The sequence below is a fragment of the Neoroseomonas oryzicola genome (assembly GCF_012163135.1).
Classification (GTDB): domain Bacteria; phylum Pseudomonadota; class Alphaproteobacteria; order Acetobacterales; family Acetobacteraceae; genus Neoroseomonas; species Neoroseomonas oryzicola.
On the sequence record NZ_JAAVUP010000002.1, the window covers coordinates 1 to 53066 of the forward strand.

General features: G+C 71.2%; 68 protein-coding genes (1 of these 68 running past the window's edge). 54 read left to right on the forward strand and 14 right to left on the reverse strand.

Features of this window, described 5'->3' with window-relative positions; translation table 11 throughout:
• The 28 genes from GWK15_RS06380 to rplQ form a co-directional block, all read left to right on the forward strand.
• Positions 1-91 (forward strand): EF-Tu C-terminal domain-related protein (locus tag GWK15_RS06380; RefSeq protein WP_209442117.1); only part of this gene is annotated, 91 nt, incomplete at its 5' end.
• A 24-nt stretch (positions 92-115) separates the two neighbouring features.
• Positions 116-424, forward strand: coding sequence for a 30S ribosomal protein S10 (rpsJ, locus tag GWK15_RS06385; RefSeq protein WP_137127378.1), 309 nt, complete (start codon positions 116-118; stop codon positions 422-424).
• A 28-nt stretch (positions 425-452) separates the two neighbouring features.
• Positions 453-1139: a 50S ribosomal protein L3 gene (gene rplC / locus GWK15_RS06390; protein WP_168040298.1), complete on the forward strand. Its 687-nt coding sequence runs from the start codon at positions 453-455 to the stop codon at positions 1137-1139.
• Between the two features lie 11 nt (positions 1140-1150).
• Complete coding sequence (rplD, locus tag GWK15_RS06395) at positions 1151-1771, forward strand: 50S ribosomal protein L4 (protein WP_168040299.1); 621 nt, start codon at positions 1151-1153, stop codon at positions 1769-1771.
• 29 nt (positions 1772-1800) lie between these two features.
• Positions 1801-2097 (forward strand): 50S ribosomal protein L23, encoded by a 297-nt coding sequence (locus GWK15_RS06400; protein ID WP_456306846.1) that lies wholly within the window; start codon positions 1801-1803, stop codon positions 2095-2097.
• A gap of 3 nt (positions 2098-2100) precedes the next feature.
• The gene (gene rplB, locus GWK15_RS06405) at positions 2101-2937 is read left to right on the forward strand and encodes a 50S ribosomal protein L2 (RefSeq protein WP_168040302.1); all 837 of its coding nucleotides are present in this window, start codon (positions 2101-2103) and stop codon (positions 2935-2937) included.
• A gap of 5 nt (positions 2938-2942) precedes the next feature.
• Positions 2943-3221 (forward strand): 30S ribosomal protein S19, encoded by a 279-nt coding sequence (rpsS, locus tag GWK15_RS06410; protein WP_168040304.1) that lies wholly within the window; start codon positions 2943-2945, stop codon positions 3219-3221.
• Between the two features lie 4 nt (positions 3222-3225).
• Entirely contained in the window at positions 3226-3627 is a 402-nt protein-coding gene (gene rplV, locus GWK15_RS06415) for a 50S ribosomal protein L22 (RefSeq protein WP_168040306.1), read from the forward strand.
• A 1-nt stretch (position 3628) separates the two neighbouring features.
• Positions 3629-4306: a 30S ribosomal protein S3 gene (rpsC, locus tag GWK15_RS06420; protein ID WP_168040308.1), complete on the forward strand. Its 678-nt coding sequence runs from the start codon at positions 3629-3631 to the stop codon at positions 4304-4306.
• Positions 4307-4318: 12 nt separating this feature from the next.
• Positions 4319-4738: a 50S ribosomal protein L16 gene (gene rplP, locus GWK15_RS06425; RefSeq protein WP_168040310.1), complete on the forward strand. Its 420-nt coding sequence runs from the start codon at positions 4319-4321 to the stop codon at positions 4736-4738.
• A gap of 1 nt (position 4739) precedes the next feature.
• Entirely contained in the window at positions 4740-4955 is a 216-nt protein-coding gene (gene rpmC / locus GWK15_RS06430) for a 50S ribosomal protein L29 (RefSeq protein WP_168040312.1), read from the forward strand.
• 16 nt (positions 4956-4971) lie between these two features.
• Complete coding sequence (gene rpsQ, locus GWK15_RS06435; protein ID WP_168040314.1) at positions 4972-5250, forward strand: 30S ribosomal protein S17; 279 nt, start codon at positions 4972-4974, stop codon at positions 5248-5250.
• A 3-nt stretch (positions 5251-5253) separates the two neighbouring features.
• Positions 5254-5622 (forward strand): 50S ribosomal protein L14, encoded by a 369-nt coding sequence (rplN, locus tag GWK15_RS06440; protein ID WP_137127388.1) that lies wholly within the window; start codon positions 5254-5256, stop codon positions 5620-5622.
• 2 nt (positions 5623-5624) lie between these two features.
• Positions 5625-5945, forward strand: a complete 321-nt coding sequence (gene rplX / locus GWK15_RS06445; RefSeq protein WP_168040316.1) for a 50S ribosomal protein L24 — start codon at positions 5625-5627, stop codon at positions 5943-5945.
• The gene (rplE, locus tag GWK15_RS06450) at positions 5942-6502 is read left to right on the forward strand and encodes a 50S ribosomal protein L5 (RefSeq protein WP_168040318.1); all 561 of its coding nucleotides are present in this window, start codon (positions 5942-5944) and stop codon (positions 6500-6502) included. The genes rplX and rplE overlap by 4 nt, the downstream gene beginning before the upstream one ends.
• Before the next feature lie 52 nt (positions 6503-6554).
• Positions 6555-6860 (forward strand): 30S ribosomal protein S14, encoded by a 306-nt coding sequence (gene rpsN / locus GWK15_RS06455; protein ID WP_168040320.1) that lies wholly within the window; start codon positions 6555-6557, stop codon positions 6858-6860.
• Between the two features lie 13 nt (positions 6861-6873).
• On the forward strand, positions 6874-7272 hold the full coding sequence (gene rpsH / locus GWK15_RS06460) for a 30S ribosomal protein S8 (RefSeq protein ID WP_168040322.1): 399 nt from the start codon (positions 6874-6876) through the stop codon (positions 7270-7272).
• Between the two features lie 16 nt (positions 7273-7288).
• Positions 7289-7822, forward strand: coding sequence for a 50S ribosomal protein L6 (rplF, locus tag GWK15_RS06465; protein ID WP_168040324.1), 534 nt, complete (start codon positions 7289-7291; stop codon positions 7820-7822).
• A complete protein-coding gene (gene rplR, locus GWK15_RS06470; protein WP_168040326.1) occupies positions 7822-8184 on the forward strand; it encodes a 50S ribosomal protein L18 in 363 nt (120 codons plus the stop codon). The genes rplF and rplR overlap by 1 nt, the downstream gene beginning before the upstream one ends.
• 12 nt (positions 8185-8196) lie before the next feature.
• On the forward strand, positions 8197-8829 hold the full coding sequence (rpsE, locus tag GWK15_RS06475) for a 30S ribosomal protein S5 (RefSeq protein ID WP_168040328.1): 633 nt from the start codon (positions 8197-8199) through the stop codon (positions 8827-8829).
• Positions 8822-9010, forward strand: a complete 189-nt coding sequence (rpmD, locus tag GWK15_RS06480) for a 50S ribosomal protein L30 (protein WP_168040330.1) — start codon at positions 8822-8824, stop codon at positions 9008-9010. The genes rpsE and rpmD overlap by 8 nt, the downstream gene beginning before the upstream one ends.
• Before the next feature lie 4 nt (positions 9011-9014).
• A complete protein-coding gene (rplO, locus tag GWK15_RS06485; protein ID WP_168040332.1) occupies positions 9015-9503 on the forward strand; it encodes a 50S ribosomal protein L15 in 489 nt (162 codons plus the stop codon).
• A gap of 96 nt (positions 9504-9599) precedes the next feature.
• Positions 9600-10958, forward strand: a complete 1359-nt coding sequence (gene secY / locus GWK15_RS06490) for a preprotein translocase subunit SecY (protein ID WP_168040334.1) — start codon at positions 9600-9602, stop codon at positions 10956-10958.
• A gap of 25 nt (positions 10959-10983) precedes the next feature.
• Complete coding sequence (locus GWK15_RS06495; RefSeq protein WP_168040336.1) at positions 10984-11637, forward strand: adenylate kinase; 654 nt, start codon at positions 10984-10986, stop codon at positions 11635-11637.
• Between the two features lie 146 nt (positions 11638-11783).
• Positions 11784-12161: a 30S ribosomal protein S13 gene (rpsM, locus tag GWK15_RS06500; RefSeq protein ID WP_168040338.1), complete on the forward strand. Its 378-nt coding sequence runs from the start codon at positions 11784-11786 to the stop codon at positions 12159-12161.
• A 1-nt stretch (position 12162) separates the two neighbouring features.
• Positions 12163-12570 (forward strand): 30S ribosomal protein S11, encoded by a 408-nt coding sequence (rpsK, locus tag GWK15_RS06505; protein ID WP_168040340.1) that lies wholly within the window; start codon positions 12163-12165, stop codon positions 12568-12570.
• Positions 12571-12619: 49 nt separating this feature from the next.
• Positions 12620-13633 (forward strand): DNA-directed RNA polymerase subunit alpha, encoded by a 1014-nt coding sequence (locus GWK15_RS06510; RefSeq protein WP_168040342.1) that lies wholly within the window; start codon positions 12620-12622, stop codon positions 13631-13633.
• A gap of 27 nt (positions 13634-13660) precedes the next feature.
• Positions 13661-14086 (forward strand): 50S ribosomal protein L17, encoded by a 426-nt coding sequence (gene rplQ, locus GWK15_RS06515; protein ID WP_168040344.1) that lies wholly within the window; start codon positions 13661-13663, stop codon positions 14084-14086.
• Positions 14087-14290: 204 nt separating this feature from the next.
• Here rplQ and GWK15_RS06520 read toward each other — a convergent pair whose 3' ends face one another.
• The 3 genes from GWK15_RS06520 to GWK15_RS06530 form a co-directional block, all read right to left on the reverse strand.
• Positions 14291-14656 carry a hypothetical protein gene (locus GWK15_RS06520; protein ID WP_168040346.1) on the reverse strand — a complete coding sequence of 122 codons (366 nt, stop codon included), beginning with the start codon at positions 14654-14656 and terminating at the stop codon, positions 14291-14293.
• A 167-nt stretch (positions 14657-14823) separates the two neighbouring features.
• On the reverse strand, positions 14824-15444 hold the full coding sequence (locus GWK15_RS06525) for a hypothetical protein (RefSeq protein WP_168040348.1): 621 nt from the start codon (positions 15442-15444) through the stop codon (positions 14824-14826).
• Between the two features lie 6 nt (positions 15445-15450).
• A complete protein-coding gene (locus GWK15_RS06530) occupies positions 15451-16416 on the reverse strand; it encodes a Bug family tripartite tricarboxylate transporter substrate binding protein (protein WP_168040350.1) in 966 nt (321 codons plus the stop codon).
• A gap of 140 nt (positions 16417-16556) precedes the next feature.
• Here GWK15_RS06530 and GWK15_RS06535 point away from each other — a divergent pair, with 140 nt between their 5' ends.
• A complete protein-coding gene (locus GWK15_RS06535; RefSeq protein ID WP_168040352.1) occupies positions 16557-17279 on the forward strand; it encodes a carbonic anhydrase in 723 nt (240 codons plus the stop codon).
• Positions 17280-17296: 17 nt separating this feature from the next.
• On the forward strand, positions 17297-18283 hold the full coding sequence (locus GWK15_RS06540) for a cyclase family protein (RefSeq protein ID WP_168040354.1): 987 nt from the start codon (positions 17297-17299) through the stop codon (positions 18281-18283).
• On the opposite strand, the gene GWK15_RS06545 is transcribed toward GWK15_RS06540, so the two are convergent.
• Positions 18280-18684 carry a ketosteroid isomerase-related protein gene (locus GWK15_RS06545; protein ID WP_245211495.1) on the reverse strand — a complete coding sequence of 135 codons (405 nt, stop codon included), beginning with the start codon at positions 18682-18684 and terminating at the stop codon, positions 18280-18282. The two genes, GWK15_RS06540 and GWK15_RS06545, sit on opposite strands and share 4 nt — an antisense overlap.
• Positions 18685-18765: 81 nt before the next feature.
• Between GWK15_RS06545 and GWK15_RS06550 the strand changes: the two genes are divergently transcribed.
• Genes GWK15_RS06550 through ppdK form a run of 3 tightly spaced genes read left to right on the forward strand, consistent with a single transcriptional unit; the run spans position 18766 to position 24644 of the window.
• Complete coding sequence (locus tag GWK15_RS06550; RefSeq protein ID WP_168040358.1) at positions 18766-19635, forward strand: glycine--tRNA ligase subunit alpha; 870 nt, start codon at positions 18766-18768, stop codon at positions 19633-19635.
• Positions 19628-21958, forward strand: coding sequence for a glycine--tRNA ligase subunit beta (glyS, locus tag GWK15_RS06555; protein WP_168040360.1), 2331 nt, complete (start codon positions 19628-19630; stop codon positions 21956-21958). Before GWK15_RS06550 ends, glyS begins: the two co-directional genes overlap by 8 nt.
• A 13-nt stretch (positions 21959-21971) precedes the next feature.
• The gene (gene ppdK / locus GWK15_RS06560; protein ID WP_168040362.1) at positions 21972-24644 is read left to right on the forward strand and encodes a pyruvate, phosphate dikinase; all 2673 of its coding nucleotides are present in this window, start codon (positions 21972-21974) and stop codon (positions 24642-24644) included.
• Positions 24645-24884: 240 nt separating this feature from the next.
• On the opposite strand, the gene GWK15_RS06565 is transcribed toward ppdK, so the two are convergent.
• Both GWK15_RS06565 and GWK15_RS06570 read right to left on the reverse strand, forming a co-directional pair.
• A complete protein-coding gene (locus GWK15_RS06565; RefSeq protein ID WP_168040364.1) occupies positions 24885-25691 on the reverse strand; it encodes a hypothetical protein in 807 nt (268 codons plus the stop codon).
• Positions 25692-25717: 26 nt separating this feature from the next.
• Positions 25718-26479: a polysaccharide deacetylase family protein gene (locus tag GWK15_RS06570; protein ID WP_168040366.1), complete on the reverse strand. Its 762-nt coding sequence runs from the start codon at positions 26477-26479 to the stop codon at positions 25718-25720.
• Between the two features lie 49 nt (positions 26480-26528).
• Here GWK15_RS06570 and GWK15_RS06575 point away from each other — a divergent pair, with 49 nt between their 5' ends.
• Entirely contained in the window at positions 26529-26972 is a 444-nt protein-coding gene (locus GWK15_RS06575) for a GNAT family N-acetyltransferase (protein WP_168040368.1), read from the forward strand.
• On the opposite strand, the gene GWK15_RS26535 is transcribed toward GWK15_RS06575, so the two are convergent.
• Both GWK15_RS26535 and ygfZ read right to left on the reverse strand, forming a co-directional pair.
• Entirely contained in the window at positions 26969-27424 is a 456-nt protein-coding gene (locus tag GWK15_RS26535; protein ID WP_168040370.1) for a methyltransferase, read from the reverse strand. The genes GWK15_RS06575 and GWK15_RS26535 overlap by 4 nt on opposite strands.
• The gene (ygfZ, locus tag GWK15_RS06585) at positions 27421-28245 is read right to left on the reverse strand and encodes a CAF17-like 4Fe-4S cluster assembly/insertion protein YgfZ (RefSeq protein ID WP_168040372.1); all 825 of its coding nucleotides are present in this window, start codon (positions 28243-28245) and stop codon (positions 27421-27423) included. The genes GWK15_RS26535 and ygfZ overlap by 4 nt, the downstream gene beginning before the upstream one ends.
• Before the next feature lie 73 nt (positions 28246-28318).
• Here ygfZ and GWK15_RS06590 point away from each other — a divergent pair, with 73 nt between their 5' ends.
• The 3 genes from GWK15_RS06590 to GWK15_RS06600 are packed head-to-tail and all read left to right on the forward strand — an operon-like array spanning position 28319 to position 31208.
• Positions 28319-29257: a glycosyltransferase family 9 protein gene (locus GWK15_RS06590; RefSeq protein ID WP_168040374.1), complete on the forward strand. Its 939-nt coding sequence runs from the start codon at positions 28319-28321 to the stop codon at positions 29255-29257.
• Entirely contained in the window at positions 29254-30096 is an 843-nt protein-coding gene (locus GWK15_RS06595) for a glycosyltransferase (protein WP_168040376.1), read from the forward strand. The genes GWK15_RS06590 and GWK15_RS06595 overlap by 4 nt, the downstream gene beginning before the upstream one ends.
• On the forward strand, positions 30093-31208 hold the full coding sequence (locus tag GWK15_RS06600; RefSeq protein ID WP_168040378.1) for a glycosyltransferase: 1116 nt from the start codon (positions 30093-30095) through the stop codon (positions 31206-31208). The genes GWK15_RS06595 and GWK15_RS06600 overlap by 4 nt, the downstream gene beginning before the upstream one ends.
• Here the strand turns inward: GWK15_RS06600 and GWK15_RS26540 are convergent.
• On the reverse strand, positions 31178-32407 hold the full coding sequence (locus GWK15_RS26540) for an O-antigen ligase family protein (RefSeq protein ID WP_168040380.1): 1230 nt from the start codon (positions 32405-32407) through the stop codon (positions 31178-31180). The two genes, GWK15_RS06600 and GWK15_RS26540, sit on opposite strands and share 31 nt — an antisense overlap.
• A gap of 154 nt (positions 32408-32561) precedes the next feature.
• Between GWK15_RS26540 and radA the strand changes: the two genes are divergently transcribed.
• The 4 genes from radA to GWK15_RS06625 all read left to right on the forward strand — a co-directional run bounded on the left by radA (position 32562) and on the right by GWK15_RS06625 (position 36811).
• Positions 32562-33968 (forward strand): DNA repair protein RadA, encoded by a 1407-nt coding sequence (gene radA, locus GWK15_RS06610; RefSeq protein ID WP_168040382.1) that lies wholly within the window; start codon positions 32562-32564, stop codon positions 33966-33968.
• 33 nt (positions 33969-34001) lie between these two features.
• Positions 34002-34559, forward strand: coding sequence for a CvpA family protein (locus GWK15_RS06615; protein ID WP_168040384.1), 558 nt, complete (start codon positions 34002-34004; stop codon positions 34557-34559).
• An 8-nt stretch (positions 34560-34567) separates the two neighbouring features.
• Positions 34568-36025 (forward strand): amidophosphoribosyltransferase, encoded by a 1458-nt coding sequence (gene purF / locus GWK15_RS06620; RefSeq protein ID WP_168040386.1) that lies wholly within the window; start codon positions 34568-34570, stop codon positions 36023-36025.
• Between the two features lie 75 nt (positions 36026-36100).
• On the forward strand, positions 36101-36811 hold the full coding sequence (locus GWK15_RS06625) for an SDR family NAD(P)-dependent oxidoreductase (RefSeq protein WP_168040388.1): 711 nt from the start codon (positions 36101-36103) through the stop codon (positions 36809-36811).
• On the opposite strand, the gene GWK15_RS06630 is transcribed toward GWK15_RS06625, so the two are convergent.
• Positions 36803-37354, reverse strand: a complete 552-nt coding sequence (locus GWK15_RS06630; RefSeq protein ID WP_168040390.1) for a hypothetical protein — start codon at positions 37352-37354, stop codon at positions 36803-36805. The genes GWK15_RS06625 and GWK15_RS06630 overlap by 9 nt on opposite strands.
• A gap of 100 nt (positions 37355-37454) precedes the next feature.
• Between GWK15_RS06630 and GWK15_RS06635 the strand changes: the two genes are divergently transcribed.
• The 7 genes from GWK15_RS06635 (at position 37455) to GWK15_RS06665 (ending at position 44368) form a co-directional block, all read left to right on the forward strand.
• Complete coding sequence (locus GWK15_RS06635) at positions 37455-38111, forward strand: tetratricopeptide repeat protein (protein WP_245211531.1); 657 nt, start codon at positions 37455-37457, stop codon at positions 38109-38111.
• Complete coding sequence (locus GWK15_RS06640) at positions 38111-39448, forward strand: outer membrane protein assembly factor BamB family protein (protein ID WP_168040394.1); 1338 nt, start codon at positions 38111-38113, stop codon at positions 39446-39448. The genes GWK15_RS06635 and GWK15_RS06640 overlap by 1 nt, the downstream gene beginning before the upstream one ends.
• A gap of 15 nt (positions 39449-39463) precedes the next feature.
• A complete protein-coding gene (gene der, locus GWK15_RS06645) occupies positions 39464-40825 on the forward strand; it encodes a ribosome biogenesis GTPase Der (RefSeq protein WP_168040396.1) in 1362 nt (453 codons plus the stop codon).
• Between the two features lie 77 nt (positions 40826-40902).
• On the forward strand, positions 40903-42075 hold the full coding sequence (locus GWK15_RS06650; RefSeq protein ID WP_168040398.1) for an FkbM family methyltransferase: 1173 nt from the start codon (positions 40903-40905) through the stop codon (positions 42073-42075).
• A gap of 101 nt (positions 42076-42176) precedes the next feature.
• Complete coding sequence (locus GWK15_RS06655) at positions 42177-42836, forward strand: sulfotransferase family 2 domain-containing protein (protein ID WP_168040400.1); 660 nt, start codon at positions 42177-42179, stop codon at positions 42834-42836.
• Entirely contained in the window at positions 42836-43501 is a 666-nt protein-coding gene (locus tag GWK15_RS06660) for a sulfotransferase family 2 domain-containing protein (protein ID WP_168040402.1), read from the forward strand. Before GWK15_RS06655 ends, GWK15_RS06660 begins: the two co-directional genes overlap by 1 nt.
• Positions 43502-43549: 48 nt before the next feature.
• Positions 43550-44368 carry a YdcF family protein gene (locus GWK15_RS06665; protein ID WP_168040404.1) on the forward strand — a complete coding sequence of 273 codons (819 nt, stop codon included), beginning with the start codon at positions 43550-43552 and terminating at the stop codon, positions 44366-44368.
• On the opposite strand, the gene mltG is transcribed toward GWK15_RS06665, so the two are convergent.
• The 4 genes from mltG to GWK15_RS06685 form a co-directional block, all read right to left on the reverse strand.
• On the reverse strand, positions 44298-45389 hold the full coding sequence (gene mltG / locus GWK15_RS06670) for an endolytic transglycosylase MltG (RefSeq protein ID WP_168040406.1): 1092 nt from the start codon (positions 45387-45389) through the stop codon (positions 44298-44300). The two genes, GWK15_RS06665 and mltG, sit on opposite strands and share 71 nt — an antisense overlap.
• A gap of 13 nt (positions 45390-45402) precedes the next feature.
• A complete protein-coding gene (gene fabF / locus GWK15_RS06675) occupies positions 45403-46686 on the reverse strand; it encodes a beta-ketoacyl-ACP synthase II (protein WP_168040408.1) in 1284 nt (427 codons plus the stop codon).
• A 31-nt stretch (positions 46687-46717) separates the two neighbouring features.
• On the reverse strand, positions 46718-46957 hold the full coding sequence (locus tag GWK15_RS06680) for an acyl carrier protein (protein WP_168040410.1): 240 nt from the start codon (positions 46955-46957) through the stop codon (positions 46718-46720).
• A 257-nt stretch (positions 46958-47214) separates the two neighbouring features.
• Entirely contained in the window at positions 47215-48192 is a 978-nt protein-coding gene (locus GWK15_RS06685) for a Bug family tripartite tricarboxylate transporter substrate binding protein (protein WP_168040412.1), read from the reverse strand.
• Between the two features lie 161 nt (positions 48193-48353).
• Between GWK15_RS06685 and GWK15_RS06690 the strand changes: the two genes are divergently transcribed.
• From GWK15_RS06690 to lptF, 6 genes are all read left to right on the forward strand, one after another.
• Positions 48354-48914 carry a chromate transporter gene (locus tag GWK15_RS06690; protein WP_168040414.1) on the forward strand — a complete coding sequence of 187 codons (561 nt, stop codon included), beginning with the start codon at positions 48354-48356 and terminating at the stop codon, positions 48912-48914.
• On the forward strand, positions 48911-49435 hold the full coding sequence (locus tag GWK15_RS06695; RefSeq protein WP_168040416.1) for a chromate transporter: 525 nt from the start codon (positions 48911-48913) through the stop codon (positions 49433-49435). Before GWK15_RS06690 ends, GWK15_RS06695 begins: the two co-directional genes overlap by 4 nt.
• Positions 49436-49533: 98 nt before the next feature.
• Entirely contained in the window at positions 49534-49854 is a 321-nt protein-coding gene (locus tag GWK15_RS06700) for a hypothetical protein (protein ID WP_168040418.1), read from the forward strand.
• A gap of 72 nt (positions 49855-49926) precedes the next feature.
• Entirely contained in the window at positions 49927-51354 is a 1428-nt protein-coding gene (locus GWK15_RS06705) for an FAD-binding oxidoreductase (protein ID WP_168040420.1), read from the forward strand.
• 23 nt (positions 51355-51377) lie between these two features.
• Positions 51378-52238 (forward strand): glycosyltransferase, encoded by an 861-nt coding sequence (locus GWK15_RS06710; RefSeq protein ID WP_168040422.1) that lies wholly within the window; start codon positions 51378-51380, stop codon positions 52236-52238.
• A 98-nt stretch (positions 52239-52336) separates the two neighbouring features.
• On the forward strand, positions 52337-53066 hold the 5' portion of the coding sequence (gene lptF / locus GWK15_RS06715; RefSeq protein WP_168040424.1) for an LPS export ABC transporter permease LptF. Its footprint extends 422 nt past the window's final position; only the first 730 of its 1152 coding nucleotides appear in the window; it begins with the start codon at positions 52337-52339; its stop codon lies off the right edge, out of view.

Here is a 53066-nt window from a genome sequence, read left to right on the forward strand (position 1 = left end):
GCCGATCGCCATGGACGAAGGCCTGCGCTTCGCGATCCGCGAAGGCGGCCGCACCGTCGGCGCCGGCGTCGTCGCCAAGATCACGAAGTAATCGGCAGGAACGCGGGTCCTCATCATGGACAACCAGAACATCCGCATCCGCCTCAAGGCGTTCGATCACCGCGTGCTGGACGGCAGCACGCGGGAGATCGTGAACACCGCGAAGCGGACGGGCGCGCGCGTGCGGGGCCCGATCCCTCTGCCGACGCATATCGAGCGGTTCACGGTGAACCGTTCGCCGCACGTCGACAAGAAGTCGCGCGAGCAGTTCGAGATCCGGACGCATCGCCGGCTGCTCGACATCGTCGACCCCACCCCGCAGACCGTGGACGCGCTGATGAAGCTCGACCTCGCCGCGGGCGTGGACGTCGAGATCAAGATCTAAGATCTCAAGGCCAGAGGGAAATAGAGCCATGGCCGCGAAGACGGGCCGCACGGGCCTGATCGCGAAAAAGCTGGGGATGTCCCGGCTGTTCAACGAGGACGGTTCGACCGTTCCCGTGACGCTGCTCCATGTGGACAATGTCCGCGTGGTGGCGAAGCGCACCACCGACAAGGACGGCTACGAGGCCGTGCAGCTCGGCATCGGCGACGCGAAGCCCAAGAACGTCTCCAAGGCGAACAAGGGTCACTTCGCGAAGTCCGGCGTCGAGGCGCCGAAGAAGGTCGTCGAGTTCCGCGTCGGTTCCGATGCGGCGCTCGAGCCGGGCGCGAAGCTGTCCGCCGCCCATTTCGTGGCGGGCCAGAAGGTCGACGTGACGGGTGTCACGGTCGGCAAGGGCTTCGCGGGCGGCATGAAGCGCTGGAACTTCGCGGGCCTCGAGGCCTCGCACGGCGTGTCGATCAGCCACCGTTCGCTGGGTTCGACGGGTAACCGCCAGGATCCGGGCAAGACCTTCAAGAACAAGAAGATGGCCGGTCATCTCGGCGTCGAGCGCGTGACCACCCAGAACCTGGAAGTGGCCGGCGTGGACGCGGAGAAGGGCCTGGTGCTGATCAAGGGCGCCGTCCCCGGTGCGAAGGGCGGCTACGTGCTGATCCGCGACGCTGTGAAGCGCGCGCGTCACGCCGATGCGCCCTTCCCGGCGGCCGTGGCCTGAGGACTGAGACAATGCAGGTCAACGTCATCACCCTCGACAACGCCGCCGCCGGTCAGATCGACCTGCCGGAAGAGGTGTTCGGCGCCGCTCCGCGTGCCGACATCATGGCGCGCGTGGTGCACTGGCAGCTCGCCAATCGCCGTGCCGGCACCCACAAGGCGAAGGGCATGGGCGAGGTCTCCGGGACCACGAAGAAGCCCTATCGCCAGAAGGGCACCGGCAACGCCCGCCAGGGCTCGCTGCGCTCCCCGCAGTTCCGCAAGGGCGGCGTGGTGCATGGCCCGGTCGTGCGCGACCACGGCTACAGCCTGAACAAGAAGGTCCGTCGTCTCGGCCTGATCTCGGCGCTCAGCCAGAAGGCCGCCGAGGGCAAGCTCGTGGTGCTCGAGACCGCGGCGCTGCCGGCCGACGCCAAGACCGGCGCCGTGGCGAAGCAGCTGAAGGCGCTCGGGTGGACCAGCGCGCTGGTGGTGGACGCCGCGGCGGACGAGAACTTCGCCCGCGTCGTGCGCAACCTGCCGAAGGTGCAGGTGCTGCCGACGGTCGGCGCGAATGTCTATGACATCCTCAAGCACGACGTGCTCGCGGTGACGCGCGCCGGCGTCGAGGCGCTGAAGGAGCGGCTGGCATGAGCGACGCCCCGAAGCAGAAGCGTCCGGTGATCGGCCGGGAGCGGATGTATCAGACCATCCTCTCCCCGCTCGTGACCGAGAAGGCGACGCTGAACAACGAGCGCGGCCAGGTGACCTTCAAGGTCGCCACCGACGCGACCAAGCCGCAGATCAAGGCGGCGGTCGAAGGCCTGTTCGGCGTGAAGGTCCTCACGGTCAACACGATCGTGGTGAAGGGCAAGACGAAGCGGTTCCGCGGCCGTCCCGGTCAGCGGTCCGACTGGAAGAAGGCGATGGTGCGCCTGGCCGAAGGCCAGAGCATCGACCTCACGACGGGGCTCGCGTAAGCCATGGCTCTGAAGAATTTCAACCCGGTCACGCCTTCGCTGCGCGGCACGATCCTCATCGATCGGTCCGAGCTGTGGAAGGGCGCGCCGGTCAAGGGCCTGACCGAGGGCAAGCATTCCTCGGGCGGGCGCAACCAGCATGGCCGCATCACCGTCCGCTTCCGTGGCGGCGGACACAAGCGCGCCTACCGCCTGGTGGACTTCAAGCGCCGTGCGAAGTTCGGCATGCCGGGCGTCGTCGAGCGCCTGGAGTATGACCCGAACCGCACGGCCTTCATCGCGCTGGTGAAGTACCAGGATGGGGAGCTGTCCTACATCCTGGCGCCGCAGCGCCTGAAGGCGGGCGACACGGTCGTCGCCGGCGAGAAGGCCGACATCAAGCCGGGCAACGCGATGCCGATGGCCGCGATCCCGGTCGGCACGATCATCCACAACATCGAGCTGAAGCCCGGTGCCGGTGGCAAGATCGCGCGTTCGGCGGGCACCTTCGCGCAGCTGGTCGGCAAGGACCAGGGCTACGCGCAGGTGAAGCTGCAGTCCGGTGAGCTGCGCATCATCCGTTCGGAGTGCATGGCGTCGATCGGCGCGGTGTCCAACCCGGACAACTCGAACCAGCAGCTCGGCAAGGCCGGGCGCAATCGCTGGCTGGGCAAGAAGCCGCATAACCGCGGCGTCGTGATGAACCCGGTTGACCACCCGCATGGCGGTGGTGAAGGCCGTACCTCGGGTGGCCGGCATCCGGTCACCCCGTGGGGCAAGCCCACGAAGGGTGCGAAGACCCGTAACAACAAGCGGACCGACGGGCTCATCGTCCGCCGCCGCAACGCGACGAAGGGCTGACGCAGATGGCGCGCAGCGTCTGGAAGGGGCCGTTCGTCGACGGCTACCTGCTGAACAAGGCCGATGCGGCCCGTGCGTCCACGCGCAACGAGATCATCAAGATCTGGTCGCGTCGCAGCACGATCCTGCCGCAGTTCGTCGGCCTGACCTTCGGCGTCTACAACGGCAAGAAGTTCCTGCCGGTGCAGGTGACGGAGAACATGGTGGGCCACAAGTTCGGCGAATTCTCGCCGACGCGCACCTTCACCGGCCACGCGGCCGACAAGAAGGCGAAGCGGGGCTGATCCGATGAGCAAGCCGAAGCATCCCCGCACCCTGGCGGAGACCGAGGCGCAGGCGGTGACGTGGAATATCCGCGTCTCCCCGCGGAAGCTGAACCTTGTTGCCGGCATGATCCGCGGCAAGAAGGCTCAGGACGCCGTCGCGCAGCTCACCTTCTCCAAGCGCCGCATCGCGGTGACGGTGAAGAAGACGCTCGAATCCGCGATCGCGAACGCCGAGAACAACCACAGCCTCGACGTCGACCGCCTGGTCGTCTCGAAGGCCGAGGTCGGCCGCGCGCAGGTGATGAAGCGCTTCCACGCGCGTGGCCGCGGCCGCGCGTCGAGCGTCGAGAAGTGGTTCAGCCACCTCAAGATCGTGGTGGCGGAGCAGCAGCTGGCCGCCCCGGCCGAGCAGGAGGCCGCGTAACATGGGCCAGAAAGTCAATCCGATCGGGCTGCGGCTCGGCATCAACCGCACCTGGGACAGCCGCTGGTTCGCGGGCGCGGATTACGCCAAGCTGCTGCACGAGGACTTCAAGCTGCGCGAGACGCTGGCGAAGCGCCTCAAGGGTGCGGGCGTGTCCCGCATCGTGATCGAGCGTCCGGCGAAGAAGCCCCGCGTGACGATCCACGCCGCCCGCCCGGGCGTCGTGATCGGCAAGAAGGGCGCGGACATCGAGGTGCTGCGCAAGGATCTGATGAAGATGGCCGGCGCCGAAGTCGCGCTGAACATCGTCGAGATCCGCAAGCCCGAGATCGACGCGACGCTGGTGGCCGAGAACATCGCCCAGCAGCTCGAGCGTCGCGTGGCCTTCCGCCGCGCGATGAAGCGCGCGGTGCAGTCCGCCATGCGCCTCGGCGCCGGCGGCATCCGCATCAACTGCTCCGGCCGTCTGGGCGGGGCGGAGATCGCGCGCATGGAGTGGTACCGCGAGGGCCGCGTGCCTCTGCACACGCTCCGCGCGGATATCGATTTCGGCACGGCGACCGCGAAGACCACCTACGGCACCTGCGGTGTGAAGGTGTGGATCTTCAAGGGCGAGATCATGGCCCATGATCCGATGGCGCAGGACAAGCGCGCCGCGGAACAGGCGCCGCAGCGCTGAAGGTGAAGGACAATGCTGCAGCCTAAGCGCACCAAGTTCCGCAAGGCCCACAAGGGCCGCATCCACGGCCTGGCCAAGGGCGGCTTCTCGCTGTCCTTCGGCGGGTTCGGCCTGAAGGCCCTCGAGCCGGAGCGTGTGACCGCGCGCCAGATCGAGGCCGCCCGTCGTGCGATCACCCGCGCGATGAAGCGTCAGGGTCGCGTGTGGATCCGCATCTTCCCGGATGTGCCGGTTTCGACCAAGCCGGCGGAAGTCCGCATGGGTTCCGGCAAGGGCGCGCCCGAATACTGGGTGGCGCGCGTGAAGCCGGGCCGCGTCATGTTCGAGATCGATGGCGTCTCCGCTGAGACGGCGCGCGAGGCGCTGACCCTCGGCGCGGCGAAGCTGCCGATCAAGACCAAGTTCGTCACCCGCCTGGGTGCGGAGGCCTGATATGGCTGCGACCAAGATCGGCGATGTCCGCGCCAAGTCCGCGGACGAGCTCAACACCATGCTGCTCGACCTGCGCAAGGAGCAGTTCAACCTGCGTTTCCAGCGCGCGACCGGCCAGCTTGAGGCGCTTTCGCGCATCAAGCAGGTCCGTCGCGACATCGCGCGGGTGAAGACCATCATCGGCGAGCGGACGCGCACCGCCGCCACCAAGGCCTGAGAGGAGACCGACGGCGATGCCGAAGCGCGTCCTCACCGGGCGGGTCACCAGCGACAAGACGGACAAGACCATCACGGTCCTGGTCGAGCGTCGCGTGATGCATCCGCTCTACAAGAAGTTCATCCGGCGCTCGAAGAAGTACGCCGCGCATGACGACGCCAACCTGTGCAAGGAAGGCGACGTCGTGGCGATCGAGGAGTGCCGCCCGATCTCCAAGTCCAAGTCCTGGGTGGTGATCGAGCGGAACGGCGCGGCCGTCGACAAGCCCGCCTTCCTCGCGACCGCGGAGGCCTGATCCATGATCCAGGTCGAATCCAACCTCGAGGTCGCCGACAACTCGGGTGCACGCCGCGTGCAGTGCATCAAGGTGCTCGGCGGCTCCAAGCGGAAGACCGCTGGCGTGGGCGACATCATCGTCGTCTCCGTCAAGGAAGCGATTCCGCGGGGCAAGGTGAAGAAGGGCACGGTGGAGCGCGCGGTGATCGTGCGCACCGCCTACCCGGTGCGCCGGCAGGACGGCACGGTGATCCGCTTCGACCGCAACGCGGCCGTGCTGATCAACAAGCAGAACGAGCCGATCGGCACCCGCATCTTCGGACCGGTCGTGCGCGAGCTGCGCGCGAAGAAGTTCATGAAGATCATCTCCCTCGCGCCGGAGGTGCTGTAACCATGGCCGCGAAGATCCGTAAGGGCGACCGCGTCCAGGTCCTGGCCGGCAAGGATAAGGGCCGCCAGGGCGAGGTGATCCGGGTGATGCCGACCGAGGGCCGCGCCCTCGTCCAGGGCGTCAACCTGGTGAAGAAGCACGAGAAGCCGCAGGGCATGGGTCGTCCCGGCGGCATCCAGGAGAAGGAGGCGGGCATTCACCTCTCCAACCTGGCGCTGCTGGATCCGAAGTCGGGCAAGCCGACCCGGGTTGGCTTCAAGGTGCTCGAGGACGGCAAGAAGGTCCGGGTGGCGAAGGCCTCCGGCGAGGTGCTCGACGCATGAGCGAAGCGATGGAACAGCCGCGGCTGCGGAAGCACTACGACGAGGTCGTGCGCAAGCGCCTCGTCGAGGAGTTCGGGTACAAGAACCCGATGGAAGTGCCGAAGCTCGACAAGATCGTCATCAACATGGGCGTCGGCGAAGCCGCTGGCGACCAGAAGAAGCTCGACGCCGCTGTCGCCGAGCTGACGATGATCGCGGGCCAGAAGCCGGTGAAGACCAAGGCGAAGAAGGCCATCGCGGGCTTCAAGATCCGCGAGGGCATGGCGATCGGCACGAAGGTGACGCTTCGCAAGCAGCGCATGTACGAGTTCCTTGACCGGCTCGTGACCATCGCGCTGCCGCGCCTGCGCGACTTCCGTGGCCTCCCGGGCAACAAGGGCTTCGACGGGCGGGGGAATTTCTCCCTCGGCCTCAAGGAGCAGATCGTGTTCCCCGAGATCAGCTACGACAAGGTGGACGCGATCCGCGGCATGGACATCGTCTTCGTCACCACGGCGAAGACCGACAAGGAAGCGAAGGCGCTGCTCAAGGCGTTCGAGCTTCCCTTCCAGAACTGATTTTGGAAAACCGCCGGGTGCAGCCCGGCAGGTTCCGGAGGACCTAGACGGTATGGCCAAGACCTCGTCTGTCGAGAAGAACAAGCGCCGCGAGAAGCTCTCGAAGCTTCACGCGTCGAAGCGCGCCGCCCTGAAGGCCGTGATCATGGATCGCGAGCTGCCGGTGGAGGAGCGCTTCGAGGCGACGCTGAAGCTCGCACAGTTCCCCCGCAACGGCGCGAAGAACCGCGTCCGTCTGCGCTGTGAAGTGACCGGCCGCCCGCGCGGCAACTATCGCAAGTTCAAGCTCTGCCGCAACCAGCTGCGGGAACTGGCCTCCAAGGGCCAGATCCCCGGTGTGGTCAAGGCGAGCTGGTAAGGAAGGACCGGCCATGTCCATGTCCGATCCGCTGGGCGATATGCTCACGCGCATCCGCAACGCGCAGGCCGCTCGGCAGTCGCGCTGCAAGGCGCCGGCGTCGAAGCTGCGCGAGAACGTGCTCGAGGTGCTGAAGCGCGAGGGCTACATCCGCGCCTGGCGCACCGAGGAAGTGCGCCCCGGCATCCGCTTCATCGATATCGAGCTGAAGTATTCCGAGGGCGAGCCCGCCATCAAGGAGATCACCCGCGTCTCCAAGCCGGGCCGGCGCGTCTATTCGAAGATCGCGGAGCTGCCGAAGTTCTACAACGGCCTCGGCACGTCGATCCTGTCCACGCCGCGGGGCGTGATGAGCGAGAACGAGGCCCGCGCTGCCAATGTCGGCGGCGAAGTCCTCTGCCGCGTGTTCTGACGGGAGGCGCAGGAAGATGTCTCGCGTTGGGAAGTATCCCGTGCCGGTGCCGTCGGGCGTCTCGCTCGCGCTGGCCGGCCGCACGCTGACTGCCAAGGGCAAGCTCGGCGAACTCAAGCTCGACCTCACGGACGACGTGGACGTCGAGATCAAGGCCAATGAGGTCGCGGTGTCGCCGCGCCGCACGGACCGCCGCGCGCGGACCATGTGGGGCACGACGCGCAGCCTGATCAACTCCATGGTGACGGGCGTTTCCACGGGCTTCTCGAAGTCTATGGAGATCAACGGCACCGGCTACCGCGCCGCGGTGCAGGGGTCCGATCTGGTGCTGAACCTCGGCTACAGCCACGAGATCCGCTACGCGATTCCGAAGGGGATCAAGATCACCTGCGAGAAGCCGACCGCCATCAAGGTGGAGGGGACGGACAAGCGCCAGGTGGGCCAGGTGGCGGCCGAGATCCGCGCGTACCGCGGCCCCGAGCCCTACAAGGGCAAGGGCGTCAAGTACGACAACGAGACCATCCTCCGGAAGGAGGGTAAGAAGAAGTAATGGCCAGCAAGCTCGATCTCGAGGCGCGGCGCCGCCGCCGCCTCCGCTACCAGCTCAAGCAGAAGTCCGGCGGGCGCGCGCGCCTCTCGGTCTTCCGCTCGGGCAAGCACATCTACGCGCAGGTCATCGACGACAAGGCGGGCCGTACGGTGGCCTCCGCCTCGACGCTCGAGAAGACGATGCGCGAGGGGCTGAAGACCGGCGCCGACAAGGACGCGGCGACCGCGGTCGGCAAGCTGGTGGCCGAGCGCGCGATCGCGGCCGGGGTGACGGAAGTCGTCTTCGACCGTGGTCCCTATCTCTACCATGGGCGCGTCAAGGCGCTCGCGGACGGCGCCCGCGAGGGCGGGCTGTCGTTCTGAGGGTGATGAAGCATGGCACGTGAACCGAGGACCGGCGGCGAGGGTGGCGGCGAAGGCGGGCGTGAGCGCCGTGGCCGTCGCCGCGACGGTGATCGCGACAACCGGCAGGAGCGCCAGGAAGGCGACGAGCTGAAGGACAAGCTCGTCACCATCAACCGCGTCGCCAAGGTGGTGAAGGGTGGCCGTCGCTTCTCCTTCGCGGCCCTGGTCGTGGTCGGCGACGAGAAGGGCCGGGTCGGCTGGGGTGCGGGCAAGGCCCGCGAGGTGCCGGAGGCGATCCGCAAGGCGACGGAGCGTGCGAAGCGCACGATGATCCGCGTGCCGATGCGCGAGGGCCGGACGCTGCACCATGACGTGATCGGCGAGTTCGGCGCCGGCCGCGTCATCCTGCGCGCCGCCCCGGCGGGTACCGGCATCATCGCTGGCGGCCCGATGCGCGCGGTGTTCGAGACGCTCGGCATGGGCGACGTCGTCGCCAAGTGCACGGGTTCGGCGAACCCGCACAATATGGTGAAGGCCACCTTCGCCGCGCTGCAGCGCTGCACGTCCCCGCGTGCCGTCGCTTCCCGCCGCGGCAAGAAGGTCGCCGACATCCTGGGCCAGAAGAAGGACGCCGCCGAGGCGACGGAGGCCACCAGTGTCTGAGCAGAAGAAGACCGTGAAGGTGACCCAGCTCGGGTCCCCGATCGGCCGCAAGCCGGGCCAGAAGGAGACCCTCATCGGTCTCGGCCTGAACAAGCGCCATCGCACGCGTGAGCTGGAGGATACTCCGGCCGTGCGTGGGATGATCCGCAAGGTGGCCCACCTCGTGAAGGTGGAGGGCTGAACCGATGAAGCTCAATGAACTGCGCGACAACGAGGGCGCCCGCCCGAAGTTCAAGCGCATCGGCCGCGGCATCGGCTCCGGCAAGGGCAAGACCGGCGGTCGCGGCGTGAAGGGTCAGAAGGCCCGCACCGGCGTGTCGATCAACGGGTTCGAGGGCGGTCAGCTCCCGATCTACCGTCGCATGCCGAAGCGCGGCTTCGTGAACGTGTTCCGGAAGGACTACGCGGTCCTCAACCTCGGCGCGCTCGATGCGGCCATCGAGTCGGGCCGTCTGCCCGCCGGTGAGGCGATCGACGAGACGGCGCTGAAGGCGGCGGGCGTGGTCCGCTCCTCGGCGAAGTTCGCCGGCGTGCGCCTGCTCGCCAAGGGCGAGATCAAGCGCGCGGTGAACATCACCGTCTCCGGCGCCTCGGCGGCCGCGATCGCGGCGGTTCAGGCTGCCGGCGGCAGCGTGACCGTCACCGCGGCGCCGGCGGAAGCCGCGTCCGAGTGACCCTTGCCCCTGGCCGGGCAGAGGCTTAGGTCAGGGTCCGGTCTACGCTGCGGCGCGCAGGGGCACCTGTGCGCCGCAGTGCTGAGGAGATAACGCATGGCGTCCGCTGCCGAGCAGGCGATGTCGAACCTCAACTTCGGGGTTCTGGCGAAGGCGACCGAGCTCAAGAAGCGCATCTGGTTCACCCTGGGCGCGCTCATCGTCTACCGCATCGGCACCTATGTGCCCGTCCCCGGCGTCGATGCCGCGGTGATGGGCGAGATCCTGGCCCAGCATGGCGGCGGGATCCTCGGCATGTTCGACATGTTCACGGGCGGCGCGCTCGGGCGCATGACCGTCTTTGCCCTGAACATCATGCCCTACATCAGCGCCTCGATCATCGTGCAGCTGATGACGGCGGCGATTCCCGCCTGGGAAGCGCTGAAGAAGGAAGGCGAGGCGGGGCGCAAGAAGCTCAACCAGTACACGCGCTACCTGACCGTCATCATCGCCATCTTCCAGGCCTGGGGCATCGCGATCGGGCTCGAGTCGATGCGCGGGCAGTTCGGGGCGGCGGTCTACGACCCGGGCTGGTTCTTCCGCTTCTCCTGCGTGATCACGCTGGTCGGCGGGACGATGTTCCTGATGTGGCTGGGCGAGCAGATCACCGCGCGCGGCGTGGGCAACGGCATCAGCCTGATCATCTTCGCGGGCATCGTGGCGAACCTGCCGCACGCGCTGATCACGACCCTGGAACTGGGCCGCACGGGTGCGCTGTCCACCATCTTCATCATCGCCTTCCTCATCATCGCCCTGGCGGTCATCGCCTTCGTGGTGTTCGTGGAACGGGCGCAGCGGCGCATCCCGGTGCAGTACCCCAAGCGCCAGGTCGGCAACCGCATGTTCAGCGGGGAGGCGACGCACCTTCCGCTCAAGCTGAACACCGCGGGCGTCATCCCGCCGATTTTCGCCTCCTCGCTGCTGCTGCTGCCGGCGACGGTGGCGGGTTTCTCGACCGACCCGACCCAGGAAGGCTGGCTGCAGACCATCACCGCGATGGTGGCGCATGGGCGTCCGCTCTACATGGCGCTCTACATGGGGCTGATCATCTTCTTCGCCTTCTTCTACACCGCGGTGGTGTTCAACCCGACCGAGACCGCGGACAACCTGAAGAAGTACGGCGGCTTCGTGCCCGGCATCCGCCCTGGGCAGCAGACCGCGGACTACCTCGACCGGGTGCTGACCCGGCTGACCGTGGTCGGCGCCATCTACCTCTGCATCGTCTGCATCATCCCTGAGATCCTGATCAGCCAGTACGGCGTGCCCTTCTATTTCGGCGGCACTTCCCTTCTGATCATCGTCTCGGTCACGATGGACACGGTGGCGCAGGTGCAGTCGCACCTCTTCGCCCACCAGTACGAAGGCCTGATCAAGAAGGCCAGGCTGGGCGGGCGCGGCATGCCGCGGCCGCGCTGACGCAGACGAAGGGGGAACGACGAGGATGAACCTGATCCTGCTGGGCCCGCCCGGGGCCGGGAAGGGCACGCAGGCCAAGCGGCTGGAGGACCAGTTCGGGATCGCCCAGATCTCGACCGGGGACATGCTGCGGGCCGAGGTCAAGTCGGGCAGCGAGATCGGCCTGAAGGCCAAGGCGATCATGGAACGGGGCGAGCTGGTCCCGGACGAGGTCATCACCGCCATGCTCGCCGCCCGGGTCTCCCGGCCGGACTGCGCCAAGGGCTTCATCCTCGACGGCTTCCCCCGCACGGTCCCCCAGGCCGAGGCGCTGGACCGGATGCTGACCGACAAGGGACTGCAGCTCGACCACGTGATCGAGCTGAAGGTCGACGACGGGGCGCTGGTGGAGCGCATCGCCGGACGCTTCACCTGTGCGAAGTGCGGCGCTGGCTACCACGACACCTTCAAGCCGACCGCCAAGGCCGGTGTCTGCGATTCGTGCGGTGGGACGGAATTCACCCGCCGCGCCGACGACAACGCCGAGACGGTCAAGGCCAGGCTCGAGGCCTATCACCGCCAGACGGCGCCGCTGCTGCCCTACTACGCCGCCCAGGGAAAGCTGAGCGGCGTGGACGGCATGGCATCGATGGACGAGGTAGGGCGCCAGATCGGCGCAATCCTGTCCGGGAAGGGTTGACTCTATGGGGGGCGGGGGCTAGATCGCCCGCTCCCGCGACCGGGCACGCCCGGCCGCCGTTCACCGTTGCATGGATTTGTTCACTGCGCCGGAGGGGCTGTAGCCCCGCACGGCAATTATCGGGGCTGAGCCCCAGGAGAGGCACTGTGGCGCGCATCGCCGGCGTGAACATCCCGACCAACAAGCGGGTGCTCATCTCGCTTCGCTACATCTTCGGCATCGGGCCGCAGAACGCGAAGGACATCTGCGGCAAGCTCGGCATCCCCGACGATCGTCGGGTGAACCAGCTGACGGACGACGAGGTCCTGAAGATCCGCGAGCTGATCGACCGCGACTATCGCGTCGAGGGCGACCTGCGCCGCGAGCAGGCGATGAACATCAAGCGCCTGATGGACCTGGGCTGCTACCGCGGCCTGCGTCACCGCAAGGGCCTGCCGGTCCGCGGCCAGCGCACCCACACCAATGCCCGCACCCGCAAGGGCAAGGCCGTGCCGATCGCCGGCAAGAAGAAGGTGACGAAGTAAGATGGCCCGCGAACCCCGCGGCGGCGCCGCCCGTGGCCCCGTCAAGCGCAAGGAACGGAAGAACATCACGTCGGGCGTCGCCCACGTGCTGGCGTCGTTCAACAACACGATCGTGACCATCACGGACGCCCAGGGCAATGCCATCGCCTGGTCGTCCTCCGGCTCCCAGGGTTTCAAGGGCAGCCGCAAGTCCACCCCGTACGCGGCGCAGGTCGCGGCGGAGGATGCCGGCCGCAAGGCGCGCGAGCACGGCATGGAGACGCTCGAGATCATGGTGAGCGGCCCCGGTTCGGGCCGCGAGTCGGCGCTGCGCGCCCTTCAGTCGGTCGGCTTCTACGTGACCGCCATCAAGGACGTGACGCCCATCCCGCACAACGGCTGCCGCCCGCGCAAGCGCCGCCGCGTCTGAACCAGACGCGCCGCTGACCCCCGCACGGCCGCCGACAGGAGATTGAAGAGTGCTCGAGAGGAATTGGCGTTCGCTGATCGAGACGCAGAAGTCCGTCGAGATGGGCGCGGACCCGCTGCGCACGGCGACCGTCGTGCTGGAGCCGCTGGAGCGCGGCTTCGGCATGACGCTCGGCAATGCGCTGCGTCGCGTGCTGCTGTCGTCGCTGCAGGGCGCGGCCGTGACCGCCATCCGCATCGACGGCGTGCTGCATGAGTTCAGCTCCATCCAGGGCGTGCGCGAGGACGTGACGGACATCGTCCTGAACGTGAAGCAGCTTGCCATCCGGATGCAGGGCGAGGGCGCGAAGCGCCTGCAGCTCACCGCGACCGGCCCGGGCGAGGTGACCGCCGGGCAGATCCAGACCACCGGCGACATCGAGATCGCGAACCCCGAGCTGGTGCTCTGCACCCTCGACGACGGCGCGAAGCTCGCGATGGAACTGACGGTCGATGTCGGCAAGGGCTACGTCCCTGCCGCCGAGAACCGCCCCGAGGACGCACCGATCGGCCTGATCCCGGTGGACGCGATCTACTCCCCGGTGCGCCGCGTGGCGTATCGCGTGGAGCCGACCCGCGTTGGCCAGAAGACCGACTACGACAAGCTGATCCTGACGGTCGAGACGGACGGCACGCTGGCCCCCGAGGATGCCGTGGGCGTCGCCGCCCGCATCCTGCAGGAACAGCTGCAGATCCTGATCAACTTCGACGAGCCGCGCGCGCGCGTCGAGGAAGAGATCCGCGACGACCTGCCGTTCAACCGCAACCTGCTGCGCAAGGTCGACGAGCTCGAGCTCTCGGTCCGCTCGGCGAACTGCCTGAAGAACGACAACATCGTCTACATCGGCGACCTGGTTCAGAAGACCGAGCAGGAAATGCTCCGCACCCCGAATTTCGGGCGCAAGTCGCTGAACGAGATCAAGGAAGTCCTCGCCTCCATGGGCCTCGGCCTCGGCATGACCGTCACCGGTTGGCCGCCCGAGAACATCGAGGAACTCGCGAAGAAGGTGGAGGAGCCCTTCTGAGGGCTCACCCGGTAAGGATACAGAACCATGCGTCACGGAATTGCCGGGCGTAAGCTCAGCGTCACCTCCGCCCATCGCGTCGCCATGTTCCGCAACATGGCGACCTCGCTGCTGAAGCACGAGCAGATCACCACCACCCTGCCGAAGGCCAAGGAACTACGCCCCTACGTCGAGCGCATCATCACCCTCGGCAAGCGCGGCGGCCTGCATGCCCGCCGCCAGGCGCTCGCGCAGATCCGCGACGAGAAGATCGTGGCGAAGCTGTTTGGCGAGATCGCCGACCGCTACAAGACCCGCCAGGGTGGCTATTGCCGCGTGCTCAAGGCCGGCGTGCGCTACGGCGACGCCGCGACCATGGCGGTGATCGAGCTGGTGGACCGCAACGTGGCCGCGAAGGGCCAGGACAGCGGCCCGAAGCCGGAAGCCGCGGCGGAAGAGACCGCCGAGTCCTGATCCGCGCGATCAGCACGGAATGCGAAGGGGCGGATGGGCAACCATCCGCCCTTTTCTTTTGCCGCAGGCGCCGGCGCGAGAGTTCTTGCGCTTCAGATGCCGGCGCACGCATCCGCTTGCTTGGCTTACACGCTGGGAAGGGCTGACCGCCGGCGCTTTGCGCACCCGCCGCGATGCGGGCATTGGGCCGCCTTTGCTGAAGGATCAGCGTGGCCCCATCGCCTCCGCCAGGGCCGGGATGAATTCGCGCAGCCCATCCCGCAGCGCCTCGGGCCAGGCGCGCGGATCGGGCGGGACCGACAGGCGCACGCTGCCGCTGTCGGTGAGCAGCATGAAGAACCGTTCGTCGTGCACGTCGTAGGCCAGGAAGACGCCGCCTTCGCGGCATCCTTCCGGCTTGCAGCCGAAGCCGTAGACGTAGCGGTCGCCTGCGAGTGCGACCGGCGGGCCCGGATCGCGCAGGCGCGCGGCGAGGGCGGTGCGGTGGCCGCCGCTGTTGAAGCGCAGCCCGGTCGTGAGTTCGGGCCGCTGCGCCAGCGCGAGCACAGGCTGCCCCACCACCGACGTCACCGATTCCTGTGATGTCGCGGGCGCTGCGAGCAGCAGCGCCAGGATGAAGGCACGCCCCCCCGCTCCCAGCGGCCGCCTCGCGGATCGCCGAAGGCGAGCCGCCCTGACAAAGAAGGGAGGGGGGGCGGGGGAGGTTCTCCTCCCCCGCATCATCGACAGCAGCATTCTCACCCCTTCACCATGTGCCCGATCGCCGCGGCCGTCGACACCAGGGCGAGCACGCGCCGCGGCACGGCCCACCGTTCCGGCACGCGGCAGACGACCGACAGCATCCACCCCGCGAGCAGCACGATGAGCAGCCCGGCCACGAACCCGGCGAGCACCCCGGTGCCGAGCACCAACCCGGCCTCCCACGTGTCTTCCCAGGCGAGCGGCACGAAGGCCTGGGCGTAGCCGCCGGCCCGCGTGGTCGCGACGATGGCGGCGACCGTCGGCCCCGCCCAGCGCAGCGGCATTCCCCGCCACGCCAGCCCCGCGACGCCGAGCCACCAGGCCATGTCCAGCAACCGCTCGGGCCGCGACATGGCTTCGCCCGGAATCCACCCACGGTCGCCGAGCACGCCCAGCGCCGCGCGGACCAACACCGCCGCGCTCGCACCGATGCACGCCCATCCGGCCAGGCGCGCGAGGTCCCGCGGCCCGCCCAGCAGCAGGGCGAGCGCGATGCCACCGAGCACGGCGGGCCCGCGCTGCACCTCCTGCGCCGCCAGCGCGCCGCCATACAGCGCCGCGTCCGGCACGAGCCAGAACAGCCCCAGGGCCGCGACGGCGAGCAGCGCAAGCGGCATGCGCGGCTACTCGATCCGGATGTTCGCCTCGCGCACCAGGGTCGTCATGGCGGCGCGGCCCTCCGTGACGTAGCGCGCGAAGGCCGCCGGCGTGCTGCCCACGGGGATGGCACCGAGCCGGTCGAGCCGCGCCCGCACCTCTTCCTCTGCCAGGCTGGCGGCCAGCGCCTGCTGCAGCCGCGTGGCGATATCGGGGCTTGTGCCGGCGGGGGCGAACAGCCCGACCCATTCGCTCACGTCGAAGCCGGGCAGTCCGGATTCGGCCAGCGTCGGCACGTCCGGCAGGTTCGCCAGCCGCTGCGCCGAGGCGACGGCGAGGAAACGCGCGCGGCCGCTCTCGACCACCGGCCGCGCCGACAGCGCGGTGATGAACACCCCGTCCAGCGTGCCGGCCGCCAGGTCGCGCGCCGCGTCGGCGCCGCCGCGATAGGGCACGTGCTGCACCTCGATCCCGGCTTCGCGGGCGAAGCGCGCGAGGCCGAGATGCCCCGCGGTCGCGTTGCCCTGGGTGCCCATGTTGATGGTGTTCGGCCGCGCCTTGGCCATGGCGATGAACGCCGCCAGGTCGCGTGCCGGGAAGTCGGCCTTCACCGCGACCACCTGCGGGAAGGTGCAGACCTGGCTGATCGGCAGGAAGGCGGTCGCGTAGTCGAAGGTCAGGCCGCGCAGCAGCGCGTGGTTCACGATGTGGGAGGACGCATCCCAGAGCAGCGTGAACCCGTCCGGCGCCGACCGTGCGACCTCGGCGCCGCCGATCGACCCGCCGGCGCCGGTGCGGTTCTCGACGACGAAGGTGGTGGACAGCCGCTCGCCCATGCGCGGCAGCACGGTGCGGGCGGCGGAATCGGCGGCCCCGCCAGGCGCGAAGGGCACCAGCACCCGGATCGGCCGGCCCGGCCAGGGCTGGGCGAGGGCAGGGGCCGCGAGCGGCAGCGCGGCTGCCGCAAGCGCGGCGCGACGGGTGATCGGCATGGCGGACCTCCGGGCGTATCGCGCCTCCTCTGCGGGCGGCCTCGGTGGCCGTCAAGCCGCGGCTTGAACCCCGGGGCGGCGCTGCGCCAAGGTCAGCCCCACGCCCCGGGGAACAAGGGGGCGGAGGATCCGGGAACGCCATGACCGAGACGCTCGATCACCTCTTCGACCGGAACCTGGAATGGGCGGAGCGCAAGACGCGCGAGGATCCGACCTTCTTCCGCCGCCAGTCGGAACAGCAGGCGCCGGCCTATCTCTGGATCGGCTGTTCCGACAGCCGCGTCACCGCGAACGACGTACTGGGCCTCGATCCGGGGGAGGTCTTCGTCCACCGCAACATCGCGAATGTCGTGCACACCAGCGACCTCAACATCCTCTCGGTGCTCGAATACGCGATCGACACGCTCGGCGTGCGCCATGTGATCGTGGCCGGTCATTACGGCTGCGGCGGGGTGCAGCGGGCGATGGTGGACCGGCGCGGGGCGCTGGTGGACCATTGGCTGCAGCCGCTCTCGATGTTCTTCCGCAAGCACCGCGCCGTCTTCGATGCCATGCCCGACGACCGGCACCGCTTCGAACGGCTCTGCGAGATCAACATCGAGATGCAGGTCCGCCGCGTGGCCGCGACACCGATCGTCGAGAATGCCTGGGCGCGCGGCGCGGAACTGCACCTGCATGGCTGGATCTACGGCATGCATGACGGGCTGCTGCGCGACCTCGGGCCGCATGTCTCCTCGATCGCCGAGCGCGATTCGCTGCCCTCGATCGACACCTGCGTCCATCGGCGCGCCGAACCGGTCAGCGCGCTGCGTCGCCATGCGATCTCCGCTTTCGGCGGGGCGCCCTGCTGCGGCGGGCAATGACGCGCTAGCATGGCGGCATGACCACGCCGCCCCGCTACGACGACCTGCCCCGACCCGCCGATGATCCGACCGGCTTGCCGCTCTCCTGGGGCGTCTGGGGTCCCGGCGACCAGGTCGGCACGCTCAACCGCATTACCGATGCGACCGTCGCCGCGGCGCGGGAGGAGATCCGCGACGGCCGCCGCTTCAACCTGAACCTGCCGCTGGACGAGCCCTTCGGCCTGGCGCTGGACGGCGCGCATCGCCGCCGCGCCGCACCGCACCCGGTCATGGTGGCCGAGGAACATCCCGGCCGCGTCACCCGCGACGACCGCCTCGACGGCTTCTGGCTGCAGGCGAGCACGCAATGGGACGGCCTCAGCCACTTCGCCGACCCGACCCACGGCTTCTACAACCATGCCCCGCTGTCCTCGATCGTGCACGGGGCGGACAGCCGCAACGGGATCGACAAGGCGCTGGCGCACGGCATCGCCGGGCGCTGCGTGCTGGCAGACCTGGCGCGCCACTTCGCCCGCACGGGGCGCGACTGGGGGGCGATGGGCGGCCGGCGCGCGACGGCCGAGGACCTCGCCGCCTGCCTCGCCGCCCAGGGCGTGGCGCTGCGGCCGGGGGACATCCTGCTGGTGCGCACCGGCTGGCTCGCGGCCTTCCGCGCCGCGCCCGACGCCGCTGCCCGCCACCTGCTGATCCAGGGGGAGGGCGGGGCGCGCGACTATTCGGGCCTCGACGGCAATGAGCCGATGTGGCGGTTCCTCTGGGATGCCGGCATCGCTGCGGTGGCGGCCGACAACCCGACGGTCGAGGCCTGGCCGATCTTCCCCTGGAAGCCGGCGCTGCACCTCGCCATCGCGCGGCTCGGCCTGTGCCTGGGCGAGTTCTTCGACCTCGAAGCCCTCGCCGCCGACAGCGCGGCGAGCGGGCGCTTCACCGCCTTCTTCACCGCCGCGCCGCTGAACCTGCGCGGCGGCATCGGCAGCCCGGGGAACGCGCTCGCGATCCGCTAGCCAACCACCTGCCGGATCCAGTCCTGCAGGTTGTAGTGCATCGTCACCCGCGCGATCCGGCCGTCCCGGATGTCGTAGAAGGCCCCGGCCGGCAGGCGGTAGCGCTGGCCGGCCGCCGGGGGCAGGCCCTCATCGGTCGCGAGGTATTCGCCCTCGACGATGAATTCCGCGCCCGCGCGGGTGCCGGTCGGTTCCGCCATCACCACGATGTCCACCAGGCGTTCCCGGTAGCAGCGATCCATCCGCGCCATGAAGGCGGCGAAGGCGTCGCGCCCGACCTCCCGGCCGCCCTGGTTCACGTCATGGGCGACATCCTCGGTGAGCAGGGCCAGCATCGCCGGGCGATCCCCCCGGTTGAAGGCGTCGAGGTGGGCGCGGATCAGGTCTGCGGCGGTATCCAAGGCGGTTTCCTTGCCGGTTGAAGGTCTGGCGCCTATAGGTGCGCCGCAACACAGCCCCGCGCCAGACCCCCCGGATTGCCCATGCCGCAGAAGCCCCCGAGCTTCCAGGACATCATCCTGCGCCTCCATCGCTTCTGGTCGGAGAAGGGCTGCGTCATCCTCCAGCCCTACGACATGGAAGTCGGCGCGGGCACCTTCCACCCGGCGACCACGCTGCGCGCCCTCGGCCCCAAGCCCTGGAAGGCGGCCTATGTGCAGCCCTCCCGCCGGCCCTCGGACGGGCGCTACGGCGAGAACCCGAACCGGCTGCAGCACTACTACCAGTACCAGGTCATCCTGAAGCCGAGCCCGGCCGAACCGCAGGGCCTGCTGATCGAATCCTACCGGGCGCTGGGCATCGACCCGTCCCTGCACGACATCCGTTTCGTCGAGGATGATTGGGAAAGCCCCACCCTCGGTGCCTGGGGCCTGGGCTGGGAGGTCTGGTGCGACGGGATGGAGGTGACCCAGTTCACCTACTTCCAGCAGGTCGGCGGCATCGCCTGCGAGCGGCCCTCGGCGGAGCTCACCTACGGCCTCGAGCGCCTCGCGATGTACATCCAGGGCGTGGAGAACGTGTACGACCTCGCCTTCAACGACGACGGCGTGAAGTATGGCGAGGTCTTCCTCCGCGCCGAGCGTGAGTACTCCGCCCACAATTTTGAGCACGCCGACGTGGCCATGCTGTTCCGCCATTTCGAGGATGCGGAGAAGGAGTGCGCTGCGCTGCTCGAGCGCGGCCTGGCGTTGCCGGCCTATGACCAGTGCATCAAGGCAAGCCATCGCTTCAACCTGCTCGACGCGCGGGGCGCGATCAGCGTGACGGAACGCGCCGCCTATATCGGCCGCGTGCGCAACCTGGCGAAGGGGTGCTGCGAGTCCTGGCTCGCGGGGGAGACGGCTGGTGCCTGAACTGCTGCTGGAACTGTTCTCCGAGGAAATCCCGGCGCGCATGCAGGCGCGCGCGGCCGAGGACCTTTCCCGCCTGTTCGCCGAACGCTGCGCCGCGCTGGTCGAGGCGCCGCCCGTCACCTTCCATGGCCCCCGCCGCATCGGCCTGTCCGCCCTGCTGCGCGCCTCGGTCACCACCGAGGGCAAGGAGGAACGCGGGCCCCGCATCGGCGCCCCCGACCAGGCGCTGGACGGCTTCCTGCGCAAGCACGGCGCGACGCGGGATGCGCTGAAGCAGGAAGGCCAGTTCTGGGTCCTGTCCAAGCCGGGCGAGACGGTCGAGGCCCGCGCCCTCGTCGCCGCCGCCATCCCGGCGATCATCCGCGCCTTCCCCTGGCCCAAGTCGATGCGCTGGGGCGGGTCCTCGCCGATGCCGTGGGTGCGGCCGCTCAAGCGCATCCTGTGCGTGCTGGACGGCGCCGTGGTGCCCTTCGACCTGCGCGCCGGCGAGGATGACGGGCATGGCCTCGCCTCGGGCAACGAGACCGAGGGCCACCGCATCATGGCTCCCGGCGCCTTCGCCGTGCGCGGCCTGACCGACTACCAGGAAGGCCTGCGCGAGCGCCGCGTGGTGCTGGACGCGGCCGAGCGCGCGCGCGAGATCCGCGACGGCATCGCGGCGCTGGCCGCCGCCGAGGGCCTGACGGTGGTGCCGGACGAAGGCCTGGTGACCGAGGTCGCCGGCCTGGTCGAATGGCCTGTCCCGCTGCTGGGGCGCATCGACGACGCCTTCATGGACCTCCCGCCCGAGGTCATGCGCACGACGATGCGCGTGAACCAGCGCTACTTCGCGCTGCGCCAGGCGGACGGGTCCGCCGCGCCGCGCTTCGCGCTGGTGGCCAACATCCTGGCCCCCGATGGCGGAGCGGCGATCGTCGCGGGCAATGAGCGCGTGCTGCGCGCGCGCCTGTCGGATGCACGGTTCTTCTGGGACCTCGACCGCAAGCAGTCGCTGGAATCCTTCCTGCCGAAGCTCGATTCCGTGGTGTTCCACGCGAAGCTCGGCACGCAGGGGCAGCGTGTCGCGCGGCTCGAACGCCTGGCGCGGATCATCGCGGCGAAGCTGGGCGCAGATCCGGACGATGCCGCCCGCGCGGCGCGGCTGGCCAAGGCCGACCTGGCCTCCGGCATGGTGGGCGAGTTCCCCGAACTCCAGGGCGTGATGGGCCGCTACTACGCCCTCGGCCAGGGCGAGAAGCCCGCGGTCGCCGAGGCGATCGCCGCGCATTACCGCCCGCTCGGCCCGGGGGACGAGGTGCCGGCCGAGCCGGTGGCGATCGCGGTCGCGCTCGCCGACAAGCTCGATCAGCTCGCCGGCTTCTTCGCCGTGGGCGAGAAGCCGACCGGATCCGGCGACCCCTTCGCGTTGCGCCGCGCCGCCCTCGGCATCATCCGCATCGTGCGCGAGAACGGGCTGCGGCTCGCCCTGCGGCACCTGCTGGAAGAGGCGATGGCGGGCTACGTCGGCCAATGGCGCCACTCCCCCTGGATCGCCGCCGATCCGAAGCAGGTCGCTCCGCTGGTCGAGAACCGCGACGTCCGCCACGAATTGCTCGAGACCGCCGCCCGGCTGGAAGGCGAGGGCGTCGCCGCGAATGAGCGGATCCTGGTGCGGCTGATGGACCTCGGCCACGTGCCCGCCCTGCGCGAGCACGGCATCCCGGTCTTCGTCGTGCCCCAGACCGGCTCCTCGGGCGAGCTCACCCGGGTCTTCCGCGCGACGGACGCGGTGGAGGTGCCCAAGGCCGCCGCGCTTGGCCGCGAGCTGATGGACTTCCTCGCCGACCGCCTCCGCGTCCAGCTCCGCGCCGAGGGCACGCGCCACGACGTCGTCACCGCCGTCCTCGGCGCCGCCCCGGACGACGACCTCAACCGTCTGCTTCGCCGCGCCGATTCGGTCCGCGCCTTCGTCGAATCCGAGGCCGGGGCCAACCTGCTCGCCGCCCATCGCCGCGCGGCCAACATCCTCCGCATCGAGGAAAAGCGCGACGGCCACACTTACGATACCGGCTACGAGCACCACCTGCTCAAGGCGCATCAGGAGGAGGCGCTCGCCACCGCGCTGGAAGCGGCCGCCGCCCGGATCGAGCTCGACCTCTCGGCCGAGGATTTCGAACGCGCGATGGAGGCCATGGCCACCCTGCGCGCCCCGGTGGATGCCTTCTTCGACAAGGTGATCGTCAACGATCCCGCGCCGGAACTTCGCCGCAATCGCCTGAAACTACTCGCTCGCCTCCGCGCCACGATGGACGCGGTGGCGGATTTCTCGAAGATCGAAGCCTGAGGGGGAGCCCCCGATGACGCAGTGGGTCTACAGCTTTGGCGCCGGCCGCAATGAGGGTCGCGCCGACATGCGCAACCTGCTTGGCGGCAAGGGGGCGAACCTGGCCGAGATGGCCTCGATCGGCCTTCCGGTGCCGCCCGGCTTCACGATCACGACCGAGGTCTGCACCTGGTACTACCAGAACGGCGAGACCTACCCCTCGGACCTCGAGGCGCAGGTGAAGGCCGGCCTCGCCCGCGTCGAGGAAGCCGTCGGGACGAAGTTCGGCGACAACCACAAGCCGCTGCTCGTCTCCGTCCGCTCCGGCGCCCGCGTCTCCATGCCCGGCATGATGGACACGGTGCTGAACCTCGGCCTGAACGACGCGACGGTCGAAGGGCTGGTGACCGCCTCGGGCGACGCCCGCTTCGCCTGGGACAGCTACCGCCGCTTCATCCAGATGTACGGCTCGGTCGTCCTCGGCGTGGATCACCACCGCTTCGAGGAAATCATCGAGAACGAGAAGCTCGACACCGGCAAGATCGAGGACACCGAGCTCACCGCCTCCGAATGGCACCGCGTCGTGCACGGCTACAAGGAGATGGTCCGCGAGGTCACCGGCAAGCCCTTCCCGCAGGATCCGTGGGAACAGCTCTGGGGCGCGATCGGCGCGGTGTTCTCCTCCTGGCAGAACCAGCGCGCGATCACCTATCGCCGACTGCACGACATCCCCTCCGAATGGGGCACCGCGGTCAACGTCCAGGCCATGGTCTTCGGCAACATGGGCGAGGATTGCGCGACGGGCGTCTGCTTCACGCGCGACCCGTCGACCGGCGAGAACATCTTCTACGGCGAGTACCTGATCAACGCGCAGGGCGAGGACGTCGTCGCCGGCATCCGCACCCCGCAGCCCATGTCCGAGGCCCGCGCCAAGCCGGGCGAGCGCAGCATGGAAGCCGCCATGCCCGCCGCCTACGCGGAACTGGTGAAGGTGCGCGAGACGCTCGAGCGTCACTACCGCGACATGCAGGACATCGAGTTCACGGTCCAGTCGAACAAGCTCTACATGCTGCAGACGCGCAACGGGAAGCGCACCGCGGCCGCGTCGCTGAAGATCGCTGTCGACATGGCGCGCGAAGGGCTGATCGACCACACCGAAGCCGTGAAGCGCGTGAACCCCGCAGCACTTGACCAGCTGCTGCACCCGACCCTGGATCCCAAGGCGCCGCGCAAGATCCTGGCGAAGGGCCTGCCGGCCTCCCCCGGCGCGGCCTCGGGCATCGTCGTCTTCTCGGCCGATGAGGCGGAAGCCCGCGCGCAGAAAGGCGAGGCCGTCATCCTCGTGCGCATCGAGACCTCGCCCGAGGACATCCACGGCATGCATGCCGCCAAGGGCATCCTGACCACGCGCGGCGGCATGACCAGCCACGCGGCCGTCGTCGCCCGCGGCATGGGCCGGCCCTGCGTCGCCGGCTGCGGCGGCGTGTCGGTCGACTACAACAACCAGGTCCTCTCGGCCGGCGGCGTGCAGGTGCGCGGCGGCGAGGTGCTGACGATCGATGGCGGCACCGGCGAGGTCTTCGTCGGCCCGGTCGCCATGATCGAACCGCAGCTGTCGGGCGACTTCGCCACGCTGATGGGCTGGGCGGACGAGGTGCGGCGGCTCAAGGTCCGCGCCAACGCCGAAACCCCGCTCGACGCCGAGACCGCGCGCAAGTTCGGCGCCGAGGGCATCGGCCTCTGCCGCACCGAGCACATGTTCTTCGACCCCGAGCGCATCGGCGCTGTGCGGCAGATGATCATGGCCGAGACGGTCGAAGGCCGCCGTGCGGCGCTCGCGCGCCTGCTGCCCTTCCAGCGGCAGGACTTCGTCGAGCTTTTCCGCATCATGGCGGGCCTGCCGGTGACGATCCGCCTGCTCGATCCGCCGCTGCACGAATTCCTGCCGCACACCGACTACGAGATCGCGGAGGTCGCATCCTCCCTCGGCACCGATGTCGAGGCGATGCGCCGCCGCGCGCAGGAGCTTTCGGAAGCCAACCCGATGCTCGGCCATCGTGGCTGCCGGCTCGGCATCTCCTTCCCCGAGATCTACGAGATGCAGGCCCGCGCGATCTTCGAGGCCGCCTGCCAGATCGGCAAGGAGACCCACAAGGCGCCGCATCCGGAGATCATGATCCCGCTGGTGGCGACGCGCCGCGAGCTCGAGATCACCCGTGCGCAGGTCGACCGCATCGCGCAGGACGTCTTCGCCGAGACGAAGTACCACGTCGAATACAGCGTCGGGACGATGATCGAGCTGCCGCGCGCCGCGCTCACCGCGGACGCGATCGCGGACACCGCCGACTTCTTCTCCTTCGGCACCAACGACCTGACGCAGACCACCTTCGGCCTGTCCCGCGACGACGCCGGCAAGTTCCTGCCGCTGTATGTCGAGAAGGGCATCTTCCCGAAGGACCCCTTCGTTTCGATCGACCCGGACGGCGTCGGCGCCCTTGTGAAGATCGCCTCCGAGAAGGGGCGCCGGGTGAAGCCGGACCTCAAGCTCGGCATCTGCGGCGAACACGGCGGCGACCCGTCCTCGATCCACTTCTGCGAAAGCGTCGGCCTCGACTACGTGTCCTGCTCGCCCTACCGCGTGCCGGTGGCGCGCCTGGCGGCGGCGCAGGCGGCGCTCGCGGGCGGCGGGGCGGATCGGACGGCATAAGGCGGCGTGCGGGGGAGGGCGCGGCCCTCCCCCGGACCCCCACCCGCCAAAGGCCGAAGGGCCTTTGGAAACCGTTTGATTGATCGGGGATTTCGGGGAGGGGGCACACGCGCGTTTCCGGCGCGAAGGGCGCACCATGCCCCCCCCCCGAAAACCCCGACCAAGTCCTGGTGTCCAGAGGCCTTTCGGCCTCTGGTGGGGTGAGGTCCGGAGAGGGGCAAGGCCCCCCTCCCCAGCCCCCTACGCCGCCGGACCCCCCCCCCCCCCGGTGGCCCCGTTCCCCCGCCGGTCGCTGGCGTAGGCGACCTCGGCGAAGCCGCGCAGCCGGGCCTCGATGCTGGCGAAGGCTGCGCGCTGCGCGGGTGGGACCGGGGCGTCGGGCGTTTCGGTGCGGTGGGCGATGTAGCGCGCGAGCATGCCCGGACCGCGCCGGTGCGCCGCGGCAACCAGGCCGCCTTCGGTGATCGGGATGGGGGCGCCGTCCAGCCCGGTGACGGTGGTGCCCGCCGCGCCAAGCGTACCGAGCCGCTCCAGGATCACCTCCTGTCGTGCAAGGAAGGCGGACAGCGCCGCCTCCTGCACCGCGGGGCTGGCGAGGAAACTGGCCTCGTCCGTCACGCCTTGGGCGGTGGCGATGTCGGTCCAGCGGCCCTCGGCGTCGGTCCAGCCGATGTCGCGCAGCGCGACCGGGACGAACTGATAGCGGCCGAGCGCGCCGGAACTGGGGTTGCGCAGGCCGTAGCCGTCCTCGGCGTGCTCGGCGCTGCGCTCGGCCTCGGCGATGCGCTGGCGGAACTCGGCGTTGCGCAGCCCGTCCCAGGGGCGCAGCGCGGCGTCCTGCGTCACGGGACGTGCGACCACCGGCGTGGCGGCGGGTGCGGGCGCGCGGGCGATGGCTGGCTGGAGGGCCGGGCGCGCCGGGCTGGGCGTCGCGGGCGGCTGCGCCCGGGCGAGGGCGGGCTTGAAATCCCGGTGCTTCGGCGCCCGCGCCGGCGGGGCGGCGGATGCCGGTGGTCCGGCCGGTCGGGGGGCGGTCGGGCTCGTCATGGCCGGCATATCCTGCCGGGTGCCCGTCAACGGGTGGTGAAGGCCGTCTCCTGCGCGGTGTCGAGCCAGGCGAAGGCGTAGCCGCGCGCCTTGAGCTGCGCGACGCCCTCGATGACGCCCGGGCCGCTCGGCCGGTCGGGGCGGTTGGTGTGGGCGATGATGACGTCCCCGTCCCGCGCCGCGGCGATGCGCCGGGCGACGGCGGCGGCGGGCAGGGAGGCGCCTTCGTCCCCGTTCACCGAATACCCGGCGATGCGCAGATCCATGGCGCGGATCGCCTCGATCGCCGCGGGGCTGTAGAGCGCGGTCGCGCCGCGATACCAGCCCGGCGCCGGCGCGCCCGTCGCCGCGATGGCCGAGGCGCCGCCGGAGACCTCGTGGCGCACCGCCTCGATCGTGCCGGCCACCGGCAGCCCGAACAGCCGGCCGGTGCCCAGGATCGCCGGCACGTGCCGGTCCCCGTGGTTCTGCAGGGCGAACAGGTCCCGCCGGTCGCGCAGCAGCGCGACGGTCGAGGGGTTGGCGCGGATCCAGCGCGCCGTCGCGAAGACGGTCGCCGGGATGCCGAGGTTCAGCAGCCCGCCGATCACCCGCATGTCCGCCGCGCCCGAGCAGGCGTCGATCGTCAGCGCGACCCGCGGCGCCGCCCCCGCCGCCGGCAGGCGCAGGCCGGGCGAGACATGGTCCGCCGCCGTCGCGCCGCCGGGCCGCACGGCGCCCGCGACGGCGGCGCAGAGCAGCGCGCGGCGGGCGACGGAGGGTGGGCAGCAGCGACAGGGGTCCGGCATGACGTGCGGGACGTAGCATCCCGGCGCTTGCCGGCCGATGATCCGCTGCGTGACGAATCCTTCAGATGCGGCGGGGCCGCCCGGCGCGGTCCTGACGCTCGACCCCGATCCGCCGGGCGAATTCCGCGCCGAGCTCGCGCGCCACATCCACGCCTTCCACGGGCAGACCGTGCCCTACGCCGTGCGCCGCTTCGGCGTTGCGCTGCGGGATGCCGATGGACGGCTGCTCGCCGGCTTCTCCGGTGTCATGTCCTGGGGGTGGTTGTTCGTCGAGGCGGTGTGGGTGGATACCTCCCTGCGCGGCCAGGGTGCCGGGCGCCGCCTGATGGCGCGCGCCGAGGCCCATGCCCGCGCCGAAGGCTGCCATTCCGCCTGGCTCGACACCTTCCAGGCCGAGGCCTTCTACCTGGCGCTGGGCTACGAACGCTTCGGCCTGCTCGAGGATTATCCCGCCGGCCAGTCCCGGGCCTTCCTGCGCAAGCGGCTCGCCTAGACCCAGCGCCGCACCCGTCCCCGATACGCTTCGTAGGCCGCCCCGAAGCGCGTCGCGAGGTAGGCCTCCTCCTTCGCTACCACCAGCCGATCCAGCACCAGGTGGCTCGCCACCACCGCGACCCAGCCCCAGAGGTCGCCCCAGCGCAGCGCGAAACCGGCCACGCCCAGGATGAAGCCGAGATAGATCGGGTTGCGGCTGAACCGGAACGGGCCGGTCTCGACCATCCGCGTGTCGGGCTTGTCGGGCCGCGGGTCGTTGCCGGCCTTCAGCATCACCAGCAGCGCCCAGCCGATCAGCGCGATGGCCGCGAAGATGACCAGGGAGCCGAATTCGGGCAGAGGCGGGCCGATCCGCACCGGCACGATGCGTTCCAGCCCCCAGGCCACGGCCAACAGCGCCGCGACCATCACCGGCGGTGGGATGCGCACGCCGGGGCCGTGGTCGCTCACGCCTCCTCGCGGGCCGGCAGGCGCATCCAGGCGGCGATGCGGGGGACTAGGCGCGCCTCGCCCGCCGTGAAGGGGGCGCGGTCCAGCGCATCGATCCGCAGCAGCGCGATGCCGGTCCCGTCGCGGCCGGAGCGCATCTCACCGACCTCGGCGCCCGCGGGATCCGTGACAATCGTCCCACGCGGGGGCAGGGGCCCCTCGACCGCGACCGGCACCAGCCGTCGCTTGATCAGCCCGCGATAGCGCGTCCGCGCCGTCAGCTCCTGGCCCATGTAGCAGCCCTTGGACCAGGACACGCCGTGCAGCTCGTCGAAGCCGGCCTCGAGCAGCACGGACTTCTCGCGCTCCATGTCGCGCGACCCGTCCGGCAGGCCGAGCGCGAGGCGATGGCGGTCGTAGTCCTCGGCCGTCGCGTCGGTTGCGAGCGGCGCACGGGACAGCACCCGCCAGCCCGCCTCGGGCAGTCGCGGATCGGGCACCACGACGTCACCCGCAGCCGGCGCCGTGCCCCAGGCGGCATGGACGTGCCAATCCTCGGACGCATCGCGCAGCGTCACCTTCGACCGCAGCCGGAATCGCCCGAGCCGCGTGGCGAGGTCCGCGACCTGCGCGCGCTCGGCGTCCAGCAGGAAGGCGTCCTCGGTCGCGACGACGAAGAAATCCGCGAGCCACTTGCCCTGCGGCGTCAGCAGTGCGCTCCAGGCCACCTGGCCCGGGGCGAGGTGGGTCACGTCGTTGGAAACGAGGCCCTGCAGGAAGGCGGCCCGGTCCGGGCCGGCGACCTCCAGCACGCCCCGGTCGGGGAGGATGGCGACACTCATGACGTGTCAGGTGTGCCGGATCGGCCACGGCTGCAACCTCCCCCCCCGGTCCGGAGCGTGATACAGGCGCCGCGTGCGCGTCCTCTTCATCACCTCGACCCGGATCGGCGATGCCGTGCTGTCGACGGGGCTGCTCGACCACCTGATGCGGGAGCATCCGGAGGCGCGCTTCACCATCGCCTGCGGGCGGGTGGCCGAGGGCGTCTTCAGCCGCATGCCGGCGCTCGAGCGCCTGATCCCGATCGAGAAGAAGCGCTACGGCCTGCACTGGCTCGGCCTGTGGTGGCAGGTGGCCTTCCGGCGCTGGGACCTGGTGGTCGACCTGCGCGGATCGGCGATTGCCTGGATGCTGCTGGCGAAGCGGCGGGCAGTTATGCGCGGCGGGCGGCGGCCGGGGCACCGGCTGCTGCATATCGCGCAGACGCTCGGCATCAGCCCCGCGCCGCGCCCGGTCGCCTGGTTCGGGCCGGAGGAGGAGGCGAAGGCCGCCGCCCTGCTGCCCAAGGGCGCGCCGGTGCTGGCCCTGGGGCCGACCGCGAACTGGGTGCGCAAGGTCTGGCCGCCGGACCGCTTCCTGACCCTGGCAAGGCTGCTGACCGAACCCGGCGGCGCGCTGGAAGGGGCGCGGATCGCCGTGCTCGGCGGGCCGGGGGACCAGGAGCGCGCCATGGCCGCCCCCGTCCTGGCGGGACTGCCCGACGCCGTGGACCTGGTCGGGCAGCTGGACCTGCCCGAGGCGGCCGCCGTGCTGTCCCGCTGCGCGCTCTATGTCGGCAATGATTCCGGGCTGATGCATCTCTCGGCCGCGGCGGGGACGCCGACCATCGGGCTGTTCGGCCCGACCCCGGCCTCGGAATACGCGCCGGTGGGCGTCCGCGCGCTCGCGGTGCTGGCCAAGGGGCCGCCGGGCAACGCGCCGATGGGGGCGCTGTCGGCGACCCGCGTCGCGGAACAGGCAGCTGCACTGCTCGCCCGCCCTGATCCCGTCGAACTGGGGGAGGCGGTGTCGTGAGCGCGCCCGATGACCGCATTGCCAAAGGGCCCGGAGGTCTGAATCTGCCGCGCCCGACCAACGGCACGCCGAGGCTCTCCGCCCTCATCGTCGCGCGCAATGAGCAGGAGCGCCTGCCCGATTGCCTCGCCTCCGTCGCCTTCGCCGACGAGGTCGTCGTCGTCCTCGATCGCAGCACCGATGCCAGCGCCGAGATCGCCAAGGCCGCCGGCGCGCGCGTCATCGAGGGCGCCTGGGAACTGGAAGGCGCGCGGCGCAACACCGGCATCGACGCCTGCACCGGCGATTGGATCCTCGAAGTCGATGCCGACGAGCGGGTGAACCCCGCCTTGGCCGAGGCCGTGCGCGCGACCATCGCCACCAGCACCCACGCCTGGCACCAGGTGCCGGTCGACAATTACGTGGGCGACCGGCTGATCAAGTACGGCTGGGCGGGGTCCTTCGGCACGACCTCCGTGCCGCGGCTGTTCCGCCGGGGCGCGAAGCGCTGGCGGGCGCAGCGCGTCCATCCGGGGCTCGACTGGACGGGCAAGGAAGGGCCGAAGATCACCACCGGCGCACTGGTGCACCTGGTGGATCGCGACATCTCGGACATGCTGCGCCGGCTCGACAAGTATTCCTCGGCCAAGGCGGCGGACCTGCTGGCCGGCGGAGACATCGGCACGCTGCGCGCCAATGTCCGGCGCTTCTTCTCACGCGGGTTCAAGTCCTACGTCTCGCGCAAGGGCTACCGCGAAGGGGGCTGGGGCGTGCTGCTCGCGCTCTGCACCGGGGCCTTCCCGCTGCTGTCCTACCTGAAGGCGCGGCTCGAACCCGAACGCCACCGGCCGGCGCCGTGATCCTGATCCTCACCCAGTGCTTGCCGCCCGATCCGGGCGGCATCGAGGTGCTGGTGGGCGGGCTTGCGACGGCACTGGCCGGATCGGGCGAGGAAGTGCTGGTGCTCGCCGACCGCATCCGCGGCAAGGGGCTGGCGGAACCCGTTTGGCCGAAGGGCGTCACGGTGCGGCGCTTCGGCGGGCCGAAGCCGCTGCGGCGGCTGGCCAAGGGCTTCGCGGCGCGGCGGCTGCTCGCGCGGGCCGGGGTGCAGGCGGTCGTCACCGATACCTGGAAGAGCGCCGCGTTGCTGCCGAATCAGGCCGGCGTGCCGGTGCTGGTGCTGGCGCATGGCAATGAGGTGCTGCCCGTCGCCTCGGCGCGCCGGGTCGCGCGGCGGCGCGACGCCTTCGCGCGGGCGACGGTGGTCGCGGCGAACAGCGCCTACACGGCGGCGCTGGTGCGCGAGGCCCTCGGCAATGCCGCCCCGCGGGTCGAAATCGTGCCCTTGCCGCTGCCCGCCCCGCTCGACGCCACGCCGGAGGCGACGGCCTGGGCCGCCAGCCTTGCGGAAGGCGCCTCGCCGGTCATCGCGAGCCTCTCCCGCCTCGAACCGCGCAAGGGCATCGACCAGGTGATCCGCGCCTTGCCGGCGCTGGCCGTGACGCATTCGGCGATCCGCTTCCTCGTCGCCGGCAGCGGGCCGGACCGGGCGCGGCTGGAGGCGCTCGCCGCATCCGAAGGCGTCGCCGACCGCGTCCGCTTCCTCGGCCGCATCGACGAAGCGCAGAAGGCTGCGCTGCTCGCCCGCGCCGACCTCTTCGTCATGCCGGCGCGGCGCGAGGGCAACTCGGTCGAAGGCTTCGGCATCGTCTATCTCGAGGCCGCCTGGCAGGGCTGCCCGTCGCTCGCCGGCCGCGAGGGCGGCGCCGCCGAGGCGGTGGCGGACGGCGAGACCGGGCTGCTCTGCGACGGCGCCGATGCGAAGGCCGTTGCCGCGGCGCTGGACAGGCTGCTCGCCGACCCCGTGCGGCTGAAGGCGATGGGGGAGGCTGCGGCCGCCCGCGTGCGGGCCGAGTTCCTCTGGCAGCACGCCCTGCCGCGCTACCGCGCCTTGCTCGGCCTCAAGGCCTGAAGCGCGGCTGCGACCAGCAGCGCGAAGCCGATCCACCATTCCTGCCAGACGCCGTAGGATAGCATCCCGGTCACCGCCCCGGCCGCGAGCGCGCCGACCGCGCCCGGCCCGATCCTCGCCGCCGCGAACCCCAGCGCGACCGCGAGCCAGGCGGCCAGCGCGGCGCCCGCCACGCCGAGGTCGAGCCAGATCTGCAGCGCCGCGTTGTGGGGATGCAACGGCAGCCGCTGCGGCTGCGGCCGCGCGAACCAGGCCCGTGATTCCGGGGATGTCAGGCCGAAGCGATCGAGCGTCTCCTCCGGGAACAGGTCGCGCCCGCCCGGGATCGTCCGCCCGCTCTCCGCACCCCAGCCGAGCAATGGCTTCTCGGCGATGCGGCTCTCCACGAAGTCCCAGATCAGCACGCGATGCGCCGCACTCATGGGAATCCGCTCGAGCGAGGGCAGGTTCGGCCGCGCCGCCACGACGACTAGCGGCGCCGCCAGGATCGCCGCGCCGACGAAGGCGCCGATCAGCCGGCCGAGCTGCTGCGACGCGACCTGCGCCAGCAGGAACACCGCCACGCCGATAAGCCCGCTGATGCGCGCCGATTCCGCCGGGATCACCAGCGCGACCGCGAGCGTGCCGACCACCAGCGCCGCCCGCGCCTTCCACGGAATGCCAGGCAGTGCGGCCACGATCGGCGCCAGCACGGCCATGACCGAGACCGCCGGCTTGAGGCCGTAGACGAGCTCGACGCGCGCCTCGGCCAGGCCCCGCACCCCGGCGCGGATCGCATGTCCGGTCAGCATGTCGAGCCCGGCCAGCCCGGCGCCCACGGCAAGCCCCGCGAACAGCGCACGGGACAGCAGCCGCGGCGCGGCGGGGTCCTCGGCCACCACCCGCACCGCGGCGGCGCCGAGGAGCACGAAGCCCGCGAATTTCACGCCGGTCACCGCGGAACGTGCCGGATCGATCGCCCAGGACGCGCTCGCCGTCGCCAGCGCGGCGAGGCAGAGCAGGGGCAGCAGCGGCCCTTCGAGGCGTGGCCACGGCCAGGCCCCGGTCGCGCGGCGATGGGTCAGCACCGTCGCCACCAGCCCGATCGTCACCGCCAGCGCGATGCCGCGGAACTGCAGCACGCCGATCGCGGGCACGAGGAGGAGGAGGATGGCGATGGGCAGGCTCGGCGCCTGCGCCGTCCTGGCGTCGGTGGTCACGTGATGCCGTTCCGCTGGGTCCCGATGGGTGGTGGAAGCATGGGGGGCAGGGGATGTCCAGGAGACTTCCGGCCGTGCCGCCCGACCGCTTCCCGCGCGACGCGAAACGGCGCACACCCCTTTCGCCCCGATCGCCGGAGAAGACCGAGTCGCCATGGCGCGCGATAAGACCCGCTTCGTCTGCCAGGCCTGCGGCACCGTCCACCCCAAATGGCAGGGCCGCTGCGAGGGCTGCGGCGAATGGAACACCCTTGCCGAGGAAGCCCCCGCACCACGCGGTCCCGGCCCCGCGGCCAAGGCCGGCGGCGGGCGGCGCGTCGAATTCGTCGGGCTGAAGGGCGAAAGCGCGCCCCCGCCGCGCATCCCGACCGGCATCGCGGAACTGGACCGCGTGCTGGGCGGCGGGCTGGTCGCGGCGTCGGCCGTGCTGGTCGGCGGCGATCCGGGCATCGGCAAGTCCACCATCCTGCTGCAGGCGGCCGCCAGGGTGGCCTCGGCGGGCCGCCGCGTGCTGTACGTGAGCGGGGAGGAGGCAGTGGAGCAGGTGCGCCTGCGCGCCGCCCGGCTCGGCCTGACCGAGAGCCCGATGGCGCTGGCAGCCGCGACCGCGCTGCGCGACATCGTCGCGAGCCTCGAGCAGGAGACCGATGCCGCGCTGGTGGTGATCGATTCGATCCAGACGGTTTGGCTCGACGCGCTCGATTCCGCGCCGGGGACGGTCGCCCAGGTGCGGGCCTGCGCGGCGGAGCTGATCCGGCTGGCCAAGGCGCGGGGCTTCGCCATCGTGCTGGTCGGCCATGTGACCAAGGAAGGTACGCTGGCGGGGCCACGGGTGCTCGAGCACATGGTCGACGCGACGCTTTATTTCGAAGGCGACCGCGGCCACCAGTTCCGCATCCTGCGCGCGGTGAAGAACCGCTTCGGCGCGACGGACGAGATCGGCGTCTTCGAGATGACCGGCACCGGCCTGGTCGAGGTCGCCAACCCCTCCGCCCTCTTCCTCGCGGAACGCCGCGGCAACGTCTCGGGCAGCGCTGTCTTCGCGGGCATCGAGGGCACGCGGCCGGTGCTGGTCGAGGTCCAGGCCCTGCTGTCCCCGTCCTCCGGCGGCACGCCGCGGCGGCAGGTGGTGGGGTGGGATTCCGGGCGGCTGTCGATGCTGCTCGCGGTGCTCGAGGCGCGCTGCGGCATGTCGCTCGGCCAGAACGACGTCTACCTGAACATCGCGGGGGGGCTGCGGATCGCCGAACCGGCCGCGGACCTTGCCGTCGCGGCCGCCCTGGTCTCGGCCGCGACAGACCGGCCGACCGATGCCGAGGCGGTCTATTTCGGGGAGGTCGGCCTGTCCGGGGAGGTCCGCCAGGTCGCCCAGTTCGAATCCCGCCTGCGGGAGGCGGCGAAGCTCGGCTTCACCGCCGCGACCCTGCCGCGCCGGGTCGCCCGAGGCGCGCGGCCCGCGGCCCCGCCGCCGGGGATGTCGCTGACCGAGACCGGGCACCTCGCAGACCTGGTCGCGGTGTTTGCGGAAAAGTCGGTGAAGCCCCGTCGCGCCGGGCCGTGACGCGGTGCAGCGCGGCGGCTATAGGGGGGCGCGATGACCTGGGTGGACGGCGTTTTCGCGGCGGTGGTGCTGGTCTCGGCCCTCGTCGCCTTCTTCCGCGGCCTGGTGCGGGAGGTCCTGAGCCTCGGCGCCTGGGTGGGCGCGGCGGCGGCGGGCTTCTTCGCCAGGCCCTTTCTGCTGCCGCATACGACGAAGTTCATCGACCCGCCCTGGGCCGCTGACGCGGTCGGCGCCGGCGGCGTCTTCATCGTCGCGATCATCATCCTCAAGGTCCTGACCAACATGATCGCGGACCGGGTGCAGGATTCCGCCATCGGCGGCGTGGACCGCGTGCTGGGGCTGCTTTTCGGCGCGGCACGGGGTGCGGTGCTGCTCGTTGTTGCCTATATCCTCGCCGGGATGTTCGCCCCCGAGACCGCGGCGTGGCCCGAGCCCGTGAAACAGGCCCGCAGCCTGCCCTTCATCGCGGAAGGCGCGCGCATCGCCGTCGAGAAGGTGCCGGAGCCCTACCGGCCCCGCCTCGTCCCCCCGCCGGTGCCGCCAGGCCCGACCGTCGACGACCTGTTGCGCCCGCCGGCGCGCACGAATTGAGGACTGCCATGGACGCCCTGCCCTGGGACGACGACAAGCCGCATGAGGAATGCGGCGTCTTCGGCGTTTGGAACGGCGGCGACGCCGCGGCGCTCACCGCGCTCGGCCTGCACGCCCTGCAGCACCGCGGGCAGGAGGCGGCCGGCATCGTCACCCTCGACGAGAAGGGCCTGTTCCACGCGCATAAGGGCCTCGGCCTGGTGGGCGACAATTTCGGCGAGGCGAAGGTCATCGCCTCCCTGCGCGGCGGCGCGGCGGTCGGCCACAACCGCTACGCCACGACCGGCGAGACGGCGCTGCGCAACGTCCAGCCGCTCTATGCCGATTTCGAGTTCGGCGGCTTCGCGGTCGGGCACAACGGCAACCTCACCAATGCCCAGGCGCTGAAGCGCGCCCTGGTGCGCCGCGGCTGCCTGTTCCAGTCCACGACGGACTCGGAAGTCTTCATCCACCTCATCGCGATCAGCCTCTACTCCACTGTGCTCGACCGGCTGATCGACGCGCTGAAGCAGGTGCAGGGCGCCTACAGCCTGGTGGCGCTGCACAACGGCGCGCTGATCGGGGCGCGGGATCCGCTCGGCGTGCGGCCGCTGGTGCTCGGCCGCCTTGCGAATGGCGGCCATGTGCTGGCGTCGGAGACCTGCGCGCTCGACATCGTCAGCGCCGAGTTCGTGCGCGACATCGAGGCCGGCGAGATCGTCGTCATCAACGACGAGGGCGTGCGCAGCGTGAAGCCCTTCGGCCGGCACGAGGGCCGCTTCTGCATCTTCGAATACATCTACTTCGCCCGCCCGGACTCGGTGATGGAAGGCACGCCGGTCTACGAGACGCGCAAGCGCATCGGCGCCGAGCTCGCTCGCGAATCCGGCGTGGCGGCGGATGTCGTCGTCCCGGTTCCCGATTCGGGCGTGCCCTCGGCCATGGGCTATGCGGCCGAGGCCGGCATCCCCTTCGAGCTCGGCATCATCCGCAACCACTATGTCGGGCGCACCTTCATCGAGCCGACGGACCAGATCCGCAATCTCGGCGTGAAGCTGAAGCACAGCGCGAACCGCCCGATGCTCGAGGGCAAGCGCGTCATCCTGGTGGATGATTCGATCGTGCGCGGCACAACCAGCCGCAAGATCGTCGAGATGGTCCGCGCGGCTGGCGCCAAGGAGGTGCACATGCGCATCTCCTCCCCGCCCACGACGCACTCCTGCTACTACGGCATCGACACGCCGGAGCGTGCGCAGCTGATGGCCGCGAAGCACGACGTGGAGGAGATGGCGCGCATCATCGGCGCCGACAGCCTCGCCTTCATCTCGCTCGACGGCCTCTATCGCGCGCTCGGCCGCAAGGGCCGCGACCCCGCGAAGCCGGAGTTCTGCGACGCCTGCTTCACCGGCGAATACGCCATCCCGCTGACCGACTGGCAGGACAACAGCGATCGCCAGCTGTCGCTGCTGCAGCCGGCCGGCGCATAGGTCCCGATTGCCGCAGGCCTGCGGGCCTTGGGCGGGAGGGCGGTGCCCTCCCCGGACGTCACCGAGAGATCATTCATGACCGACCTCACCGGCCGCGTGGCCCTCATCACCGGTGCCTCGCGCGGCATCGGCGCGGCGGTGGCCGTGGAACTCGGCCGCCGCGGCGCGCAATGCGTCCTCGTCGCCCGCACCCAGGGCGGGCTCGAGGAGATCGACGACGCGATCCGCGCCGCGGGCGGCCTGCCCGCGACGCTGCTGCCGCTCGACCTGCAGAAGCGGGCGCAGGACGTGGACATGCTGGGCCCGTCCATCGTGGCGCGCTTCGGCCGGCTGGACATCCTGGTCCATGCCGCGGGCGTGCTGTCGAAGCTGACGCCGGTCGCGCATATCCAGCCGCGCGACATGGAGGAATCCCTCGCGGTGAACCTCTCGGCCGCCTGGCGGCTGATCCGCACCTGCGACCCGCCGCTGCGCGCGGCGCCGGCGGGGCGGGCGGTGGTCCTGACCGACGCGGTGGCCTCGGCGCCCACGGCCTATTGGGGGCTGTATGGCGCGGCGAAGGCGGGCATGGACCATCTGGTCCGCTGCTGGGCGGCGGAGGTCGCGACGACGCCGCTGCGGGTGAACCTGGCCGATCCCGGCCCGGTCGCGACCCAATTGCGCGCCAATGCCTTCCCCGGCGAGGCGCCCGGCACCTCGCGCAGCCCGGCCGAGGTCGCGCCTGCCATCGCCGATCTCTGCGCCGAGGCCGAGACCCGGCACGGGGAGACGATCCGCCTAGGGTGATCCGGGCGGCTGCAGCATCTGCACCGCCGCACCGGCGGCGATGCCGCTCGTCACGGGTTCCGGCACGCCGGAGCCCGGCTGGATGACCGGCGGCGGCGGGGCCGCAGCCGGCGGCGGCGGGGTGGCAGGCTCGGGCGGCGCGGGCGAAGGCAGGGCGCGGGCGATGCGGCCGACCCAGCCGATCCGGTTGTTCTCCTGTGCTTGGTTCAGCGTCGCCGGGCCGTCGGCGACGCCGCGATAGGCCGGCCAGGCGGCGGGCGGGATGGTCCAGCAATCCACCGCGCCGAGGCTGCGGGTGCACATGGGCGGGGGCGCCGGCGCGTCGTCCCGGCCGCAATAGGCCTCCCCGCGCCCGATCCGGGCGATCGAGCAGTCCTCGCCGGTTACCAGCGAAACGATCGAATCGCCCGTGGTGCGGCCGAAGGCGCGCAGCGACAGGCCCTCCACCGCCGCGGGAATGGCCAGAAGCGGGGCCCCGGGGGCGCCGACGGCCTGGCAGCCGGCCAGCAGGACGATCACGAACAGGGGGGCCAGGCGCCGCATCGCTGCAGGAAAGCCCCGCCGGGCTTAACGCCCCGCCAACGGGACTGTATGTTCCGCCCCCTTTCGGGGTGGCAGCGCCGCCCGACCGCAGCCAGGGATGATGCACTTGCCCGACATCTTCGACGAGGTGGAGGAGGACCTCCGCGCCGAGCGCGCCAGGCAGATGTGGCAGCGCTTCGGCACGCCGGTCGCCGTCCTGCTGGTGCTCGTCGTGGCGGGCGTGGGCGGCTGGCAGGGCTGGCAGTGGCACCAGAACCGGGAACGCGCCGCGGCCTCGGTCGCCTTCATGGCCGACCACCGTGCCGCCGAGGCCGAGGGCGCCGACCTGCCCGCCATCGCCGGGCGCTTCGAGGGCCTGGCCGCCAGCAGCCCCGCCGGCTACCGCACCATCGCGCTGCTGCGCGCCGCCGCCCTGAAGGCCGAGACCGGCGAGATGCCGGCCGCGCTCGCGCTGTATGACCGCGTCGCCAATGACGGCGAGGCCGACCCGATCTACCGCGAATTCGCGACGCTGATGTGGGTGCTGCGGTCGATGGACACCGCCGAGCCGTCGGTGCTCGCCGCGCGCATCGCGCCGCTGACGCGCCCTGGCCAGCCCTGGAGCGCCTCGGCGCGGGAACTCTCGGCGCTGGTCGCGCTGAAGTCCGGCCAGCGGGACGAGGCGCGCCGCGCGCTCGAGGCGCTGGCCGCCGACGTCACCGCGCCGCGCAGCATCCGCGACCGGGCGGGACGCATCGCCTCGGGGATCGCCGGCTGATGCGCGGGATCATCACGCGCCGCGGCGCGCTGCTCGGCGGCGCCGCGCTCCTCGCGGGCTGCGAGACGATCGACGACATCCTCGGCGAGAAGCGCCAGCGCTTCGACGGCGAACGCCGCTCCGTGGTCGACGTGCCCGAGCGCCGGCTGTCGGCCGACGATGCCGCGCAGGGCACGGCGGTCACGCTGCCCCCGCCTGCGCCGCGGGCCGACTGGCCCCAGATCGGCGGCGACGCCGCGCATTCCGGCGGGCATCCCGCCTTCGGGCCCTCGCTGGCCCAGGCCTGGCGCAGCAGCTTCGGCACCGGCTCGGCCTATCGGCGGCGCCTGGTGACCGGGCCGGTCGCGAGCGGCGGCATGGTCTTCGCCGCGGATGCGTCGGGCGACATGACGGCGATCGACGCGACGAACGGCGGCCGCCGCTGGCGCCGCGACATCAGCCGCGAGAACGAGAGCAGCCCGCCGCTCGGCGCCGGTGCGGCGGCGGCTGGGGAGACGCTCTACGTCGCCACCGGCTTGGCCGAACTGCTTGCGCTCAACATCGCGGACGGCGCGGTGCGCTGGCGCGTCGACCTGCCGGCACCGGCGCGCGGCGCGCCGTCCATCGCGGACGGCCGCGTCTATGTGCCGACGGTGGCAAGCCAGCTCGTCTGCCTCGCGGCCGATGACGGCAAGCGGATCTGGCAGCATCGGGCGTCGCCCACCACGACCATCCCGCTTGGCCTCGGCACGCCGGCGATCGAGGGCGACACGGTGGTCGCGGGCTTCCCCTCGGGCGAACTGTTCGCGATGCGCGTGACGGACGGACGCGTGCTGTGGACCGAAAGCCTCGCGGCGGCCGGGACGGGCGCGCTGTCCGACATCGCGGGCGTGCGCGCCTCCCCCGTGATCAGCGGCGGGCGCGCCATCGCGGTCGGCGTCGGCGGGCTGACCGTCTGCGTCGACCTGCGGTCGGGCCGTCGCCTGTGGGAACAGGAATCGGGCGGGACGGAATCCCCCTGGGTCGCCGGGGAATGGGTCTTCCTCACCAACGATGTCGGCCAGGTCGCGGCGATCGGGCGGGACAGCGGCCAGGTGCGCTGGGTGACCTCGCTGCGGCCGGAGCCGCGCGGCAACCGTCCGCCGGAACGCATCCAGCTGTCCTCGCCCGTCCTCGCCGGCGGGCGGCTGCTGGTCGGCACGGGGCGGGAGGAGATCGTCTCCATCGATCCGCTGACCGGCACCGTGCAGGGCCGCACCTCGCTGTCGGGCGGGGTGACGCTGCAGCCGATCGTGGTGGGCAACATGCTGATCGCGGCGACCGACGCCGCGGACCTCGTCGCCTTCTCCGGCGGCTGATCGCCGGAGCACGCCATGCGCCCCACTGTCGTCATCCTCGGCCGGCCGAACGTCGGCAAGTCCACGCTGTTCAACCGCCTGGCGCAGCGGAAGATCGCCATCGTGGACGACACGCCCGGCGTCACGCGCGACCGCAAGGAGGTGGAAGCGCGCATCGGCGGGCACGACGTCCTGCTGGTCGACACCGCGGGGCTCGAGGAGGCGCCGCCGGACACCGTCGCCGGGCGCATGCGGCAGAGTTCCGAGATGGCGCTGCGCGCCGCGGACCTCGTGCTCTTCGTGGTGGATGCGCGGGCGGGGCTGACGCCGTCCGACCGCGCCTTCGCGGCCTGGCTGCGGCGGTCCTCCCTGCCGGTGCTGCTGGTCTCCAACAAGGCCGAGGGCCGCGGCGGCGCGGCTGCCGCGATGGAGGCCTACGAACTCGGCTTGGGCGATCCGATCGCCGTCAGCGCCGAGCACAACGAAGGCGTCGGCGCGCTGCACGAGGCAGTGTCCGAGGCGCTGGGCGAACCGCCGGAGGAGGAGGACGAGGACCTCGCCGTCGACGACCCCGAGCGTCCGCTGCGCCTCGCCATCGTCGGCCGCCCCAATGCCGGCAAGTCCACACTGCTCAACGCCCTGATCGGCGAGGAGCGGATGATCACCGGCCCCGAGCCGGGCCTGACGCGCGATGCCGTCGCGGTGCAGTGGCGGGATGCGACCGGCGGGCGCGTGCGCCTGGTGGACACCGCCGGCATGCGCAAGAAGGCCCGCATCGCCGAGCGGCTGGAGCAGATGTCGGTCGCCGCGACCCTCGGCGCGCTGAAGGAAGCCGAGGTCGTCATCCTGGTGGTCGACGCGCTGCTCGGCATGGATGAGCAGGACCTGCGCATCGCGCGCCTTGCCGAGCGCGAGGGCCGCGGCGTCGTCATCGCCTTCAACAAGTGGGATGCGGTCGAGGACCGCGCGGCGACGCGCAATCGGCTGGACGACGTGCTCACCGCCTCGCTCGCGCAGCTGAAGGGGATCTCGGTGGTGCCGCTCTCGGCCAAGACCGGCCGCGGGGTGGACAAGCTGATGCCGGCCGTGCGCGCGGCCTATGCGTTGTGGAACCGCCGCATCGGGACCGGCGAGCTGAACCGCTGGTTCGAATCCGCGCTGACGCGGCATCCGCCGCCTGCGGTGGACGGGCGGCGCGTGAAGCTGCGCTACGCGACCATGCCCAAGGCGCGGCCGCCGACCATCGCGGTCTTCGGCACCCGCGCCGAGGAACTGCCCGAGGATTACCGCCGCTACCTGGTCAACGCCTTCCGCGAGGCCTTCGGCATGCCCGGCGTGCCTGTCCGGCTGCAGCTGCGCGGGACGAAGAACCCCTACGCCGAGGGCGAGCGGGAATAAGCCCCGGCGGGGGTTAACCCTCCCGCAACACCACCCGGCAGAAACTGCCGCATCGGCCGGGGACGGGGTGCGGTGGCATGCAGGACGAAGCGGGGTCGCTGATCGACCGGATCACCGCGCGGCGGGCGATCCTGGGGCGGATCGAACTGGTCGGGCGGGACCTCGGCGCGCTCTACGAAAGGCTGGACGGCATCGCCGGGTCGCTGGTGGCGCTCGAGGCGCGGGAGGATCCCGTGCCGGTGTTCGAGGACAAGCTGGCGAAGTTCGGCGGCCGCATCGGGCAGGTCGAGGAACGGCTGAACGCGGCGGAGGAACGCCTCGCGGCGCTCGGCGGGCTGGCCGACCGGCTCGACCGCATCGAGGCGGCGATCGCCGCCCGCGGGCCCGCGCCCGCCGGCGCCCATGACCGGATGCCCTACGTCACCACCGCCGACCTGCGCGCGCTTGGGCGCGTCGAGGCCGAGGCGGCGATGCGTGCGCGCTGCATGGTCGTGCCGGTCGATCCGACGACGGCGCTCTGCCGCATCCTCGGCCGCTACAAGATGTATGTGGACCGCCGCGACATCGGCTTCGCGCCGCACCTGATGTTCGAGGGCTTCTGGGAATACTGGCTGACCGAGTTCATCTGGCGGAACGTCCGGCCCGGGGAGGTCGCGCTCGATGTCGGCGCGAACCATGGCTACTACAGCGTCCTGATGGCCGACCTGGCCGGCCCCGAGGGGCGCGTCCATGCCTTCGAGCCCAATCCGCGGCTGCTGGACCTGATGGAGCGCACCTTCGCGCTGAACGGCTTCTGGCACACGGTGCGCCGCCACGGCGTCGCGGTGGCGGAGGCCTCCGGCCCGCCCATGACCTTCGCCGCGACCGAGCGGGAGCCGAAGAACGGCCGGCTGCTGATGCCCGGGGAGGAGGCCGAGCCCGAGGCGGTGCTGACCCCTGTCCCGGTCGTCGCGCTGGACGACGCCGTGGAAGGACCGGTCGGCTTCGTGAAGATCGACGTGGAGGGGGCGGAGGAACTCGCCTGGCGGGGGATGCAGCGGCTGATCGACCGCAGCCCGGAGATCCGCATCGTCATGGAGTTCAACCCGGGGCGCTGCCGCAGCCCGGCCGAGACGCTCGCCGCCATCGCCGCGCGCTTTTCCCTGCGCGAGGTCGGCTTCGACGCCCAGGCCCACCCGGTGACGGCCGGGGAGGTCCTCGGCCGGGCCGAGGACACGCTTCTCTACCTCTCCCGCCTCGACCCGGCCTGACCGCGGGCGCGCGCAAGTTGCCGCGGCGCCGGGCCCTGCGGTATCGATGACACCTCCCCGCCTTCCCGGCACGGCGGGACGGGAAACGGGACCATGCCGCGATGATCTTCTCGCCCAGCCGGGGCTTCTGCTTCGTCCACGTCTCCAAGACCGGCGGCACGTCCATCGAGGCCGCCTACATCCCGCATATCCGCTTCGGGGACGTGATCCTCGCCGCGCTGCCGGAAGGCATGGACACCTGGTATGGCCGGCACCTGTCGGTCGGCAAGCACACGCCGGCGCGGCGCATCCGGCTGCTCGCCGGGCGGGCGGCCTGGGAGAGGATGCTGTCCATCGCCGTGGTGCGGGACCCGGTGGAGCGCATCGTCTCCTACTACCGCTGGATCCATTCGACGCCGCATGCCGGGCAACGCGAGCGCGAGCTCGGCGAGGTGAAGGATTTCAGTGCCTTTGCCGAAAAGGTGTGTCGCTTCCTCCTGCATCAGGTCGACATGGTGACGGACCCGAAGACGAACGACGTGATCGTGAAGCACCTCATTCCCTTCCGCCGGCTCTCCGAAGGCTGGGCCGGCGTTGCCGCGCGGCTCGGCATCGAGGCGCCGCTGCCCCACGTCAACGCCTCCTCCCCGAAGATCGCGGTCGAGGTGCCCGAGGCTGCGCGCGCCATGCTGCGGGAGGTCTATGCCCGCGACGTCGCCCTCGTGGCGCATGCCGAGAACGTCTTCGCCCCGCTGACAGCCGGCGGGCAGCAGGCCGCCTGATGATCTGGTCCCCGTCGCGCAATTTCTGCTTCGTCCACGTGCCCAAGACCGGCGGCACCGCGGTGGAGCAGGCCTACAAGCCGCATCTGCGCTTCGGGGACGTGGTGCTGGCAGCGTGGCGGCGCAGCCTCGACAACTGGTACGCCGACGTCCTCGAGATCGGGAAGCATTCCTCGGCTGCGCACATCGCCGAGCAGGTGGGCCGGGAGCGCTTCCGCCAGGTCTTCTCCTACGCGATCCTGCGCGACCCGCTGGAACGCCTCGTCTCCTACTACAAGTGGATCCAGAGCTTCGAGCATCCGGGCAACCTCGAGCGCTGGCTGCGCTCGCACCGCAGCTTCGAGGACTTCGTCGAACCGGCGTCCGAGCATTTCGCCCTCCAGGCCGACCTGGTCTGCGATCCGGACACGGGCCTGCCGATGGTCACCGTGCTCGCGCCCTATACCCATCTCGCGGCGTCCTGGCGCCTGGTCTGCACGCGGCTCGGCGTCGCGGCAGGGGAATTGCCGCGGGCCAATGCCTCCATCGCCATCCCGGTCGAGGTGACGGACCGCGCGCGACAGATGGTCGGGCGGCGCTATGCGCGCGACGTGGCGCTGTACCGCGACGCGGTGGCGCGCTGGAACGCGCAGCACGCCGCGGGGCCGCGCCTCGGTGCCGCCTGATTCGCGCGGCAGGGTGCCGCCAGCCTTCGCGCGGACGACCGCACCGACATGACCGACATCCTCTTCGCCCTGTCCAAGATCCTCTGGTTCCCCGCGCGGCCAGGGCATTTCGCGCTGATCGTCGGCTTCGTCGGGCTGTTCATGCTGTGGCGGGGGCGCCGGTCGGGGCGGTGGCTGGTGCTCGCCTCGCTCGGCTTCTTCCTGATGCTGGTGGTGACGCCGGTGAACCAGTGGATGCTGCTGCCGCTCGAGGACCGCTTCCCGCGCCCCGCCGACGCGCCGGCGCATGTGGACGGCATCATCGTCCTCGGTGGCGCGGTCGAGCAGAACATCACCCAAGACCGCGGCATTCCCTCGCTGAACGGCGCGGCGGAGCGGATGACGGAGGGCGTGATCCTCGCCAACCGCTATCCCAATGCGCGCATCGTCTTCACCGGCGGGCAGGGGTCCTTCGTGCATGGCCAGGTGACCGAGGCCGATGTCGCGCGCCAGCTCTGGACCGCCATGGGCATCCCGGCCTCCCGCGTCATCTACGAGGACGAGGCGCGCAACACGCACGAGAACGCGGTGAACACCTTCCGCCTGGTGCAGCCCAAGCCGGGCGAGACCTGGCTGCTCGTCACCTCGGCCTCGCACATGCCGCGCTCGATGGGCGTGTTCCGCCAGGCGGGGTGGAAGGACATCGTGCCCTGGCCGGTGAACTACCGGACCGGCCATTCCTGGGCGGTCTGGTACGACGCGCCCTTCCCCGAGCGGCTCGGCCAGTTCGAATGGGCCTTCCGCGAATGGCTGGGCCTTATCGCCTACCGCCTGATGGGCCGGACGGAGAGCGTGCTGCCGGCGCGGGAGGCAGCGCCGGCGCGCTAGCGCCCCCGCTGCCGCCGCGCTCGATCTCCCGCCACCGGGCGACGTTGCGGTTGTGCTCCTCGAGCGTGCGGGCGAAGGCATGCCCGCCGGAGCCATCGGCGACGAAATAGAGGAAGTCGGTCGCCTCGGGCCGCATCACCGCGGCGATGGATGCGCGCCCCGGATTCGCGATGGGCGCCGGCGGCAGGCCGCGGTTGCGATAGGTGTTGAACGGGTTGTCGCGATCGAGGTCGGCGCGGCTGATCGGCCGGTCCATCGGCGCCCCGCCCGTCGCGGCATAGGCGACTGTTGGGTCCGATTGCAGCGGCATGCCGCGGCGCAGCCGGTTGATGAAGACGCCGGCGACGCGGGCGCGTTCCTCGGGCTTGCCCGTCTCGCGCTCGACGATGGAGGCGAGCACCAGCGCCTCGCGCGGGTTCGCCAGCGGCAGGTCCGGCGCGCGCGCGGCCCAGGCCTCGGACAGCGCGCGGTCCATGGCAGCATCGGCGCGGCGGACGATGGCGCCGCGGGTCTCGCCCCATTCATAGGCGTAGGTCTCGGGCAGCAGCTCGCCCTCGTTGAAGTCGGGGATGTCGCCGGCCAGGCTCTCGGTGCGTTCCAGCAGGGCGCGGATCTGGTGCGCGGTCAGCCCCTCCGGGATGGTCAGGCGGCGCTGCACGGGGCGTTCATGGCGCAGGATGCGCAGCACCTCGCGCAGCGGCACCCCGGCGGGGAAGACGAATTCCGCAGCCCGCAGCGGCCCGTCGCCGCGGGTCAGCCAGGCCGCGGCGGCGAAGGCGCGGGCGTCGCGGATCACCCCGCGTTCGACGAGCGTCGCGGCGATGCGTTCCATTCCGCCGCGCGGCACGACGATCTGCGCCGGTTCCGCGAGCGGCCCCGGAGAGGTCCAGGCGCGCCAGGCGACCAGCGCGCCGGCCGAGGCACCCGCGATGAGGACGAGGACGACGGCGAGCGCGACGAAGCGCCACCGCAGCCGCCGGCGGACCGGCGGCGGGGGTGGCGACGACGGCGCGTCGAACATGCCCGGCCGCGCCTCAGGGCGCGGCGCGGAACACGATGCTGGCGTTCGTGCCGCCGAAGCCGAAGGAGTTGGACAGCGCGACCTCGATCTTGCGCGGCTGCGCCTGCAGCGCGACGCGGTCGATGATGCTCTCGCGCGACGGCTTCTCGAGGTTCAGGGTCGGGGGCGCGACCTTGTCGCGGATGGCGAGGACCGAGAAGATTCCCTCCACCGCGCCCGCGGCGCCGAGCAGATGCCCGATCGCGGACTTGGTCGAGGACATCGCGAGGTCCTTGCCCGCATCGCCCCAGAGACGCTCGACCGCCTCGAGCTCGAGGTCGTCCCCGAGCGGCGTCGAGGTGCCGTGCGCGTTGACGTACTGCACCTGCTCCGGCGTCACCCCGGCGCTGCGCAGCGCCGCGGTCATGGCGCGGAAGGCGCCCTCGTGGCCCTCGGCGGGGGCCGTGATGTGGTAGGCGTCGCCCGACATGCCGTAGCCGATGACCTCGGCATAGATCTTCGCACCGCGCGCCTTGGCGTGCTCGAGGGCTTCGAGCACCACCACGCCGGCGCCCTCGCCCATCACGAATCCGTCGCGGCCCTCGTCCCACGGGCGGGAGGCCTGCTGCGGCGTGTCGTTGAAGCCGGTGGACAGGGCGCGCGCGGCGCAGAAGCCCGCGACGCCGAGTTCGCAGACCGCGGCCTCGGCCCCGCCCGCGACCATCACATCCGCATCGCCGAGGGCGATGAGGCGCGCCGCGTCGCCGAGCGCATGCACGCCCGTCGCGCAGGCCGTGACGACCGAGTGGTTCGGACCCTTGAAGCCGTACTTGATGGAGACCTGCCCGGAGGCGAGGTTGATCAGCGCGGAGGGGATGAAGAAGGGCGAGATGCGCTTCGTCTTGCCCTGGACCGCGAGGCGCGAGGCCTCGTCGATCGTCTCGAGGCCGCCGATGCCCGAACCGATCATCACGCCGGTGCGGCAGCGGCCTTCCTCGTCCTGCGGGGCCCAGCCGGAATCGGCGACCGCTTCCTCAGCCGCGACGAGCGCGAGCTGGATGAAGCGGTCCATCTTCTTCTGGTCCTTGATGGGGATCCATTCGGAGATGTCGAGGCCGCCATCGGCCTTGGTGCCCGCGGGCACCTGGCCGGCGATCTTCGCCGGCAGGGCCGAGGTGTCGAAGGACTGGATGCTGCCGATGCCGGATTCCCCGGCCAGCATCCGCTTCCATACATGCTCGACACCGAGGCCGAGCGGGCAGGCGATGCCCATGCCGGTCACGACGACACGTCGCGGCGAAAAACCGTTCTGGAACACGCGCGCTACCCCCCAACCCCGGCCTTGGGCCTTACTCGCCCTTCTGCTTCTCGATGTAGTCGATCGCGTCCTTCACGGTCGTGATCTTCTCGGCGGCGTCGTCGGGGATCTCGACGCCGAAGGCCTCCTCGAAGGCCATGACCAGCTCGACCGTGTCGAGGCTGTCGGCGCCCAGGTCATCGATGAAGGAGGCTTCGGGGGTGACCTTCGCCTCTTCGACGCCGAGGTGCTCGACGACGATCTTCTTCACCTTCTCGGCGGTGTCGCTCATCGCGTGACTCTCTCCGTTCTGCCGGGCGGGCGCCCGTGCCTATGCTTGTGTCAGTTCCGCCCGGCGACCGGCCGGACTCGCGCCCCGGCCCCCGCGGAGACCGGCGCTTATCATGGAAGTGCGCCGGGGCCTAGGCGGTCCGGCGGGTCCCGGTCAAGGGGCGGCGGGGCCGGGCGCCGCCGCCGGACCGCCGCGGGCCTTTAAGCCCCGGCCCTGTCGCCGGCAAGCAACACGCCCGGCGGGGCGGGCCGGGCGGTTCAGTCGACGGTGATGTTGGCCTGGCGGATCACCGTGGCCCAGCGCTCGCGCTCCCAGCGGATCAGCTCGGCGAAGGCCTTGCCGTCCATCGAGGAGGGTTCCGCACCCTCGTCGCGCAGGCGGCGGATCACGTCCGGGTTGGCCAGCGCCTCGCGCAGCGCGCCGTACAGCTTCGCCTGCACATCGGCCGGGGTTCCGCGCGGCACCAGCAACCCGTACCAGGCGGTGGCCTTGTAGCCGGGGATGGTGTCGGCGACGGGCGGGACCTCGGGCAGGACGGCGATGCGGCCCTCGCCGGTCACCGCGAGCGGGCGGACCTGGCCCCCCTGGATCAGCCCGACCACGGAGGGCAGGGTGGTGATCATGAAGTCGAGGTGCCCGGCGACCACGTCGGTCAGCGCGGGCCCCGCGCCGCGGAAGGGCACGTGCTCGGCCCGCAGCCCGGCCATCTGCAGCATCAGCGCCGCGGCAAGGTGGCTCGCCGAGCCGTTCGAGGCCGAGCCGTAGGTCGCCTGGCCGTTGGCCGCGCGGACCTCGTCCAGCAGCTGCCGCAGGTTCTGCGCGCGGGACTTGGGCCCGACCACCACCACCAGCGGCGCGTCGGCGACGAGGCCGATGGGCTCGAGCGCGCGTTCGGGGTCGATGCGCATGTTGCGGAACAGGGAGACGTTCACGCTCATCGGCCCGTGGTTGCCCATCAGGATGGTGTAGCCGTCGGGCCGTGAGGTTGCGGCCGCCTCGGTCGCGATGTTGCCCCCCGCACCTGGGCGATTCTCGACCACCACCGGCTGGCCGAGCACGCCCTGCATGGCCGAGGCGACAGTGCGCGCGATCAGGTCCGTGCCGCCGCCCGGGGCGAAGGCCAGGAGGATGCGGATCGGGCGGTTCGGGAAGGCTGCGTCCTGCGCGGCGGCCGGCAGGATCGTCAGGGCGGGGGTGGCGCCAAGGGCGCCGAGCAGGGTCCGGCGGGTCGTCATGATGTGCTGGCCTTCCTCTGCGCCGGTTCAGCCCGGCTGGATGGGTCGGAGGGCCCGTCTAGACCAGCGGCGTGCCGGAGGGAACGACCGCGTAACGCAGCGCAGCCCCGACTCGGCGGGGGGATTGATCCGGCCCGCGCCGCGCGGTCCCCTGCGGGGGCATGAGCGAAACGGATCCGCCCCGCCCCGTCCCGACGCTGCTCGACCTCTTCCTGACCTACGGGAAGATCGGGCTGATCGGCTTCGGCGGCATCAACGCCTGGGCGCGCCGCGTCCTGGTCGAGGAGAAGCGCTGGCTCACCGACCAGGAATATGCCGAGACGCTGGGCCTGGGCCAGGTGCTGCCGGGACCCAATGCGCTGAACGCGGCGATCATGGTCGGCGACCGGTTCCACGGCACCGCCGGGGCCATCGCCGCGCCCGGGGCGATGTTCGGCGGGCCGCTGATCCTGCTGGCCGGCCTCGCGATGTTCTACGACGCCTATGGCGAGGTGCCGGTCGTCAAGGCGATCCTCGCCGGGGTCGCGGCGGCCGCGGCCGGGATGGTCATCGGCACCGCGGCGAAGATGACCCAGAAGCTGAAGCCCCCGCCGGCGCTGCTGGCGGTCGGGCTTGTCGCGCTGGTCGCCGCCGGGGTGTTCCGGCTGCCACTGCCTTGGGTGGTGCTGGGGCTCGCCCCCTTCGGCATCCTCGCCGCCCGCCATGCGATGCGCGCGAAATGACGGCGACCGTCTTCTGGCAGCTCGTCCTTGGCTTCGGGGCGATCTCCCTGGTCTCGGTGGGCGGCGGCATCGCGGTGTTGCCCGAGATGCACCGCCTGGTGGTCGAGGTGCATGGCTGGATGAGCGACGCCGACTTCGCGCGGCGCTTCGCCCTGGCCCAGGCGGCACCGGGGCCGAATGTGCTGGTGGTGGGGCTGTTCGGCTGGCATGTCGGGGGCATCGGCGGAATGCTGACGGCGGTGCTGGCGATGACGCTGCCGACCTCGCTCATGGCCTTCGGCTTTTCGCGCCTGCGGGCGCGGCTGGCGGGGAAGATGTGGCTGCGCATCGCCGAGCGCGGCCTGGTGCCGATCGCGGTCGGGCTGATCGCCGCCTCGGGGCTCATCCTCGCACGGGGGTCGGCGACCGGCTGGATCCCGGCCCTGGTGACCGCCGGATCCACGCTTTTTGTCTGGCGCACGGATTACTCGCCGCTGTGGATCCTGGCGGGCGGGGCGGTGGTGGGCGCGCTGCTGCTCTGAGATCCCCGCCGTCCACGGGTGGGTGGCACCCCGGGCCGCGATTGCCGTGGCCGGTCGTCCGGCCCATAGGGTGCGTCCAACCCGAAGGACCCGCCGCGATGGACAAGGATGCGCTGACCGCCTGGGCGCTCGCCAATGGCTGGCAGATGATCGGCGGGCATCCCAGCCTGACCAAGCCCACCTCCGCCAAGGAGGCGATCGTGCGGATGCTGCTGAAGGCGACCGTCGTGACCATCGAAGTGAAGAAGCCTGCCGGGAAATGGGAAAAGGTCGCGAGCGAGCCCTACGGCAAGGTCGAGGCCGACCCCGAGGGCGGCCCGCCGCAGGGCCTGGGGCTGGGCAGGATCCCGAGCCTGTCCATGCTGATGCAGGAAAACCGCGACCGGATGGTCTTCGCGCGGATGACCGGGAAGGGCTGAGGGGCGACGCCGGCGCCGAAGGCCGCCGTCGGGCGATTGACCCAGGGGGCCTCCCGGCGTTTTCTCCGCGCCATGCCCGACGCCCTTCCGCCCGACGGCCTGCTGGCCGAACTCCTTGCCCTGCTCGGCCCCGCCGGGGTCCTGACCGACCCGGCCGACATCGCCCCGGCGCTGTCCGATTGGCGGAGCCTGTACCAGGGCAAGGCGATGGCGGTGCTGCGCCCGGGCTCGACCGAGCAGGTCGCCGCCTGCGTGAAGGCCTGCGCCGCGGCGGGCATCCCGATCGTGCCGCAGGGCGGCAATACCTCCATGGTCGGCGGGGCGACGCCGTCGGAGGACGGGCGCTCGGTCGTGCTGTCGCTCGCGCGCATGAACCGCATCCGCGCCCTCGACCCGGTGGACATGACCATGACCGCCGAGGCCGGCGTCGTGGTGAAGACGGCCCAGGACGCGGCGGCCGAGGCGAACTGCCTGTTCCCGCTGTCCTTCGGCGGCGAGGGCACGGCGACGGTGGGCGGCGTGCTGTCCACCAATGCCGGCGGCAACACGACCGTGCGCTACGGCAATGCGCGCGAACTGATGCTGGGGCTCGAGGTCGTGCTGCCGGACGGGCAGATCTGGAACGGGCTGCGCCGGCTGCGCAAGGACAATACGGGCTATGCGTTGCGGCACCTGTTCGTCGGCGCGGAAGGCACGCTCGGCATCGTCACCGCGGCGACGCTGCGCCTGTTCGCCCGCCCGCGCGCGAATGAGGTGCTGTTCTGCTCGGTGCGCGACGAGGATGCCGCGCTCAACGTCTTCCGCCGCTTCCGCGAGGCCGACGAGACCGCGATCCGCGCCTTCGAATACATGTCGGGCGTCGGCGTCGATTTCGCGGTGAAGCACATCCCCGGCGTGACGCTGCCGGTCGCCGATCGCGCGGACCACTACATCCTTGTCGACCTCGCCTCGACCCGCGCCGATGCCGACCTGCAGGGCCTCGCCGAGCAGGTGCTGGGTGCGGCGATGGAGGAGGGCGAGGTGCTCGACGCCGTCATCGGCGGCAACGAGGCGAAGCGCCAGGCGATCTGGCGCATCCGCGAGGAGCACCCCGAGGCGCAGCGCAAGGAAGGCGCGAGCGTGAAGAACGACGTCTCGGTGCCGGTCTCGAAGGTGCCGGAGCTGATCCGGCGCGCCTCGGCGGCCTGCGTCGCGCTCATCCCCGGCACGCGGCCGGTGCCCTTCGGGCACATGGGCGACGGCAACATCCACATGAACCTCGAGCAGCCGGTCGACATGGACGGGGCGGAATTCCTCGCCCGTAGCCACGACATCATGGACACGGTGAACGAGGTGGTGCGCGAGCTCGACGGATCCTTCTCCGCCGAGCACGGCATCGGCCGGCTCAAGACCGACATGATGGAGGCCTGGCGCGGTGGGGCGGAACTCGATGCCATGCAGCGCATCAAGGCGGCGCTCGATCCGGCCGGGATCATGAATCCGGGCAAGGTCCTGCCCTGAACGCCGCCGCGCCGGGCGGGGGCGTGGCCGACGCGGCGCACGCCCGCGTGACCATCGTCGCCGTCACCTACAACAGCGCCGCGGTGATCGAGGGCTTCCTGGCCGCGCTGCCGGCCGGGGCGGCGCTGGTCGTGGTGGACAATGCGAGCCGCGACGGCACGGCTGACCGGGTGGCCGCCCTGGCGCCCGCCGCGCGCATTGTCCGCAACGCGATCAACCGTGGATTCGGCGCGGGCTGCAATGCGGGGCTCGACCTCGTGCAGACGGACTACGCGCTGCTGCTGAATCCCGACGCGCGCCTGGCGCCCGGGGCTCTCGCGATGCTGGTCGCGGTCGCCGATGCCTGCCCCGATGCCGCGATCGTCGCGCCGGCGATCGCCGGCGCCGGTGGGCAGCGCGCGCGGTCCTACGACGTCGCGCAGCAGCGCCGCCGGGCCTTCCCCCGCAAGCGCGGCGCGGAACCCTGGCCCGAGGGGCCCATCTGCGTCGACTTCGTCTCGGGTGCCGCGATGCTGGTGCGCCGCGCGGACGGGCTGCGCTTCGACGAGGCGCTGTTCCTCTACTACGAGGATGACGAGATCTGCGCCGCCGCGCGCGCCCGCGGCCGGTCGGTGGTCTATGTCCCCGCGGCGGTGGCCGAGCACGAGGGCGGGCGGTCCACCCCGCCCTCGCTTCGCATCCGCTGGCTCAAGGCCTTCCACTTGGCGCGGTCGCGCCGGATCTACCATGCGCGCCATGGCCGGCCCGAGGTCGGCGGACGGCTGCTGCACCACGCGGGCAAGGCGCTCGGCCACGCCATCACGTTCCAGGGAGGCAAACTGGTCGAGGACCTCGCGGGATTCGCGGGCACCCTGTCGGTTCGCGCTGGCCCCGGGGCCGGCTGACCACGACTTTTCGCGGCGCGCGGCGGGACCTGTCCGGACCCACCCGGCGTCAAGGCTTCCGGCGCGGGGGACAAACCTCTAGTTTCGGCCCGGCCCGCATGACCCGGATCGACCGTTACATCTTCCGTCAGCTTGCCGTCGCGCTCGCCGCCGTGTCGATCGGCCTGGCGGCGCTGGTCTGGCTGACGCAGTCCCTGCGCTTCATCGAGCTGGTGCTCGACCGCGGGCTGTCGCTCGTCGTCTTCATCGAGCTGACCAGCCTGATGCTGCCGAACTTCTTCGCGGTCATCCTGCCGATCACGACCTTCGTGGCGGTGCTGTTCTCCTATGTGCGGCTCGCCTCGGACCGCGAACTGGTCGTCATGCGCGCGGCGGGGCTGTCGCAGTGGCGCCTCGCGCGGCCGGCGGTGATGGTGGCGATGGTCGCGACGGCGATCTGCCTGTTCCTCAACCTCTGGCTGGTGCCGCTGAGCCACACCGCCTTCCGGCAATGGCAGTTCGAGATCCGCAATCAGCTGGTCGGCGTGCTGCTGCAGGAAGGCGTCTTCTCCCAGGTCGGCGACGACCTGACCGTGTATGCGCGCTACCGCGACCCGGACGGCACGCTGCGCGGCATCCTGGTGCACGACCAGCGCGAGACCGGCGCGCCGGTGACCATCCTGGCCGAGGCGGGACGCATCACGACAACGGCGAACGGCCCGCGCGTGACGCTGCTGAACGGCGTGCGCCAGCAGGTCGAGCAGAGCACCGCGGCCACCGCGCCGGGCACCCCGCCCTTGCGGCTGAACACGCTGTCCTTCAGCGAGAACAGCATCGACCTCGCCCGCA

What these genes read in the sequence shown, in the direction of transcription:
- rpsJ (WP_137127378.1), top strand. Translation starts at nt 116, where the DNA reads ATGGACAACCAGAACATCCGCATCCGCCTCAAGGCGTTCGATCACCGC.
- rplC (WP_168040298.1), top strand. Translation starts at nt 453, where the DNA reads ATGGCCGCGAAGACGGGCCGCACGGGCCTGATCGCGAAAAAGCTGGGG.
- rplD (WP_168040299.1), top strand. Translation starts at nt 1,151, where the DNA reads ATGCAGGTCAACGTCATCACCCTCGACAACGCCGCCGCCGGTCAGATC.
- rplB (WP_168040302.1), top strand. Translation starts at nt 2,101, where the DNA reads ATGGCTCTGAAGAATTTCAACCCGGTCACGCCTTCGCTGCGCGGCACG.
- rpsS (WP_168040304.1), top strand. Translation starts at nt 2,943, where the DNA reads ATGGCGCGCAGCGTCTGGAAGGGGCCGTTCGTCGACGGCTACCTGCTG.
- rplV (WP_168040306.1), top strand. Translation starts at nt 3,226, where the DNA reads ATGAGCAAGCCGAAGCATCCCCGCACCCTGGCGGAGACCGAGGCGCAG.
- rpsC (WP_168040308.1), top strand. Translation starts at nt 3,629, where the DNA reads ATGGGCCAGAAAGTCAATCCGATCGGGCTGCGGCTCGGCATCAACCGC.
- rplP (WP_168040310.1), top strand. Translation starts at nt 4,319, where the DNA reads ATGCTGCAGCCTAAGCGCACCAAGTTCCGCAAGGCCCACAAGGGCCGC.
- rpmC (WP_168040312.1), top strand. Translation starts at nt 4,740, where the DNA reads ATGGCTGCGACCAAGATCGGCGATGTCCGCGCCAAGTCCGCGGACGAG.
- rpsQ (WP_168040314.1), top strand. Translation starts at nt 4,972, where the DNA reads ATGCCGAAGCGCGTCCTCACCGGGCGGGTCACCAGCGACAAGACGGAC.
- rplN (WP_137127388.1), top strand. Translation starts at nt 5,254, where the DNA reads ATGATCCAGGTCGAATCCAACCTCGAGGTCGCCGACAACTCGGGTGCA.
- rplX (WP_168040316.1), top strand. Translation starts at nt 5,625, where the DNA reads ATGGCCGCGAAGATCCGTAAGGGCGACCGCGTCCAGGTCCTGGCCGGC.
- rplE (WP_168040318.1), top strand. Translation starts at nt 5,942, where the DNA reads ATGAGCGAAGCGATGGAACAGCCGCGGCTGCGGAAGCACTACGACGAG.
- rpsN (WP_168040320.1), top strand. Translation starts at nt 6,555, where the DNA reads ATGGCCAAGACCTCGTCTGTCGAGAAGAACAAGCGCCGCGAGAAGCTC.
- rpsH (WP_168040322.1), top strand. Translation starts at nt 6,874, where the DNA reads ATGTCCATGTCCGATCCGCTGGGCGATATGCTCACGCGCATCCGCAAC.
- rplF (WP_168040324.1), top strand. Translation starts at nt 7,289, where the DNA reads ATGTCTCGCGTTGGGAAGTATCCCGTGCCGGTGCCGTCGGGCGTCTCG.
- rplR (WP_168040326.1), top strand. Translation starts at nt 7,822, where the DNA reads ATGGCCAGCAAGCTCGATCTCGAGGCGCGGCGCCGCCGCCGCCTCCGC.
- rpsE (WP_168040328.1), top strand. Translation starts at nt 8,197, where the DNA reads ATGGCACGTGAACCGAGGACCGGCGGCGAGGGTGGCGGCGAAGGCGGG.
- rplO (WP_168040332.1), top strand. Translation starts at nt 9,015, where the DNA reads ATGAAGCTCAATGAACTGCGCGACAACGAGGGCGCCCGCCCGAAGTTC.
- secY (WP_168040334.1), top strand. Translation starts at nt 9,600, where the DNA reads ATGGCGTCCGCTGCCGAGCAGGCGATGTCGAACCTCAACTTCGGGGTT.
- GWK15_RS06495 (WP_168040336.1), top strand. Translation starts at nt 10,984, where the DNA reads ATGAACCTGATCCTGCTGGGCCCGCCCGGGGCCGGGAAGGGCACGCAG.
- rpsK (WP_168040340.1), top strand. Translation starts at nt 12,163, where the DNA reads ATGGCCCGCGAACCCCGCGGCGGCGCCGCCCGTGGCCCCGTCAAGCGC.
- rplQ (WP_168040344.1), top strand. Translation starts at nt 13,661, where the DNA reads ATGCGTCACGGAATTGCCGGGCGTAAGCTCAGCGTCACCTCCGCCCAT.
- GWK15_RS06525 (WP_168040348.1), bottom strand. Translation starts at nt 15,444, where the DNA reads ATGCCGCTTGCGCTGCTCGCCGTCGCGGCCCTGGGGCTGTTCTGGCTC.
- GWK15_RS06530 (WP_168040350.1), bottom strand. Translation starts at nt 16,416, where the DNA reads ATGCCGATCACCCGTCGCGCCGCGCTTGCGGCAGCCGCGCTGCCGCTC.
- GWK15_RS06535 (WP_168040352.1), top strand. Translation starts at nt 16,557, where the DNA reads ATGACCGAGACGCTCGATCACCTCTTCGACCGGAACCTGGAATGGGCG.
- GWK15_RS06540 (WP_168040354.1), top strand. Translation starts at nt 17,297, where the DNA reads ATGACCACGCCGCCCCGCTACGACGACCTGCCCCGACCCGCCGATGAT.
- GWK15_RS06550 (WP_168040358.1), top strand. Translation starts at nt 18,766, where the DNA reads ATGCCGCAGAAGCCCCCGAGCTTCCAGGACATCATCCTGCGCCTCCAT.
- ppdK (WP_168040362.1), top strand. Translation starts at nt 21,972, where the DNA reads ATGACGCAGTGGGTCTACAGCTTTGGCGCCGGCCGCAATGAGGGTCGC.
- GWK15_RS06565 (WP_168040364.1), bottom strand. Translation starts at nt 25,691, where the DNA reads ATGACGAGCCCGACCGCCCCCCGACCGGCCGGACCACCGGCATCCGCC.
- GWK15_RS06570 (WP_168040366.1), bottom strand. Translation starts at nt 26,479, where the DNA reads ATGCCGGACCCCTGTCGCTGCTGCCCACCCTCCGTCGCCCGCCGCGCG.
- ygfZ (WP_168040372.1), bottom strand. Translation starts at nt 28,245, where the DNA reads ATGAGTGTCGCCATCCTCCCCGACCGGGGCGTGCTGGAGGTCGCCGGC.
- radA (WP_168040382.1), top strand. Translation starts at nt 32,562, where the DNA reads ATGGCGCGCGATAAGACCCGCTTCGTCTGCCAGGCCTGCGGCACCGTC.
- GWK15_RS06615 (WP_168040384.1), top strand. Translation starts at nt 34,002, where the DNA reads ATGACCTGGGTGGACGGCGTTTTCGCGGCGGTGGTGCTGGTCTCGGCC.
- purF (WP_168040386.1), top strand. Translation starts at nt 34,568, where the DNA reads ATGGACGCCCTGCCCTGGGACGACGACAAGCCGCATGAGGAATGCGGC.
- GWK15_RS06625 (WP_168040388.1), top strand. Translation starts at nt 36,101, where the DNA reads ATGACCGACCTCACCGGCCGCGTGGCCCTCATCACCGGTGCCTCGCGC.
- GWK15_RS06630 (WP_168040390.1), bottom strand. Translation starts at nt 37,354, where the DNA reads ATGCGGCGCCTGGCCCCCCTGTTCGTGATCGTCCTGCTGGCCGGCTGC.
- GWK15_RS06635 (WP_245211531.1), top strand. Translation starts at nt 37,455, where the DNA reads ATGCACTTGCCCGACATCTTCGACGAGGTGGAGGAGGACCTCCGCGCC.
- GWK15_RS06640 (WP_168040394.1), top strand. Translation starts at nt 38,111, where the DNA reads ATGCGCGGGATCATCACGCGCCGCGGCGCGCTGCTCGGCGGCGCCGCG.
- der (WP_168040396.1), top strand. Translation starts at nt 39,464, where the DNA reads ATGCGCCCCACTGTCGTCATCCTCGGCCGGCCGAACGTCGGCAAGTCC.
- GWK15_RS06650 (WP_168040398.1), top strand. Translation starts at nt 40,903, where the DNA reads ATGCAGGACGAAGCGGGGTCGCTGATCGACCGGATCACCGCGCGGCGG.
- GWK15_RS06655 (WP_168040400.1), top strand. Translation starts at nt 42,177, where the DNA reads ATGATCTTCTCGCCCAGCCGGGGCTTCTGCTTCGTCCACGTCTCCAAG.
- GWK15_RS06660 (WP_168040402.1), top strand. Translation starts at nt 42,836, where the DNA reads ATGATCTGGTCCCCGTCGCGCAATTTCTGCTTCGTCCACGTGCCCAAG.
- GWK15_RS06665 (WP_168040404.1), top strand. Translation starts at nt 43,550, where the DNA reads ATGACCGACATCCTCTTCGCCCTGTCCAAGATCCTCTGGTTCCCCGCG.
- mltG (WP_168040406.1), bottom strand. Translation starts at nt 45,389, where the DNA reads ATGTTCGACGCGCCGTCGTCGCCACCCCCGCCGCCGGTCCGCCGGCGG.
- GWK15_RS06680 (WP_168040410.1), bottom strand. Translation starts at nt 46,957, where the DNA reads ATGAGCGACACCGCCGAGAAGGTGAAGAAGATCGTCGTCGAGCACCTC.
- GWK15_RS06685 (WP_168040412.1), bottom strand. Translation starts at nt 48,192, where the DNA reads ATGACGACCCGCCGGACCCTGCTCGGCGCCCTTGGCGCCACCCCCGCC.
- GWK15_RS06690 (WP_168040414.1), top strand. Translation starts at nt 48,354, where the DNA reads ATGAGCGAAACGGATCCGCCCCGCCCCGTCCCGACGCTGCTCGACCTC.
- GWK15_RS06695 (WP_168040416.1), top strand. Translation starts at nt 48,911, where the DNA reads ATGACGGCGACCGTCTTCTGGCAGCTCGTCCTTGGCTTCGGGGCGATC.
- GWK15_RS06700 (WP_168040418.1), top strand. Translation starts at nt 49,534, where the DNA reads ATGGACAAGGATGCGCTGACCGCCTGGGCGCTCGCCAATGGCTGGCAG.
- GWK15_RS06705 (WP_168040420.1), top strand. Translation starts at nt 49,927, where the DNA reads ATGCCCGACGCCCTTCCGCCCGACGGCCTGCTGGCCGAACTCCTTGCC.